Consider the following 57,671-nt stretch of genomic DNA (forward strand, 5'->3'; position numbering starts at 1 on the left):
CCCCCCCCCCCCCCCCCCCCCCCCCCCCCCCCCCCCCCGCTACCCTCAGGAGGCTTCCGCCGCTTCCAGGGTGTTCTGCATCAACGTGGCCACGGTCATCGGGCCGACACCGCCCGGCACCGGGGTGATCCAGCTCGCCCGCTGCGCCGCCGCATCGAAGCCGACGTCGCCCACCAGGCGGCCGTCATCCAACCGGTTGATGCCGACGTCGATCACCACCGCGCCCGGCTTCACCCACTCGCCCGGCACGATGCCCGGGCGGCCCACCGCCACCACCAGGATGTCGGCGTTGCGCACGGCCTGTTCCAGCACGTCCTTGGGGGTGAACTTGTGGCAGCTGGTCACGGTGCAGCCGGCAATCAGCAGTTCCAGGCCCATCGGGCGGCCGACGTGGTTGCTGACACCCACAATCGTGGCGTTGCGACCGCGCACCGGCTGGTCGGTGTGGCCCAGCAGCGTGGTGATGCCGCGCGGCGTGCACGGGCGCAGGCCGAACTCGCGCAGAGCCAGATGGCCGACGTTTTCCGGGTGGAAGCCATCGACGTCCTTGCGCGGGTCGATGCGCTGGATCAGCCGGCGCGCATCGGGGATGCCCGGCAGCGGCAGCTGGATCAGGATGCCGTTGATCTTCGGATCGGCATTGAGCTGGTCGATCAGGTCCAGCAGCTCGGCCTCGGTGGTGCCGGCCGGCAGGTCGTAATCGTGTGCTTCGATGCCGACCTTCTCGGCGGCACGGCGCTTGTTGCGCACGTACACGGTCGAGGCCGGGTCGCCGCCCACCAGCACCACGGCCAGCCCCGGACGGCTGCCACCGGCCGCGATGCGGGCATCGACACGCACCTTCAGGCTGTCGAGCAGGTCTTCAGCGATGCGGCGGCCATCGAGGATGCGGGCAGGATGCGGGGCGGCGGAATCGTTCATCGAATGCGGGGGCGGCGGTGGTGGGGAGGCTATTGTCCCCGATTCAGGCCCCCTCGCCCACCGCCAATGCGGCCGCTGCGCTCGCCGGGCATGGCCCGGCGCTACCTTGGAACGCTGACCCCGGGTGACGTTACGGGTCGCATCCCTCATTCTTCCTCTTCGGGCACGTCCTGCGGGTTCAAGGTCTTGCTTGCCCGCTTCGGCGCGGTGAACGGGGTCGGCGTCGGTACGCCCTGGCCGGAGTTGCCAAACACCATCTTGGCGCCGGCGTTCAGGCCGCCGCCGGCGATTTCCAGCTCGAAACGCTCGGCGTCGCGGCGACGGATCTGCTCGGCGATCTCGATCGCGTCGTCCTCGTCGGCGCCCAGCTCGATCAGGGCCGCCTGACCGAACAGCACGGCCGATTCAAAGGTCTCGCGGATCTGGAAATCGACGCCGGCATGGATCAGCCGCAGCGAATGCTCGCGGTCGAACGAGCGCACCATCAGTTTGGCCTGCGGGAATTCGTGCGCGACCAGCTCGACGATGCGGTCGGCGGCGTCGGCCTTGTCCACGCACACCGCAATCGCGCGCGCGGTCGCCGCGCCGGAAGCATGCAGCACGTCCAGGCGGGTGCCATCGCCGTAGTAGATCTTGAAGCCGAACCGGGCCGCGCTCTGGATCATCTCCACATCGTTGTCGATGATGGTCACGTCCACGTCGCGCGCCAGCAGCGACTGGCTGGCCACCTGGCCGAAGCGGCCGAAGCCGATCAGCAGCACGCTGCCGGACAGGCCGTCGGCTTCGTCCACGCCCTCCAGGTTCACCGTCGGCTTCGGCGCCACGCGCTTGTAGACCAGCACCACCAGCGGGGTCAGCGCCATCGACAGCACCACCACGGCGGTGAAGTTGGCATTGATGTCCACGTCGATCACACCGGCGGCCGCCGCTGCGGAGAACAGCACGAAGGCGAACTCACCGCCCTGCGCCATCAGCACGCCACGGTCCAGCGCCTGCGCGTGGTCGCTGCCCATCAGACGCGCAACGACGTAGATGCACAGTGCCTTGGCCGCCATCAGCGCCAGCACCAGGCCGGCGATCAGCTGCCAGTGCGAGGCCACTACGCCCAGGTCCAGCGCCATGCCGACGCTGAGGAAGAACAGGCCGAGCAGGATGCCGCGGAACGGTTCGATATCGGCTTCGATCTGGTGGCGGAAGGTTGATTCGCTCAGCAGCACGCCGGCCAGGAACGCGCCCATCGCCATCGAAAGGCCGGACAGCTGCATCAGCAGTGCCGCGCCCAGCACCACCAGCAACGCGGCGGCGGTCATCACCTCGCGTGCCTTCGATTCGGCCAGCAGGCGGAACAGCGGGTTGAGCAGGAAGCGGCCGACCAGCACCAGGCCGACGATGGCACCGACACCGATCGCCACGGACAGCCAGCGCGAGCCCTCGCCATCGGCGCTGCCCGCGCTGGGCGCCATCCAGGCCACCAGGGCCAGCAGCGGCACGATCAGCAGGTCTTCGAACAGCAGGATGGAGACGATCTTCTGCCCGGACGGCAGCGCGATATCACCGCGCTCGGCCAGCAGCTGCATCACCACGGCGGTGGACGTCAGCACGAAGCCGGTGGCACCGATGAAGGCCACCTGCCACGGGAAGCCGAACAACTTGGCGATGCTGGTCAGGACCAGCGCGCAGGTGACGATCTGCAGCGTGCCCAGCCCGAAGATTTCCTTGCGCAGGCTCCACAGGTGCGAGGGCCGCATCTCCAGGCCGATCACGAACAGGAACATCACCACGCCGAGTTCGGCGGTATGCAGGATGGCCTGCGGATCGGAGAACCAGCCCAGCCCGAACGGTCCGATCGCCAGGCCGGCGGCGAAGTAGCCCAGTACCGACCCCAGGCCCAGCCGCCGGAACAAGGGCACCATCACCACCGCCGCGCCCAGCAGGGCAACCACCTTGACCAGCTCGCTGGTCGCTGCTTCTACCGCCATGCGGTGCTTTCCCCGGAATCCAGAATCGCTCACCACGATAGAGCAATGTGGATGACGGCAATAGCACGCATGTTGCGCCGGATTGTCTTGGAGGTGGAACGATGCCGGCAGCCACCCCATACATCATTCTGAAACGATCAACGGTAGCGCCGGGCCATCCCCTGCGGATATGCGTGCCGGCCCCGCTGCGCCCGCCGGGCATGGCCCGGCGCTACCGGAATCACCCGCCTTGGCAGAAGGCGGCGTAATCGATATAGCCCGGGAACGGCACGCCCGGCGCGCAGACCGGGCACTGTGGGTCCGGGCCGATGCCGGTTTCGCGGAAGCGCATGCCCAGTGCATCGAAACGCAGCAGACGCCCCACCAGGGGCTCGCCGATGCCCAGCAGCAGCTTCAACACCTCGGTGGCCTGCAGCACGCCGGCCAACCCTGGCAGCACGCCCAGCACGCCGGCCTCGGAACAGTTCGGCGCGAACTCCGGCGGCGGTGGCTCCGGGAACAGGCAGCGGTAGCAGGGCGCGACGCCGCGCTGGCGGCCGGCGTCGAACACGCTCACCTGGCCGTCGAAGCGCTCGATTGCCGCATACACCAGCGGCAGCCGGTGCTTGATGCAGGCATCGTTGAGCAGATAGCGCAGCGGGAAGTTGTCCGAGCCATCCAGCACCACGTCCACCCCGTCCAGCAGCGCGTCGACGTTGTCGGAGGTGACCCGCTGCGGCACGGCTTCAATGTCGATGGCGGGATTCAGCGCCAGCAGGCGCTCACGTGCGGAGTCGACCTTGAGCTGGCCGACACTGGCTTCGGTATGCACGATCTGGCGGTGCAGGTTGCTGCGTTCGACCCGGTCGTGATCGGCAAAGCGCAGGTGCCCGACCCCGGCCGCGGCCAGGTAGAAGCCGGCCGGCGCGCCCAGCCCGCCCGCCCCCAGCACCAGCACACGCGACTGCTGCAGGCGACGCTGGCCCGCCTCACCCACCTGCGGCAGCAGCAGGTGACGCGAGTAGCGATCGAAGAAATCGCGGTCGGCAGCGCTGGCCACGGGCTGCACCAGCGGCAGCGCCTGCTCGCGCCAGGCCACGGTGCCCCCGGCGACCGACGCCACGTTCGCGTAGCCAGCGTCGAGCAGGGCCTGCGCGGCGTCGGCCGAACGCTTGCCGGTCTGGCAGATCAGCAGGATTTCCTGTTCCGGGCGTGGCAGGTGCGCGGCCGGGTCGGCCCGCAGTTCCGCCCCGGCCACACCACGGGCGCCTTCGGCCATGCCACCGGCGCGCTCGTGCGCCTCCCGCACGTCTATCAGCACGGCGCCATGGGCCAGGCGGTCATGCGCCTGCGCCGGGGAAAGTTCTCGGATGCTCATGGCGCCATTATCGCGCAGGCCCTGCCCGCCGAGCGTCCCAGGGGTCAGATCCCTGTTGCGAAGGAAAAGGGATCTGACCCCATTCCCCGTCAAACGAAAAAGGCGGCCCTGCGGCCGCCTTTCCGGTTACTTGCCCTTGACGTGTTTCATCAAGCGCCGCTTGGCCTTGATCTGCCGTTCGGTCAGCACGTTCTTCTTGCCCTCGTACGGGTTGGCACCTTCGCGGAACAGGAACACCACCGGCGTACCGATCAGCTTGAAGCGCTTGCGGAAGAAGTTCTCCAGGTAGCGCTTGTACGACTCCTGCAGCTCCTTCAGGCGCGTGCCATGCACGATGAAGGTGGGCGGGTTGGCCCCGGCCGGGTGCACGTAACGCAGCTTGGAGACGTGGCCGCGGATGGTCGGCGGCGGGTTGGTCTCGTAGGCCACTTCCAGCGCCTTGTTCACTTCGCTGGTGGTGAACGTCTTGTTCGCCGATTCGTGGGCGCGGTGCACCGCACGGAACAGCTCACGCAGGCCCGAGCCATGCTTGGCCGAGATGCGTACCGATTCCGCCCACGGCACGAAGCCCAGCTTCAGCGACAGCATGGTTTCGGCCTGCTCGCGCTGGTACTCGGTCAGCCCATCCCACTTGTTGATGGCGATCACCAGGGCGCGGCCGGCGTCGAGTACGGCCCCCAGCACGGTGGCGTCCTGGTCGGTCACGCCTTCGGTGGCGTCCAGCATGAGCACGGCCACCTGGCACTGCTCGATGGACTGCATGGTCTTGACCACCGAGAACTTCTCGACCACCTCGTCCACCCGCGAGCGGCGACGCAGGCCGGCGGTGTCGATCAGGCGGTATTCGCGGCCATCGCGTTCCAGGTCCACCGCGATCGAATCGCGGGTAGTGCCGGGCACGTCGGAGGCGATCATGCGCTCCTCGCCGAGGATGCGGTTGACCAGGGTCGACTTGCCCACGTTGGGGCGGCCGACAAAGGCGATGCGCACACGGTTCGGATCGTTGTCCAGCTCTTCGCCACTGCCCTCTTCCGGCAGGCGCTGGATCACTTCATCGAGCAGATCGTCCAGGCCCTGACGATGCGCGGCCGAAACCGTCAGCATCTCGCTGAAGCCGTAGCGCGCGAATTCCGAGCGCACGGCCATCTCGTCGGTGCCGTCGATCTTGTTGATGAGCAGCAGAGTCGGACGCGACAGCTTGCGCAGCCACGACAGGATCTCGTCATCCAGCGCCGACGTGCCCTCGCGGGCATCGACGACGAACAGGATCAGGTCGGCTTCGGCGGCAGCGGCCCGGGCCTGACGCGTGGTAGCGCCCGCCAGGCCCTCGTCTTCCCCGGCGATACCGCCGGTGTCCACGACGAGGAAATGATTGTCTTCGTCGAGGCGGCAGACGCCGTAGTTGCGATCACGGGTGACGCCGGGCTGGTCATGGACCAGGGCGTCACGGGTGCGAGTCAACGCATTGAAAATGGTCGACTTGCCGACATTCGGCCGTCCAACCAGGGCGACCAAAGGCAGCATCGCGATTACTCCGTATTAATTTGCCAACCGGAAGGCGGTCAGCTTGCCATCCACGTTCTGCACCAGCAGCACCCCGTCGACGACGATCGGCTGGGCCAGCAGAGCTTCACCGCCGCTCTTGGCCCGCGCCGCCATCGCGCCATCGGACGTCTGCAGCCAGTGCACGTATCCCTTGTAGTCGCCGACCACCACGTAGTCGCCGTGCAGTGCCGGGCCGGTCAGCAGGCGCCGGGCGAGCCCGGTCTGCGACCACATCGCCGCGCCACTGGCCTTGTCCAGGCCGAACACGCCACCCTTGTTGTCGGTGACGAACACATTGCCCGACGAGACCGCCACGCCACCGGCACCGCCGTGGTCGCGCGCCCACAGCGGGCGACCGGTCGGGCCTTCGATGGCCATCGTCTGGTTCTTGAAGCTGCTCACGAACAGCGTGTTGCCATCGAGCACCGGCGCACCGTCGATGTCGGCCATGCGCTCCAGCTCGGTGCGCCCTTCAGCGCTGCCCACGTTCTGTTCCCACAGGGTGCGGCCATCCTGCATGGCCAGCGCGGCGATGGCGCCGTCATCCCTGCCGATGAACAGCACGCCCGGACCGGTCACCACCGGCGCATTGCCACGCACGGTCAGCGCCGGCAGTTCGCTCGGGTTGAACCAGCGCTGGGTGCCGTTGCCCACGTCGAAGGCGGTGATGCGGCCGTCGTTGCTGCGCACGAACACCATGCCCTGGGCCACCGCCGGCGCGGCGATCACTTCGCCGGGCACGCGGGCGCGCCACTTCTCGCTGCCGTCATTGATGTCCAGCGCGATGACCTGGCCGTCGAGCGTGCCGATCACGACCAGGTTCTCGCCAACACCCGGGCCACCGGACAGGCGCAGCTTGTCCTTCTTCTTTTCCTTCTTCGGCTCCCAGGTCCAGACCTTCTTGCCGGTCTGCAGGTCGATGGCGTGCACGCCCCCGGTGATCGCCGCAGCGAACACGTGACCGTTGGCCACCGCCGGGCCCTGGCGCACGCCGATGCGACGCTCACCCTTGCCCAGATTGACCGACCAGGCCTTGTTGACCTTCAGGGTCGGCTCGAACTTGACCAGTTCGGCCGGCTCCTGCGCCTTCTTCGCTTCCGCGTCCTTTCCGGCGAACCAGCCCTTCATGGTGCTGCAGCCGGACAGCGCCACGCCGAGCAGCAGCACGGTGGCGACGCGGGTGATCATGACCTTCTGACTCATCAAACCGACTCCGCAGGGGCGGCGACGGTGCCGCCGGCGTCCATAACCTTGGTTTCCAGCAGGCGCCGCTGGGGCGCCGCCACGTCCAGCGTCTTCAACGCCTTCTCGTACTGTTCGCGGGCGGCATCACGCTTGCCCTGGGCCATCAGCGCATCGCCATGGATCTCCAGGCTGCCGCTGTCGGTGGCGCTGCCCAGCAGGGAGATGGCCTCGTCGGCCTTGCCGGTAGCGACCAGCAGGCGGGCCACGCGCTGGTCGACCACGCGCTGCAGGTCACCTTCGACCTTCACGCTGCGCAGCGTCGCCAGGGCTTCTTCATTCTTGCCGGCGTCGACCTGGGCCTTGGCCAGCTGCAGCGCCGCGAGGTCGCCGTAGATGCTGGAGGGACCGGCTTCGAGCGCCTTCACCGCCTTGGCGGCGTCGTCGAGCTTGTTCTGCTGCAGACCCACCAGTGCCTTCTGGTACTCGACATTGGCCGAGGCCAGCTTGCCGCCCTGCTGCGTCTGCCACCACTGCCAGCCGGCGATGGCGCCGATGGCGATGGCCACGCCACCGATGATGCTGGCGCCATTCTTCCGCAGCCAGCTGCGGACGCGTTCACTTTGTTCGTGCTCGTCGAGCAGATCGTCGATCGCCATGCGTACTCTCGCCCCGCCCATCGGGAGGGACCATTGGGATTATCGAAGGTGGTGAAACCGCGCCTCAGTGCGAAACCGGGACCACGGAGCCTTCAGAGGATACCTGAAAGCGTGCCACGTTGGCTCGCTGGTAGGGCGCCAGATCGACGATAGCGCCGTTCTGCTGAACCTGGACCGCCGAGGCGTTGCCCAGAGTGACCCGGGTCACCTGGCCCGGGGTGAAACTGCGGCTCTCGCCCGACCGGATCAGCGCCTTCTCGACGGTGCTGCCATCGGGGCCGCCGATGTCGACCCAGCTGTCTCCGTTGAACTGCATCTCCAGCGTGGTGCCGGCACCCGCCGCAGTGGCGGCCGGACGCGGGACCGGCGCCAGCGAGGCGACGTACGGGGTCGCGGCCGGCTTGGCGGTGGACGCCACCGAGGTCTCCGTCGATGCCACCGGCTCGGCGCCGTCGGCGGCGGGGGTGACCGGCACGGTCGCCGGGATCACGTCCAGCGAGGCGGTGTTCGGCGACGGCGTGCCGCCATCGAAATGGCCGCGCGTGGCGAACCACACCGGCACGGCCAGCACCGCGGTGATGCCGACATACAGCACGCGCCGGCCGAGGTTCTCGGCGATCCGGCGCGCACGCGGGGTATGGGTATGGCTGACCAGGGTCGGCGGGACCACCGGGCCCACCTGGGCCTGCTCCAGCAGTTCGCTCACATCCACATTCAGCAGGCGCGCATAGCTGCGCAGCTGGCCGCGGACGAACACCGGCGCACCGAGCTTCTGCCACTGCTCTTCTTCCAGCGACCTGACCACCTGGACCGGCATGCGCAGCCGCTGTCCGACGTCGTCAAGGGTCAGTCCGGCCGCCTCGCGGGCCTGGCGAAGGCGGGTGCCACAGCCGGCCGCAGTCTCGAGAGCGCTCACAGTCTGGTCATCAATCACAATGCATCAACCCTGGAGTTAGGAGCCCGCATCCTGCGGAAATTCCTGTCGAATCCGCTGCAGATAGCGATCGGATGCTGCGTGATCGCCCAGCCGCGCCTCGATTTGAGACGCAAGTTGTAACACGGAACGTGTTGCGGGTGCAGCCGAAATCCTGCGCTCGGCGAAGGCCCGGGCCTCCATGTAGCGGCCCTGGCGGAAGCTCAGCTGGGCCATCGCCTCCAGGGCGACCGGGTTGGCCGGAGCCACCGCGAGTGCGGCACGCAGGTCGCGCTCGGCCCGTTCGGGCTGCCCCGCGTCGAGCGCACAGCCCCCCGCGTTGGCCTGCGCCTCGGCGGGCGTGGCATAGCCCGGCGCCTGCAGCGCACGATCGAACCACACCAACGACTCGGCGGCCTGCCCCTGCTGGCACAGCCAGGCGCCATAGTTGTTGAGTACGTCACCGCGCTGCGGGGCCAGCTCTGCGGCCCTGCGGAAGCCCTCGCCCGCCTGCCGGGTGCGGCCGCGGCGGTCATCGATGCCGGCCAGCAGGACCAGTGCGTCAGGCTCGTCGGGCTGCAGCTTCAGCGCCTGTCGGGCCTTGCTCTCGGCACCGTCCAGATTGCCCAGCTGCATGTCGCGCGAGGCCAGCACCAGCAGGTCGTTCACGCGCACCTGGCGACGCACGCCGTCCGGGTCGCGCACCGAATAGACCGGCGCTTCGCTGGGACCGAGCCGGCCCTTGGGCGTGGAGGAGCAGGCACCGACCGCCATGGCCAGCACGCCCGCAAGCAGCGCCAGCCGGAAGCGGTCAGGCGGCCGCATCGCTCCCCTTCCCCGCCTGCAGCGTCTTGTTGAACTCCGCCTGGCGCCGGGTGCGGTCCATCACCTGGCCCTTGAGCTGGCCACAGGCGGCGTCGATGTCATCGCCGCGCGTGCGGCGGACCATCGTCAGCACATTGCTGTCGAGCAGGATCTTCTGGAACGCGCGGATGTCGGCTTCCTCGGAACGCTCGTAACGGGTGCCCGGGAACGGATTGAACGGGATCAGGTTGACCTTGCCCGAGTCCTTGGCCTGCACCGCGTTGTCGAACTGGCGCATCAGCCGGGCCAGCTGGCGGGCATGCTCGGGCTGGTCGTTGATGCCCTTCATCAGGGTGTATTCGAAGGTCACCGACTCGCGACGCTTGTTGGCGCGCAGGTAGCGCGCGCACGAGGCCATCAGCTCGGCGATCGGGTACTTCTTGTTGAGCGGCACCAGCGTCTCGCGCAGCTCGTCGTTCGGTGCGTGCAGCGACACCGCCAGGGAGACATCACTCTCGCTGGACAGGCGGTCGATCTGCGGCACCAGCCCGGACGTGGACAGCGTCACGCGCTTGTTCGCCAGGCCATAGCCCAGATCGTCGCGCATCACGCTCATGGCACGCACGACGTTGTCGAAATTCATCAGCGGCTCGCCCATGCCCATCATCACCACGTTGGTGAGACGGCGCATCTGGTGCGGCACGTTGCCCAGGTGGCGCGCAGCCACCCACACCTGGCCGATGATCTCGGCGGTGGTCAGGTTGCGGTTGAAGCCCTGGGTGGCGGTCGAGCAGAACGTGCAGTTCAGCCCGCAGCCGACCTGCGAGGACACGCACAGCGTGCCGCGGGTCTTGTCCGGGATGTACACGGTCTCGATGGCGTTCTTGCCATCCACGCCCATCGCCAGCAGCCACTTGTGGGTGCCGTCGGCGGAGGGCTTGTCGAACACGATGTTGGGAACGACGACCTCGGCATGATCCTGCAGCTTGGCGCGCAGGACCTTGCCGAGATCGGTCATCTCATCGAAATCGGTGACGTAGCGGTGGTGGATCCACTTCATCACCTGGTGGGCACGGAACTTCTTCTCGCCGAGAACCTCGACGAAAAACGTCTCCAGGCCCGCGCGATCGAGGTCGAGCAGGTTCTGCTTGCCGGCCGTGGGTGCCGACTTCGGCAGCGGCTGGATGGCGGGTGTCTGTACGACCTCGTTCACGGCATCACTCTCAGCGCGAGACGACTTCGGTCGCGGCGAAGAAGTAGGCGATTTCGATCGCGGCATTCTCGACCGAGTCCGAGCCGTGGGCGGCATTGGCATCGATGGATTCAGCGAAGTCGGCGCGGATGGTGCCCGGCGCGGCTTCCTTCGGATTGGTGGCGCCCAGCAGGTCGCGGTGGGCCAGCACGGCGTTCTCGCCTTCCAGGGCCTGGATCATCACCGGGCCGGAGATCATGAACTCGACCAGAGCGTTGAAGAACGGACGCTCGCGGTGCACGGCGTAGAAGCCTTCGGCTTCACGGCGCGACAGCTGCTTGTACTTGGCGGCGACGACCTTCAGGCCGGCCTTTTCAAAGCGGGCGTAGATTTCGCCGATGACGTTCTTGGCAACGGCGTCCGGCTTGATGATCGAAAGGGTGCGCTCCAGCGCCATGGGATGTCTCCAATGGAATCGGGCCGCTGATGGCCCGAAGGGTACATGAAAAAAACCCGCGTCGGAACGCGGGCTTAGCCTGATAAACGTAGGCGAATTGTAAAAGATAAAGCGGCGCGGTGGTAGTGCGCCCCTGGCTGGCGGCTCGTGGCGCCGGGGTCCGAGCCCCTGCGGGGATCCGCCCCCGGCTGTACCCCATTCACCCACCTGAGTGAAATCTGACCGGACCCCGCGTTTTGCTGCACTGCAAAATGCCATACGCTACCGTCTGGTTCTAGTATCAAACAATCGTTTGATTAAGGTCCGCCTGCCGATGGCCAAGCCCGCCCACTTCTCGACCAAGGACCGGATCCTCGGTGCCGCGGAGGAGCTGTTCGCCCTGCACGGCTTTGCCGGCACGTCGCTGCGCCAGGTCACCAGCCAGGCCGACGTCAACATCGCCGCCGTCAACTACCACTTCGGTTCCAAGGAAAACCTGGTCAACGAGGTGTTCCGCCGTCGCATGGACGAGATGACCGGCGCCCGCATGGCCCAGCTCGAACGCGCCCGCAGCGAACACCCCGGTGAACTGCGCCCGGTGCTGGCCGCCTTCGTGGAGCCAGCGCTGGCGCTGGCCCAGGACCGCCAGAGCGGCGGCGCCTTCGTCCGCGTGATCGCCCGCGCCTACGCCGAAAAAAACGACAACCTGCGCAAGTTCCTGTCCGACCATTACGGCCACGTGCTGCGTGCGTTCGGCAAGGCCATCGCCGAGTGCGTGCCTGACCTGAGCAAGGAAGAGCTGTACTGGCGGCTGGATTTCCTGGCCGGCTCGCTCACCTACGCCATGGCCGATTTCGGGCTGATCAAGCGTCCCGCCGGTGTCACCGAAGCGGCGCATCGTGCCCAGGCAGCCCACGAGCTCATCCATTTCGCCGAAGCCGGGTTCCGCGCCGCCGCACGCAGCGGCAGCGCCCTGCCCGCCTCCGCCTGATTCCACCCAGTAACTGCTGACCAACAAAGGCCCTTACACCATGTCCAATTCCCTGCTAGTCCGCCGCGCCGCCGTGCTGGGTGCCGGCGTCATGGGTGCCCAGATCGCCGCCCACCTCACCAACGCGGGCGTCGACACCGTGCTGTTCGACCTGCCCGCCAAGGAAGGTCCGGCCGATGGCATCGTGCTGAAGGCAATCGCCAACCTGGGCAAGCTCAGCCCGGCGCCGCTGGCCAGCAAGTCGCTGGCCGAAGCGATCACCCCGGCCAACTACGAGTCGGGGCTGGAGCAGCTGAAGGACTGCGACCTGATCATCGAGGCCATTGCCGAGCGCATGGACTGGAAGCAGGACCTCTACAAGAAGATCGCTCCGTTCGTGGCCGATCACGCCGTGCTGGCATCCAACACCTCCGGCCTGGGCATCAACAAGCTGGCCGACGTGCTGCCGGAACAGCTGCGCCACCGCTTCTGCGGCGTGCACTTCTTCAATCCGCCGCGCTACATGCACCTGGCTGAGCTGATCCCGGCCTCGACCACCGATGCCGCCGTGCTGGAAGGCCTGGAAGAGTTCCTGGTCACCACCCTGGGCAAGGGCGTGGTCTACGCCAAGGACACCCCGAACTTCATCGGCAACCGCATCGGCGTGTTCTCGATCCTGTCGACCATCCACCACACCCAGCAGTTCGGCCTGGGCTTCGATGAAGTCGATGGCCTGACCGGGCCGCTGGTCGGGCGCCCGAAGTCGGCGACCTACCGCACCTCCGACGTGGTCGGCCTGGACACCATGGCGCACGTGATCAAGACCATGGGCGACACCCTGCCGAACGACCCGTGGCATGAATTCTTCAAGTCGCCCAAGTGGCTGGATGCGCTGATCTCCAAGGGCGCGCTGGGCCAGAAGACCGGTGCCGGCATCTTCCGCAAGGTCGGCAAGGACATCGTCGTGCTCGATCTGGAAAAGCAGGACTACCGTCCGGCCGACCGCAGCGCCGCACCGGAGGTGGTCGAGATCCTGAAGATCAGGAACCCGGCCGAGAAGTTCGCCAAGCTGCGCGAGAGCCAGCATCCGCAGGCACAGTTCCTGTGGGCGACCTTCCGCGATCTGTTCCACTACAGCGCCTACCACCTGGCCGACATCGCCGAGACCGCGCGCGACGTCGATCTCGCGATCCGCTGGGGCTACGGCTGGTCGCTGGGCCCGTTCGAGACCTGGCAGGCCGCGGGCTGGAAGCAGGTGGCGCAGTGGATCGCCGATGACATCGTCGCCGGCAAGAGCATGAGCAACGCCCCGCTGCCGGACTGGGTCTTCGATGGCCGCGACGGCGTGCACGCCGCCGAGGGCAGCTACAGCCCGTCGCGCAACGCCAAGCTGCCGCGCTCGTCGCTGCCGGTGTACCAGCGCCAGCGCTTCCCGGATCCGCTGCTGGGCGAAACGTTCGCGCCGGGCGAGACCGTGTTCGAGAACGATGGCCTGCGCATGTGGCACGACGGCGACGGTATCGCCGTGGTCAGCTTCAAGACCAAGATGAACACCGTCTCCGACCAGGTGCTCGATGGCCTGCAGGAATGCGTCTCGCGCGCCGAGAAGGACTTCCAGGGCCTGGTGATCTGGCAGCAGAAGGAACCGTTCTCCGCCGGTGCCGATCTGGCCGGCGCCCTGGGCCTGCTGCAGGCCGGCAAGGTCGACCAGTTCGAGCAGATGGTCGCCAACTTCCAGCGCACCAGCCAGCGCATCAAGTACTCGCTGGTGCCGGTGGTGGCTGCCGTGCGCGGCCTGGCCCTGGGCGGTGGCTGCGAGTTCCAGATGCACAGCGCCAAGACCGTGGCCTTCCTGGAAAGCTATATCGGCCTGGTGGAAGCCGGCGTCGGCCTGCTGCCAGCCGGTGGCGGCCTGAAGGAACTGGCCGTGCGCGCCTCGCAGGCGGCCGGCCCGGGCGGCGACGTGTTCGCCGAACTGAAGAAGACCTTCGAAACCGTGGCCATGGCCAAGGTGTCCAACTCGGCGGTCAATGCCAAGGAGCTGGGCCTGCTGCGCAGCACCGACAAGGTGGTGTTCAACAGCTACGAGGCGCTGTACATCGCCAAGGCCGAAGCCCGCGCGTTGGCCGAAGCCGGCTACCGTCCGCCGCTGCCGGCACGCCGCATCCAGGTGGCCGGCGACGTCGGCATCGCCACCTTCAAGATGATGCTGGTCAACATGCTGGAAGGTCGCTTCATCAGCCCGTACGACTACGAGATTGCAGAGCGCATCGCCACCGTGCTGTCCGGCGGCAAGGTCGATCGCGGCACCCTGGTCGATGAAGAGTGGCTGCTGACCCTGGAACGCAAGCACTTCGTCGAACTGGCCCAGCAGGAAAAGACCCAGGCCCGCATCGCGCACATGCTCAAGACCGGCAAGCCGCTGCGCAACTGATTGATGGCGGATGCCGGCCCCGGGCCGGCATCACCTGCTGTGGCAGTCGAGCATGGCTCGACTCTACAAAACCTATTCGAGAGATCACTGCAATGACCAAGCAAATCCAGGACGCCTACATCGTCGCCGCCACCCGTACCCCGGTGGGCAAGGCGCCCAAGGGCATGTTCCGCAATACCCGCCCCGACGACATGCTTGCCCACGTGCTGCGCAGCGTTGTCGCGCAGGCGCCGGGCGTGGACGTCAACCGCATCGATGATGCGATCATCGGCTGCGCGATGCCGGAAGCCGAGCAGGGCATGAACGTGGCGCGCATCGGCGTGCTGCTGGCCGGCCTGCCGAACACCATCGCGGCGCAGACCGTCAATCGCTTCTGCTCCTCCGGCCTGCAGGCCGTTGCGCAGGCCGCCGATGCGATCCGCCTGGGCAACGCCGACCTGATGCTGGCCGGCGGCACCGAGTCGATGTCGATGGTGCCGATGATGGGCAACAAGATCGCGATGGCACCGAGCGTGTTCGACAACGACCATGTCGCCATCGCCTACGGCATGGGCATCACCGCCGAGAAGGTGGCCGAAGAGTGGAAGGTCTCGCGCGAAGAGCAGGATGCCTTCGCCCTGGCCTCGCACCAGAAGGCGATGGCTGCGATCCAGAAGGGCGAGTTCAAGGACGAGATCAGCCCGTATGAGATCGTCTCGCACCTGCCGGACCTGGCCGATGGCCAGCGCATCATCACCCGCAACAAGGTTGCCGATACCGACGAAGGCCCGCGCCCGGATTCCTCGGCCGAAGGCCTGGCCAAGCTGCGCCCGGTATTCCGCAATGGCCAGTTCGGTGGCACCGTCACTGCCGGCAACTCGTCGCAGATGAGCGACGGCGCCGGTGCCGTGCTGCTGGCGTCGGAACAGGCGATCAAGGACTACGGCCTGACCCCGCTGGCGCGCTTCGTCAGCTTCTCGGTGGCCGGCGTGCGCCCGGAAGTGATGGGCATCGGCCCGATCGCCGCGATCCCGAAGGCACTCAAGCAGGCTGGCCTGAACCAGGATCAGCTGGACTGGATCGAGCTCAATGAAGCCTTCGCCGCGCAGTCGCTGGCGGTGATCCGTGACTGCGGCCTGGACCCGGACAAGGTGAACCCGCTGGGTGGTGCGATCGCCCTGGGCCACCCGCTGGGTGCCACCGGTGCGATCCGTACCGCGACCCTGCTGCACGGCCTGCGTCGTCGCCAGCAGAAGTACGGCATGGTGACGATGTGCATCGGCACCGGCATGGGCGCGGCGGGTATTTTCGAGGCGCTGTAAGGTTCAAAGCGTTGCCGGCTGATTGCTGATGGTGGGGCCCGGGTGGGTGAGACTGCCCGGGACACGCCGTAAACCCGTCCTTGGGGGCTTGGCAGCGGCATCCATGCCGCTGACAGTCCCGGCCAGCCTCACCCACCCGTGCCACCCAACATTCCGCGCGGCGGAGGGTTCAGCAAAGGCAAGATCAAAAGCTGGGGTCAGATCCCTTTGCTGCGCAAAGGGATCTGACCCCAACAAGCAAAAAGGCAGCCGATGGCTGCCTTTTTGCTTTTGCTCTTGTCTTTGATTCCGCCCTTCCCGTCCGCGCCCGCAGGAAACTGTCGAGAGGGGGCGGATGGCCCTCTCCAAAACCGTTGGCGCCACGGATGGCGCCATCGAGCACCATGGAAGGGCTTTGGCGTGTTTTGGAGAGGGCCATCCGCCCCCTCCCCCACGTATCAATCAAGGCGCCAAGACGGAGCGCTTGAAGAAATCCGTTACTCCGCCAGCATCGCCGCCAGCTTCTCGCGCGCCGGACCCGCCAGCTTCGGGTTGTCCAGCGCGAAGCGGATCGTCGCCTCGACCAGCCCCAGGTGCGTGCCGCAGTCGAAACGGGTGCCCTCGAAACGGTAGGCATCGACCTGCTCGGTCTTCAGCAGCTGCGCGATCGCATCGGTCAGCTGGATCTCGCCACCGGCACCACTGCCGGTCTGCCCCAGCAGATCGAAGATCTTCGGGCTCAGCACATAGCGGCCGACCACCGCCAGATCGCTGGGGGCGTCCTCCGGCTTCGGCTTCTCCACGATCTGCGAGATACGGCCTTTGCGGCCATCGAAGGCTTCGGTGGCCACGATGCCGTAACTGGCGGTCTTGTCGTGCGGCACGTCCTCGACGGCGATCACGCTAGCACCGCTGGCCTCATTGAGATCGGCCATCTGCTTCAACGCACCGTCGCCGCGGTTCCAGATCAGATCGTCCGGCAGCAGCACGGCGAACGGCTCGTCACCGATCACGGCCTTGGCACACAGCACCGCGTGGCCCAGACCCAACGCTTCGGCCTGCGTCACGAAGACCGCACGCACGCCGTTGGGCAGCACGTGGCGGATCATCTCCAGCTGCTCCTGCTTGCCGGCGCGCTCGAGCTTCTGTTCAAGCTCATACGCCTTGTCGAAATAGTCGGCGACCGCGTGCTTGTAGCGGTTGGTGATGAACACCAGCGTGTCACAGCCGGCTTCTATGGCCTCATCAACAGCGTACTGGATAAGCGGACGATCGATGATCGGCAGCATTTCTTTCGGCACCGTCTTGGTCGCCGGCAGGAAGCGCGTCCCGAGCCCTGCCACGGGAAAAACTGCTTTACGAATTCGCTTGCTCATTAGTGCCTGTTGGCCTCGCGTGTCGGAAACGGCACGACTTTAGCGGATGAGATGTAAGCATCCTGTTCGATTGGAGAAAACTCCGGCATCGTCGCGAACAGGATCTCCTGGATGGTGTCGATGTCGTAGCTGCTGATCGCTTCGCGCAGCTTCGGAACGTTGCCGAGCACCATGTCACGCGAGAACGCGCGCACGCCGGCTTCGAGGATCTTGGGGTGAGCGGTCGAACGATAGTCCTCGTCGGAATAGAACAGCGTCTCGTGCAGCTTCTCACCCGGGCGCAGCCCGGTGTAGATGATCGGAATATCCTTGTACGGCTGCTTGCCGGCCAGCCGGATCATCTGCTCGGCCAGCACCCGGATCGGCACCGGCTCACCCATGTCGAGCGTGTAGATGGCGCCATGCGACGCCGAGGCGGCCGCCTGCAGGATGAGCTGGCAGGCCTCGGGGATCGTCATGAAATAGCGGCTGACCTCCGGGTCGGTGACCGTGACCGGCCCGCCCTTGAGGATCTGCTCGCGGAACAACGGCACGACGCTGCCCGCCGACGCCAGCACGTTGCCGAAGCGCACGGTGACGAAGCGGGTATGCGTGGACTTCTGGTCCAGGCTCTGGCAGATCATCTCGGCGTAGCGCTTGCTGGCACCCAGCGCATTGACCGGATCGACCGCCTTGTCGGTGGAGATGAACACGAAGTGCTCGACGTGTGCCTCCAGGCAGGCACGGGCGACGTTCTCCGTGGCCAGGATGTTGTTGCGCACCGCCTCGCGCAGCTGCCGTTCCAGTACCGGCACATGCTTGTAGGCGGCAGCATGGAAGGCCGTATCGACCGGGTGCAGCGACAGCGCATGGCGGATCACTGCGGGGTCACCGCAGTCACCCAGCACGGCTTCGATCTCGATGTCGGGAAAACTGCGGCGCAGTTCGCCTTCGATGGTCAACAGCAGCAGTTCGCTGATCTCCAGCAGGACGATGCGGCCTGCACCGTGGCGCGCGCACTGGCGGCAGAGTTCTGAACCGATCGAACCACCGGCACCGGTCACCATCACGGTGCGCCCGCCCAGCCAGCCACGGATCAGGTTCCAGTCCGGCATGATCGGCTTGCGGCCGAGCAGATCCTCGATCGCCACTTCCTTCAGCTGGCCCGGCAGCGACTGCCCCTGCAGGATGTCACTGAGCTTGGGCACGGTGCGGAACGGAACCCCGGTGCTCTCGCAGATGGCGACCACGCGCTGCATGCCGGCGGCATCCAGCGACGGAATGGCGATGACCAGCAGCTTGGCTGCGGTTTCGCGGGCCACGGCCGGCGCATCGTCCAGCGTGCCCAGGATCGGCAGGCCCTGCAGTTTCGCGCCGCGCAGGTGCGGGGCGTCATCGAGCAGGCCGACCGGCTCGAAATTGCCGGAACGACGCAGATCGCGGACCAGCGTTTCGGCGGCCTGTCCGGCACCCAGGATCAGCACGCGGCGCGCGCTCGAATCGGACTGCAGCGCCTGGTAGTCCTTCCATGCGCGATACAGCAGGCGCGGGGCACCCAGCAGGGCCGACAGCGCGAAGGGATAGATCACCAGCACCGACATCGGCACGCCGTTGAAGCGCTTCCACATCAGCACCAGGACGATGGCGACCATGCCGATGAAGCTGGCTTTGAAGATGTTCAGCAGGTCGCTGACGCTGGCAAACCGCCACAGGCCGCGATACAGGCCGACGCGCCAGAACACCAGTCCCTGCAGCAGCAGGACCAGGGTGGTATCGACATTCCACAACGGCAGCGCAGGCGCGTCCGGCAGGATCGAGTAACGACCGGCGTGGAGCAGCTGCCAGCATGCCCAGACCATGAACAGGTCGTGGCAGACAATGGCCGTACGCGGCAACAGGCCGAGGATTCTATCCCGCCAGGGTGAAGACATATTTCAAGGAGTTCCTTGTCGGTGGCGCATTCCATTGCGCAGGAGGAGCCACAGCATGCTCAGCGTGATGAACCAAGCAATTGCCACGACAGCCTCCCACCTCGGCTGCAGATTCGAACTGACATTGAACACTGTAATGCTGAATAGGCCCAAAACAAAGTACATCCCTGTCACCAGGGCGTGGCTGGCTCCTGCCTGCACAGCGCGCTGATAGACGTGCTGGGTGTGGGGTTCCATCCAGCGTTGTCCGGAAATGATGCGCGCCAGCAGTGTGAAGCCCGCGTCCACGAGGAACGGTGACAGCGGCACCAGCAGGAGGATCCAGTTGATGTCCGTGCGCAGGCTGGCCACGGCCACGACGGCCGCCACCGCGTAGCCCAGCGCTCCGCTGCCGACATCCCCGAGGAAGATGCGTGCGCGCGGAAAGTTGAAGGGCAGGAAACCCACGCAGGCCAGCCCGAGGGCGATGGCCAGCAATGACCACGGCCAGGGCAGCACCGGAGCGAACCCCAGCGCGACCACGATGGCCTGGCTGCTGGCAATGCCGTTGATGCCATCCATGAAGTTCCAGATGTTGATCAACGAGGCGGTGAAGAACAGCACCAGCAGGGCCAGCAGCCAGCTGCCGCCGTGGATCTTCACCAGCCCGGCCAGCAGGCCGGCAGCAATGAAATGAACAAGCAGCCTGCGCATGGCCGGCAGCGGGCGATGGTCGTCCCACCAGCCGATGCCGGCGACCAGCAGCAGGCCGGCAGCGGCGACCAGCAGGCTCGGCATGGCCTGCGGCCACGCCCACATGGCCACGGCTGCGGTGGCCAGCAGGCTGATGACAATGGCGATGCCGCCGCCGCGTGGCGTGGCGACGCTATGGCTGCGGCGTTCCCCGGGGTGGTCCATCAGCTGCCGGCGCAGCGCGTAGCCGCGCGCCGCCCAGGTCAGGGCGGCGCTCAGCAGGGCCAACGCCAGCAGCGCGCCCATCACGAGCCAGGGCATGATTCAGAGCACCGCGTAGTTCAGCAGCGGCTTGACCGTACCCCATTCCTTGCAGCTCGGGCACTGCCAGTGGTGGGTGCGCGCGCCGAAGCCGCAGCGTGTGCAGCGGTAAGCCGGATTGCGCACCAGCAGCTGGTCGGTGATGTGCTTGAGATCGTGCAGGGTGGCGGTGGAATCGGCACCTTCGGCGAGGGTCAGGTCGATCAACGCCGATTCGCCGCGCACCGAGGGGCGGTCCTTGAGCTGGCGGCCCAGATAGGCGCGCGCAGGGGCGACACCTTCCTGTTCCTCCATCAGCCGGGTCAGCGCCAGCACCGGCGCGATACCGCGGTAGTGCTCGGTCATTTCCGAAAGGAAGGCGCGGGCGCCGCCCAGGTCGCCGACCTTGCGGTAGTTCTGCATCAGCGCCGGCAGCAGTTCCGGCAGATACTCCGGGTCATTGCGCGCAGCACGCTCGAAGGCTCGCACCGCCGCTTCGGGATTGCCGGCATCGCTCTCCAGGCGTCCTTCGATGATGCCGGCGCGCACCGACATCGCATCGGCCTGGTAGGCACGGGCAATGGCCGCCCTCGCCTCTTCCAGCTTGCCGGCGCCACGGAAGCGTTCGGCCAGCTCGCACTCGAACTGCCCGATCAGCTTGCCCATCGGCTCGCCGGTGACATCCTCGAAGCGGGTGGCGTTGTCGATCGCCTTCTCCCAGTCGCGCTCGGCCTGGTAGATCCCGATCAGGTGCTTGAGCGCCTGCGGCGCACGCTGGTCCAGCTGGGCCAGCTCGGTGAACACGGTCTCGGCGCGATCCAGCAGGCCGGACTTCATGTAGTCCTCGCCCAGCGCCAGCAGCGCCTGCACGCGCTGCGCATCGCTCAGATCGTTGCGGTTGACCAGGCCCTGGTGCAGGCGGATGGCGCGGTCCACTTCGCCGCGGCGACGGAACAGATGGCCCAGCGCGACCTGGGTCTCGAAGGTTTCCTTGTCGAGCTCGGCGATGTGCAGGAACAGCTCGATGGCCTTGTCCGGCTGCTCGTTGAGCAGGTAGTTCAGGCCACGGAAGTAGGTGCTGGACAGTCGGCTGACCTGGTTGTCACCGTGGCGCTGACCGCCACGCCGTCCGATCACCCAGCCGGCCAGGGCGGCCAGCGGCACGAACAGGAAAAACCAGAACCACTCGGTGACGAAATCCATCTTCGATCAACGTCCGTCAAAAGATTGGGGGGAAGCGACCGGTGCCGGCGACGCGGCAGCGGACTTGTTGGCGCGGCGCAGCTGGCTGTAGAGCGGAACGACCACGCTCACCAGCACCAGGCCGGCGCCGACCACCACGCCCACCAGCAGGGCGGCGATCAATGCCACGCCGACGGAGGTATGCAGCTCGGTGAACAGCAGGTTGATCGACATCGCGGTCATGTTGACCGCACCGATGATCAATCCAAGGATCAGCACCGCCAGCAGGACCAGCAGACGAAAGACCTTCATGCGACAGCTCCAGGGGCGGGAGACCGTAGCTTATCCGACTCGCGGCTGGATTCGCACGCGGTGGCGCGACGGGACGCTCAGGCGGGATCGGCGTCCAGCGGCAGCACGCTGCTGACCCGCTCGCGCAGTTCCTTGCCCGGCTTGAAATGGGGAACGTGCTTGCCCGGCAGGGCAACCGATTCGCCGGTCTTGGGGTTGCGACCCAGGCGCGGCGGGCGGTAGTGCAGCGAGAAGCTGCCAAAACCGCGGATTTCGATGCGATCCCCGACAGAGAGGGAACCGCCCATCATTTCCAGCAACGACTTCACCGCCAGATCGACATCATCGGCCTTCAGGTGCGCCTGACGGCGCGCAAGGATTTCGATCAGTTCGGATTTGGTCATCACCGGCTCACATCAGGGGCATTTCAGCCTGAAACGGCCCGGGCAGTGCCCGGGCCGTCCAGGAAACAACGAACAACGGGCCCGATTACTCGGACTTGCTACCGTTCAGCTGGGCACGCAGCAGCGCGCCGAGCTGGGTGGTGCCACCCGAAGCGGACTGGTATTCCTCCAGCACTTCGCGCATTTCCGCGTCGTCCTTGGCCTTGATCGACAGCTGCAGGGTACGGCCCTTGCGGTCCATGCCCACGAACTTGGCTTCGACCTTGTCGCCGACCTTCAGGTGCTGGGTGGCGTCGTCAACGCGCTCGTTGGCGATGTCGCGAGCCGAAACGTAGCCTTCGATGCCGTCGGCCAGTTCGATCACGGCGCCCTTGGCGTCGACTTCCTTCACCACGCCTTCGACCTTGGAGCCCTTCGGATTGGCCGCCATGTACTGGCCGAACGGATCCTGCTCCAGCTGCTTCACGCCCAGGGAGATGCGCTCGCGCTCCGGGTCGACGGCCAGGACGACGGCGTCCAGGGTATCGCCCTTCTTGAAGTTGCGAACGACGTCTTCGCCGGTGGTGTTCCAGCTGATGTCGGACAGGTGGACCAGGCCATCGATGCCACCGTCCAGGCCGATGAAGATGCCGAAGTCGGTGATCGACTTGATCTGGCCGGACACCTTGTCACCCTTCTTGTGGGTGGCAGCGAAGGTTTCCCACGGATTGGCGGCAACCTGCTTCATGCCCAGCGAGATGCGGCGACGCTCTTCATCGACGTCCAGCACCATCACTTCGACTTCGTCACCGACCTGCACGACCTTGGACGGGTTGACGTTCTTGTTGGTCCAATCCATCTCGGAGACGTGCACCAGGCCTTCGACGCCCGGCTCGATCTCGACGAACGCGCCGTAATCGGTGACGTTGGAGACCTTGCCGAAGACGCGGCTGTTGGCCGGGTAACGACGGGCGATGTTGTCCCACGGATCTTCGCCCAGCTGCTTCAGGCCCAGCGAAACGCGGTTGCGCTCGCGGTCGAACTTCAGCACGCGCACGTCCAGCTCGTCGCCGACGTTCACGACTTCGGACGGATGGCGCACGCGCTTCCATGCCATGTCGGTGATGTGCAGCAGGCCGTCGATACCGCCCAGGTCCACGAACGCGCCGTAGTCGGTCAGGTTCTTGACGACACCCTTCAGGATCGCGCCTTCCTGCAGCTTGTCCATCAACTGCTCGCGCTCTTCCGAGTGCTCGCTTTCGACGACAGCGCGGCGCGAGACCACGACGTTGTTACGCTTGCGGTCCAGCTTGATGAGCTTGAATTCCAGCTCCTTGCCTTCCAGGTAGGCCGGATCGCGCACCGGGCGCACATCGACCAGGGAACCCGGCAGGAAGGCGCGGACATCCTTGATGTCCACGGTGAAACCACCCTTGACCTTGCCACTGATGCGGCCGGTGATGGTTTCGTTCTTTTCCAACGCTTCTTCCAGCTCGTCCCACACCATCGCGCGCTTGGCCTTCTCGCGCGACAGGACGGTTTCGCCGAAGCCGTTCTCGATGGAGTCGAGGGCGACCTTGACGATATCGCCTTCGGCGACATCGATCTCGCCAGCGTCGTTACGGAACTGTTCGATCGGCACGATGCCTTCGGACTTCAGGCCAGCGTTGATCACCACGACGTCGCCGCGGACTTCAACAACGGTACCGCTGACGATGGCGCCCGGCTTCAGCTTGGCCAGATTGGCCTGGCTGGCTTCAAACAGTTCGGCAAATGATTCGGTCATTAGATTTACTCTGTTGGACACATGGGTCGGTGGCGTCCCTTCGGGGATGGGCGACCGCCCGCCTGTTGGTCGACCCCGGAAAAGCAGGTCGTGTGTGAAGTAGGAAAACCGCCACGCATCATTGCGCGACGGAGCTTGTACAGCACTGCTATTGCGCGACCACCACCGATGCGGCTGGCAGTGCTCCCGCGCGAACGGATCAGGCAGCCGGAACCGGAAGCAGATCCATCACTCGGGCAACGACATCTGCGATGCCGATGCCTGTGGTGTCGATGAGGACGGCATCGTCTGCCGGCTTCAGGGGCGCCACGGTACGCTGAGCATCACGGGCGTCGCGGGCCATGATCTCGCGCAGGAGGTCATCAAAGTTAACAGAAACCCCCTTGTCTTTCAACTGCTTATGCCGGCGCTCGGCGCGCTCTTCGGCACTGGCGGTCAGGAACACCTTGTAGGGGGCATCCGGGAAGATCACCGTACCCATGTCGCGACCGTCCGCGACCAGGCCCGGCAGCTCCCTGAATGCGCGCTGCCGCTCCTTCAGGGCCGCCCGGACTTCGGGAATGGCCGCGATGGCCGAGGCCAGCGCGCCGGTGGTCTCCAGCCGCAGTTCGTCGGTGGCATCGCTGCCATTGACCAGGACCCGCATCGCGTCACCCTGTTCAACAAACTGAACATGGGTATCGAACGTGCACCGCACCAGTGCCGAGGCGTCGGAGGTATCGATGTCGGCCCAGCTGGCGGCCACGCCCACCGCCCGGTACAGGGCGCCTGAATCCAGGTAATGCCAGCCCATCCGGCGCGCCACGATGCGGCTGATGGTACCCTTGCCGGCCCCTGATGGGCCGTCGATGGTCAGGACGGGAGCGAGTGGATTCATGGGGGTCCCAGTACGTGTGAAGGGGGCATTCTAGCCCCTGCCGGACACCCCGCGACGGATCTTTTGCGCAACCACTTGAAACCATGAGGAAAAGCCCGGTAGAATGGCGGGCTTGAACGAGCGTCAACTGCCGATTGTCTTTCGCATATCGCGGCCACGCTCCACCCGAACAACTACTGTTTACGCCGAGGTATGCCATGAAAGTCCTGTCCTCCCTGAAGTCGGCGAAGGCCCGTCACCGTGACTGCAAGGTCGTCCGTCGCCGTGGCAAGATCTTCGTGATCTGCAAGTCGAACCCGCGTTTCAAGGCGCGTCAGCGCTGAGCCCAACAGCCTTCGTGGCTGCGGCTGGTCCCGCGCGGGACCGACCCGATGCAAAAAGCCGCCTTCGGGCGGTTTTTTGTTTATGCGGCTTTTTCCTGCCGATTTTGCTGTAATCGCCTTTCTTGACCACTGGGGAGTAGATCGAGATGAAGCGTTACCTGTCCACCCTGGCCGTGCTGGCCACTCTGGCTGCCGCCACGCCGGCCCTGGCCGACACTCTGCTTGTCGACCGCGCCCGCGAGAAGCCGGCCGGCGCCCTGCCCCTTCGTGGCCAGTCCATGCAGCAGGTGCAGAGCCAGTTCGGTGCGCCCAGCGAGCAGCTGCAGCCGCGCGGCGGGCAGAAGCGGCAATGGCCGACCATCAACCGCTGGGTGTACCCACAGTTCACTGTCTACTTCGAGAAGCAGAAGGTGATCGACGTGGTGGCCAACCAGGCGGACCCGAACGAAATCGGCCCGAAACCGCCGATCCGTTGACCCCTTTACCCGCCCCGGGCGGGCCTGTGTAGCGAGACCATGAACCAGACCCTTCGTTTTCCTGCCGAGTGGGAAGCCCAGAGCGGCGTCCTGATTGCCTGGCCCACCGCCGATACCGACTGGGCCGACCGCCTGGGACAGGTGGAGGAAACCTATATCGCACTGGTTGCAGCGATCACCCGCTTCCAGCCGGTGCTGATCTGCGTGGCCGATGACGATGTGGAGACCTATGCCGAAATGCGGCTGCGCTCCAACCGCATCGACATGGACAGGGTGCACTTCACCACGGCGGCCTACGACGACACCTGGCTGCGCGACTCGGGCCCGATCACCCTGCGCCGTGCCGACGGCGGTTTCCAGCTGCTGGACTTCCGCTTCACCGGCTGGGGCGGCAAGTTCGATGCCACCCTCGACGATCAGCTGGTGGGCGCGCTCGACCAGGCCGGCATTTTCAACGACGCGCCGGTGCGCAGCATCCCGTTCGCGCTGGAAGGCGGCGCCATCGAAACCGACGGTGAAGGTACCCTGCTGACCACCTGGAAGTGCCTGCACGAACGCCACCCGGATCGTGACCGCGCCAGCCTGAGCGCCGACCTCGCCGACTGGCTGCAGCAGGAGCGCGTGCTGTGGCTCGACCACGGCTACCTGGAAGGCGACGATACCGATGCCCACATCGATACCCTCGCCCGCTTCGCCTCGGCGGACAGCATCGTCTACCAGGCCTGCGACGACGAGAACGACTCGCACTACGCCGAGCTGCAGGCGATGGGCAGGGAACTGGCTGCGCTGCGCACCCGTGACGGTCAGCCATACCGCCTGTTCCCGCTGCCGTGGGCACAGCCGGTGATCGACGAAGGCCGCCGCCTGGCGGCCTCGTACGCCAACTACCTGATCGTCAACGGCGCGGTGCTGATGCCGGCGTACGGTGATCCGGCCGACGATCTGGCCCGCGACGTGCTGGCCAAGGCCCATCCGGGCCGCGAGATCGTCCAGGTGCCCTGCCGCTCGCTGATCTGGCAGAACGGCAGCCTGCACTGCATCACCATGCAGCTGCCGGAAGGCCTGCTGAAGGCGTAGCACGATGCGGTAGCGCCGGGCCACGCCCGGCGAGCACAGCGGCATTCGGTTCGTACGCCGGGCATGGCCCGGCGATACCGGCCGCGTGCACCTGTTCAGCGGCCGACACGCTGCGGCATCGCATACGCGCTAACATGCGGGTTTTCCCCCGCAGGAACACCCGCATGAACTCGCGCAGCCCGCTTACCGTCGCCCTGATCCAGGAGCGCAACCACGGCGATGCCGCCGCCAATCTGGCGGTGATCGAGGCACGCGTGGCCGAAGCGGCAGCGCAGGGCGCCAAGCTGGTGCTGCTGCAGGAACTGCACAACGGCCCCTACTTCTGCCAGCACGAGTCGGTTGACGAGTTCGATCTGGCCGAACCGATCCCGGGCCCGAGCACCGAGCGCCTGGGTGCGCTGGCGAAGAAGCATGGCGTGGTGCTGGTCGGTTCGCTGTTCGAGCGCCGCGCCGCCGGCCTGTACCACAACACCGCGGTGGTGTTCGAGAAGGACGGCACCCTGCTCGGCAAGTACCGCAAGATGCACATCCCGGACGATCCGGGTTTCTACGAGAAGTTCTACTTCACCCCGGGCGACATCGGCTTCACCCCGATCGACACCTCGGTGGGCCGCCTGGGCGTGCTGGTGTGCTGGGACCAGTGGTATCCGGAGGCGGCGCGCCTGATGGCGCTCGCCGGCGCCGAGCTGCTGCTGTACCCGACTGCGATCGGCTGGGACCCGGACGACGTGCAGGACGAGAAGACCCGCCAGCGCGATGCCTGGGTACTGAGCCACCGTGGCCATGCCGTCGCCAACGGCCTGCCGGTGCTGAGCTGCAACCGCGTCGGCCATGAGGCCTCGCCGCTGGGCGCGTCGGGCATCCAGTTCTGGGGCAACAGCCACGTGCTCGGCCCGCAGGGCGAGTTCCTGGCCGAAGCCGGCACCGATGCCGCTGTGCTGGTATGCGACGTCGACCTGCAGCGCAGCGAGCACGTGCGCCGCATATGGCCGTTCCTGCGCGATCGCCGCATCGATGCCTACGGCGATCTGCTCAAGCGCTACATCGACTGAACCGGAGCCGCGCATGGCCGTCCTCATCCGTGATGCCGGCCCGGCCGACATCGCCGCGATCACCGCGATCTACGCGGTCGAAGTGACCGACTTCGTCAACACGTACGAGTACGACATCCCGGACCCGGCCGAGATGCTGCGCCGCATGCGCGACATCATCGACCGCGGTTTTCCCTATCTGGTCGCCGAGATCGACGGCCAGGTCGCCGGCTACGCCTACGCCAACACCTACCGCACGCGCATTGCCTACCAGTGGACCGTGGAGAACTCGGTCTATGTCGATGCACGGTTCCAAGGCCAGGGCGTCGGCACCGGCCTGTTGCAGGCGCTGATCGACGCATGCGTCGCACGTGGCTTCCGGCAGATGGTGGCGGTGATCGGCGAACCGACCAATACCGCTTCGATCAGGCTGCACGAGCGTTTCGGCTTCGAGCTGGTCGGCGTGTTCCGCGGCCTCGGCCGCAAGCACGGCCGCTGGCTGGACACCGTGCAGATGCAACGCGCGCTCGGCGACGGCGCCGACACCGCACCTTCCAATGAATGACTCCATGACCGAAATCCTTCCCGAGACCGGCGACGATCTGTTCGCCGGCCAGCCGGTGCGCGTCGTTGAACGCGACGGCGTGCGCTACACCCTGCTGGGCACCGCCCACGTTTCCCACGCCAGCGTCGAGGCGGTAGAGAAAGCGATCAACAGCGGCCGCTTCGATGCCGTCGCGGTCGAACTGGACCCCCAGCGCCTGCAGGCCCTGAGCGATCCGGACACGTTGGCCAAGCTGGACCTGGTCGAGGTGATCCGCAAGGGTCGCGTTGCCCTGTTCGCCGCCAACCTGGCGCTTTCCGCCTACCAGCGTCGTCTGGCCGAACAGCTCGGCATCGAGCCGGGTGCGGAACTGAAGCGCGCCGTCGAACTGGGACGTGAGCGCGGCCTGCCCGTCCACCTGATCGACCGCGAGGTGGGCCTGACCTTCCGCCGCGCCTCGCAGCGGCTGGGCTTCTTCGGCAAGCTGAAGCTGGTTGCGGGCCTGGGCGCCGGCCTGTTCTCATCGGAAGAGGTGGGCGAAAACGAAATCGAGAAGCTCAAGCAGGGCGACATGCTGGAGTCGAGCTTCGGCGAGTTCGCGACCGAGAATCCCGCGCTGTACGAAACCATCATCGGCGAGCGCGACCGCTACATGGCCACGCGCCTGCGCGAAGAACACGACCCGCGGCAGCGCGAAGTCCTGGCGGTGGTCGGCGCCGGCCATCTGGCAGGCCTGGCGCGATACCTCGAAACGGATACCGATGCACCGGCACCGTTGCGCGCCGAACTCGAAGCCGTGCCGAAGAAGCGCAACATCCCGTGGTTCACGCTGGGCATCCTTGCCATCGTCATCACCGGCATCGCCGTCGGCTTCTACCGCGGAGGCCTGGGCGTGGGCACCGAACTGCTGGCCACCTGGGCGATGTACACCGGCGGCCTGGCCGGCCTCGGCTGTCTGCTGGCCGGCAGTCACCCGCTGAGCATTCTCACGGCGATCGTGGTCGCCCCGTTCAAGCCGTTCCGGCTCAGCATTCCCACCGGCGCGTTCTCGGCGCTGGTCGAGGCACGCCTGCGCAAGCCGGCGTACCAGGATTTCCTGCAGCTGCGCGACGATGCACAGTCGTTGAAGGGCTGGTACCGCAATCGGGTCACCCGCGTGGTGCTGACGTTCATGCTGACCAATCTCGGCAGCATGCTCGGCCTGTGGCTGACCGGCTTCCAGGTGTGGGGCAAGGTGGCAGGTTGATTGCAACGCCCCGCCGAGCATGGCCCGGCGCTACCGCGTGGCGGCGAATTGCGACACCCGGCGATACCGCGAGGCGGTGATGGTAGCGCCGGGCCATGCCCGGCAAAAAAAGGGGGAGGCCGCCCCACTACGACCGGCCTCCCCACACCACAACACGTTGTCGTTCCCCGTAGTCGGGCAAGCTCGACGCTAGGCGGCCGTTGCCGCCACCTTCTCCAGGCCGCGCGCGCGGCGGATCAGCCGCGTCACGGCATTGCGCAGGTCGTCCAGCACCGCGTAGATCGTCGGCAGGAACAGCAGGCTGACCACGGTCGAGAACGCCAGTCCACCGGCGATGGCTCGGGCCATCGGCGCGTACTCCGGGCCGTCGCCGAACATCTGCGTGTTGGTCAGCGAAATCGGCACCATCGCCAGGATTGCCGTTCCCATGGTCATCATGATCGGGCGCAGGCGCTCGCGTGAGCCCTCCACCAGCGCCTGGGTACGCCCCATGCCGCTGCGCCGGAGGTTGTTGATGTGCTCGATCATCACGATGCCGTTGTTCACCACCACGCCCATCAGCACCAGGATGCCGATGAAGGACATGATTCCGAACGAGGTGCCGGTGATCCAGAACAGCCAGAACACGCCGAAGATCGAGAACAGCACGCCGCTCATGATCGCCGCCGGGAACAGCAGCGATTCGAACACCGCCGCCATCACCACGTAGATCATCACCAGCGCGATGAGCAGGTTGAACACCATCTGCTGCATCGCCTCGTCATCGTTGCCATAGTCGCCGCCATCGAAGGTGTAGCCATAGCCGGCCGGGAAGCTCATCGGCTTGAGTACGGCCTCGATCGCCTTGCGTCCGTCCGGTGCGGTGATCTTCTCGGCCAGGTTGGCCTTGATCGTCAGCGTGGTCTGCCGGTTGGTTCGGCCGATCTGGGTGGCGGACGAACCGACATCGACGCTGACCAGACTCAGCAGTGGCACGCTGCGGCCGTCGCCGGTACGCACGCTGAAGCCGGCCAGGTCTTCCGGACTGCTCTGCTCGGCCCCGGCGAAGCGCACCCAGACCGGCACCTCGTTGTCGCCTCGCCGGAACTCACGCATCGGTGCACCGCGCAATGCCAGGCCGACAAAGCTGGCCACCTGCTCGGCGTTGAAGCCGAAGGCGGCGGCACGCTCGCGATCGACGCGCACCTTGAGTTCACCGCCCTTCTCGCCATTGTCGATGCGCACGTCGCGCAGCTCCGCACGCTGGGCCAGCAGGGGCAGCACTTCCTGGCCGATTTCCTGCAGCATGCTGCTGGAATCGCCGATCAACTGCACCTGCACGCCCTGGTTGCCGCCACCACCATCACCGCCCTGGTTGCCGACGAAGTAGTCGGTACGCGCGGACTTCGGCAGGCCCTTGCGCAGCTCCTCCTGCAGTGACTTGATGTCCTTGGCGTACTTCTCGTCCAGGGTGACAACCGTCGAGCTGCCTTCCTGCTCGCTGTACCAGGAGTACACCTGCTTGACGTGCAGGCGCTCACGGTTCTCGTCGATCCAGTTCTCCACCCGAGCCACTTCCTCGGACATCTGCCGGTAGGTGTAGGCACCCTTCCACATGTAGCCGATGAAGATGTCCTTGCCACCTTCACCACCGAACATGTCCACCTTGGTCAGTTTCATCGGCACCAGGCTGACGGCCACCACCAGCACGATGCCCAGCAGGCTCCAGCCACGATGGTGCAGCGACCAGTCCAGCACCTGCGCGTAGCGCCGCTGCAGGCGCGCGATCAGGCCGGTCTGCGAGTGCACGAGCTTGGGCGTGGCCATGCGCGCGGACAGCATCGGAATCAGGCTGACCGCCACCAGCCAAGACGCCAGCAGCGATACCGAAATGGTGATCGCGATCTGTGCCATGAAGATGCTGATGTTGTTGGTCTCGCCGAACAGGTTCGGCACGAACACGATGCAATGGCACAGGGTGCCGGCGCTGAGCGCGATGGCGACGTTGCGGGTGCCGATGATCGAGGCCAGCCGTGGCTGTCCCGGCATGCGCTCGCGCTCCTGGTAGATGCTCTCCACCACCACCACGGCGTTGTCCACCAGCATGCCCACCGCCAGCAGCAGGCCCATCATGGTCAGGATGTTCAGCGTCACCCCGACGAAGTACATGAAGCCCAGGGTGATGGTGAAGCAGATCGGGATGGCCAGCGTCACCATCAGCGTGGACGGCCAGTGGCGCAGGAAGAAGAACAGCACCGTCACCGACAGGATCAGGCCCACCGCACCGGCTTCGGCCAGCTCCAGCAGCGAGGAGGTCACCGCCTTGCCCTGGTTGTCGATGACCTTGATCTGCACATCGCGCATCGAGGCCTGTGCGCGGATCGCTTCGACTTCGGCCAGCGCCGCGCGCGAGACGTCGACCAGATTGGCGCTGCGCTCCTTGAAGATATCCAGGCCCACTGCCGGGTTGCCATCCAGGCGGCGGCCATAATTCATCCGCGCCGGCTTCAGCCGCACATCGGCGATGTCACCCAGCCGCAGGCCCTTGGCGTTGATCACCAGATCGCGCAGTTCCTGCAGGTCGGTGATCTCGCCGACCGGTTGCACGCGCACACGCTGGCCGTTGTCATCGATCTGCCCGGCCGAGATCGAAAAGTTCAGCGTGCGCAACCGTTCGCTCAGCTCGTTGATGCTCAGCCCGTGCGCGTTGAGCCGGTTGGGATCGATCGCGATCTCGACTTCATTCGGCGGTGCACCGGTGATGTCCACGCGCGCAACGCCAGGAATGCGCTCGATGCGCCGCTTGAACTCGCGGTCGAGCATGTCATAGGCGGTCGTCAGGTCGGTGGTGCTGGCCAGGCGCACCTTCAGCACCGGCTGGTCGCTGCTGGACCACTTGAACACGTTGTAGCGCTGCAGGTCGTCAGGCAGGTCGCTGCGGATCGCATCGATACGTTCGCGCGCGTCCGAAGCGGCGATGGCGATGTCACGGTCCCAGTCGCTGAACTCGATGAAGATCAGCGCCGCTTCGGACGTGGCCGAGGAGCGCATGCGCTTGATCCCGGTCATCGTTGCCAATGACTCTTCCACCGGCCGGATGATGGTCCGCTCCACTTCTTCCGGTGTCGAGCCCGTGTACGGAATCTGCACGAACAGGAACGGCGCGGAGATGTCCGGCAGAGCCTCCAGTGGCAGCCGGAATGAAGCGATCAGGCCGATCACCACCAGCGATACGAAGCACATGATGGTGGTGACCGGACGGCGGATGGAGAACTCGGCGACACTCATGCCGGCTCCTCGCCGCCGACGCGGCCACCTTCTGCGATCCGCAGTCCGTCGCCGGCGTGCTTGCGGCCGCGTTCGCGGTAGTAGGCGTCGCCGCGGCGATCCATCAGGTCGTAGACCACCGGGATCACCAGCAGGGTCAGCAGGGTGGAGACCAGCAGGCCGCCGATCACGGTGATCGCCATCGGCGCACGTACTTCAGCGCCCTCGCCCATCGCCACCGCCAGTGGCAGGAAGCCGAACAGCGTGCACAGGGTGGTCATGATGATCGGACGCAGGCGCGAGCGCGCGCCTTCCACCAGCGCCTCGTGCTTGGCCACGCCGGCCTCGCGCAGCTGGTTGACCTTGTCGATCAGGATGATCGCGTTCTTGGTGACCAGTCCCACCAGCAGGATCAGGCCGATGAACACCACCACCGAGATCGGCTTGCCGGTCAGCATCAGCGCCAGGATCGCGCCGACCAGCGCCAGCGGGATGGTGAACAGGATCACGAACGGATGCAGCAGCGATTCGAACTGCGACGCCATCACCAGATAGACCAGGAAGATCGCCAGTCCGAAGGCGAAGATCAGCGACGTTGCCGCCTGCGCCAGCTCCTCGCCCTGGCCACCGATATGCAGGCCGACGCCCGCACCAAGCGGCTGTTCGGCGACCATCTGCTGCACTTCGCGCATGGCCGCGCCCAGATCGATGTCACGCAGGTTGGCCGAGACCACCGCGACGCGGGTCTGATCGGCACGGTGGATCTCGCTCGGACCGGTGGTGGCCACCACGTCGGCCACGGCGTCCAGGGTGACCGGACGGGTACTGCCCGGGTTGACGATCAAGCGGCGGATGCTCTCCACGCTGGCCCGGTCGCCTTCCTGTGCCCGTACCAGCACGTCGATCTTGCGGTCGCGGAAGCTGTAGCGGGTGGCCACATCGCCGCGCACCTTCTTCACCACGACGTCGGCGATCTGGCGGGTGGTCAGGCCCAGTGCACCGGCGCGCTCCTGGTCGAAGCGGATCTGGATCTCCGGGAAGCCCTCCTCCACCGTCGACTTCACGTCGGCGTAGTGCGCATTGCCGCGCAGCAGGGCAGCCAGCCGCTGGCCGGCCTGCTCCAGCGTGGCCATGTCCTGACCACGCAGTTCGATTTCCAGCGGCGTCGAGAAGCTGAACAGTGCCGGCCGCGCGAAGTCGACCTGCGCGCCGGGGTGCCCGGCCATGGTGCCACGCAGGCGCTCGGTGATGGCCGCTTCGGTGCGCGCATCCCCACCGCCTTCCATCACCACGGTCAGCTTGCCGATGTTCTCACCGCTCTCGGTCGGGCTTGCGTCCAGCCGGGTACCGCTGCCACTGACGCCGTACAGCGAGGCCACGCCCTCGCCCTTGCCGTGCGCCAGCTGCAGTTCGCGGACCAGTGCATCGGTCTGCTTCAACGGCGTGCCGGCCGGCAGCTTGACGGTCATCTCGAAGCGGTCCTGCGCCAGCTGCGGGATGAGGTCGGCGCCCAGCATCGGCACCAGCGCCATGGTGGCTGCAAACGCCAGCGCGGCCAGGCCCAGCACCTTGCCGGGGTGCGCCAGCGCGCTCGGCAACAGCCGCAGGTAGCCACGTTCGGCCCCCGCATAGGGCTTCATCGCGATATCGCTGGCCTTGCGCATGACCGGACCGATCACGGCGGCAACGCCGCGGCAGGCACGCACCACCAGCCAGGCCAGCGCATAGAAGGTCCAGCGCACCGCAGCGACGAAGCCACGACGGCCGGCTGCAACGGGCTTCTGCCAGCGACGCTGCGGCTGCCACGCCTCGCTGGCGGGCTCTTCGGGGAACGCCAGCGGCGGCCGCCCCTTCAGCGAACTGAGCATCGGAATCAGTGTCATCGATACCAGCAGCGAAATGGCGATGGCAATCGCCACGGTCAGCGCCTGGTCGCGGAACAGCTGGCCGGCGATACCGTCGACGAACACCAATGGCAGGAACACCGCGATGGTGGTCAGGGTGGAGGCGACCACTGCCATGCTCACTTCGCGGGTGCCTTCGATCGCGGCCTGCAGGATGCCCAGCCCGCGCTCGCGCGCCTTGGCGATGCTCTCCAGCACCACGATCGAATCGTCCACCACCAGGCCCGTCGCCAGCGCCAGGCCGCCCAGCGACATGACGTTCAGGCTGAGACCCAGCTGGCCCATGAAGAAGAACGTGGCGATGATCGACACCGGCAGCGACAGGCTGATGACGAACGTGCTCCAGCCATCGCGGAGGAACAGGAAGATGATCAGGATCGCCAGCAGGCCACCGATCACCGCATCCTTCTTGACGTCGCTGATCGCATGCTCGATGAAGCGCGACTGGTCCTCGATGGTGGTCAGTTCGGCATCGCCGGGGAACGTGCCCTTGATCTGCTCCAGGCGCTTGCGCAGCGCTTCGGCGGTGGCGACGGTGTTGGCGTCGCCTTCCTTGTAGATCGCCAGCTCGACCGATTCCTTGCCGCCGAGGCGGATGATCGCTTCACGCTCCTTGTAGCCCTGGCGCACGGTGGCCACGTCCTTCAATCGGACGGGAATGCCATTGGCAACCACGCTGGAGCCACCGCCGGACGATGCGCTCTGTGCGGCCGAGGCTGCGGCGATGGCCGCAGCGGAACCGGTGGAGGCGGCAATGTTGAACATCTGCTGCAGCGCGGAGTCCGCCGCACTGCCATTGGACGCCTGGGTGGTGACCAGCAGGTTGCGGATCTCCTCCAGGTCGGCGAACTGGTTGACGGTACGCACCAGGAAGCGCTGCGAGCCCTCTTCCAGCCGACCGCCGGAGATGTTGATGTTCTCGTCCTTCAGGCGCTTGATGACGGTATCGATCGGCAGATTCAGCTGCGCGAGCTTCTGCTGGTCGATGTCGACCTGGATCTCGTCCTCCAGGCCGCCGCCGACCTTGACCGCCGCCACGCCGGTGACCGGTTCCAGCTTCTTCTTCAGATCCTCGTCGGCGTAGCGGCGCAGGATGGTCAGCTCGCGGATGGCGTCGGCATCGCTGGACGGCGCCGCCTTGCTGGACAGCACCAGGCGCATGATCGGCTCGGTGGACGGATTGAAGCGCAGCAGCACCGGGGCTTTCGCCTCCAGCGGCAGGTTCAGCGCTTCCATCTTGTCGCGCACCTCCAGGCTGGCCTGGTCCATGTTGGTGCCCCAGGCGAACTCCAGCACCACATCGCTCTGGCCGGTGCGCGAGACCGACTTCAGCTTGCGCAGGTTCTTGACCACGCCCACGGCTTCTTCCACCGGCTGGGTGATCAGGGTTTCGATCTCGGTCGGTGCCGCACCGGTGTATTCGGTGCGTACCGTCAGCGTCGGGTAGCTCAGGTCCGGCAGCAGGTTGACCTTGAGACTGCCCAGCGCTATCAGGCCGAACAGCAGCAGGGTGACCGTGCACATGGCAATGGTGACGCGGCGGCGGGTAGCGAACTCCACCAGGCCGCCGCGCATGCCGGCGGCGGCGCTTTCGCCGTGGGGCGAAGCACCGTGGTCGTGGTCAGGATGGCTCATTGCCGGCTCCCGGCCTTGTCTGCCGGCTTGGCCGAGGCCGTCGCCGTCTTCGCCTTCGGATCAGCGATCACCTGCACGGCGGTGCCGTCGCGCAGCGCGACCTTGCCTGCGGTGACCACCTGGTCTCCAGCCGCCAGGCCATCACGGATCTCCACCCATGGCCCCTCGGCGTAACCCAGCTTGACCGGAACGCGTGCGACCTTGCCGTCGCGCACCCGGAACACCGCCGGCTCACCATCGTCGAGCAGCGCCAGGCGCGGCACGACCAGGGCGTCGGCACGCTGGTCGTAATCGATGCGGATCCGGCCGAACATGCCCGGCTGCAGGGAATGGGCAGTGCCGTCGAAGGCACTGACAACACGGAACGTGCCGCTGCCCGAATCCACCACCGGTGCGATGCGATCAACGATGCCGGTGAAGCTCTGGCCCGGCAGTGCATCCGCCGACAGGGTCACCGGCTGGCCGGCACGCAGCGTTGCCAGCTCGCGTTCGGGAACGTTGAGGGTGGCTTCCAGGCGCGAGTTGTCGACGATGCGGAAGATCGGCGTGTTGATCTGCACGAAGTTGCCGGTCTTGATCGAGCGCGAGGCGATCACGCCGGAGATCGGTGCGACCACCGTGGTGTACGACAGCTCCAGCGTGGCCAGGCGATACTGCGCGCGCACGTTTTCCAGATCGAAGCGCAGCTGGTCGACGTCGGCGGCACTGACCATCTGCTGGCCGACCAGCTTCTGTGCGCGCTGGTAGTTGTTCTCGAGCTTGCGCATCTGTGCCTCGCTCTGCGCAACCGCCAGGCGTGCGCGGTCCGGATCGAGCCGTACCAGCGGCTGCCCCGCGCTGACCCGCTGGCCTTCCTCGACCAGCACCGCCAGCGCCACGCCCGAGGTCTTGGCAACCACCTGCGACTCGGCGCGCGGCTCCAGCGCGGCGGTGCCGGTGTAGCTGGCCGCCACCGCGCGGCGGCTGGCCACCGCGACCTCGACCGGCACGGACTCGACTTTTTTCTCATCCTTGGTTTCGGCGGCCTTGGCCTCGCTATTGGGGCCCGCGGCGCAACCGCCCAGCATCAGCGTGGTGGAGATCAGCAGGGCGGCGGCGCAGAGTCCGCTGCGGCGGCCATGCAGGAAGATTGGGTGCGACATCGTCAGGTCCCTGGAGGATGCGTGGGCAGGTGTGGTAGCAAAGTAATGCACCACTTCACGGCAACACCATATCCCAAAGGTCATGGTGTCTTCACGCCGCTGGTCGGCCCACCCCCATTTCAGCTAGATGAAACCTGAGGCTATACTCGGGTCGTTCCGTACCCCACGCCGGAACGACCAGACCCGAATCCCCGGAAACGACATCATGCGCCCGCAGCCGCTCGCCGCTTGTCTCGCTCTGGCCGTCCTCCTGCCCCTCGGGGCCGCCGCACAGCCCGCTCCAGCTACCACAACCGCAGCACCCGCCCCGGCCCCGGCACCCGCCGCTGCTGCCGCCGCCGCGCCCGCTGGCAATTACGACAATGGCCGGGTGCTGGCCTACACCTGCCAGGGGTGTCATGGCATCACCGGTTACAAGAACGCCTACCCGAGTTACCGGGTACCGAAGATCGGTGGCCAGACCCAGCAGTACCTGACCCAGGCCCTGACCGAGTACCGCCAGGGCAAGCGCCGGCATCCGACGATGCAGGCCCAGTCGATGAGTTTCAGCGAACAGGAGATCGCCGATCTCTCTGTTTACCTGTCCACCGTCAAGTAAGGCCCGCCCATGTCGAAAGCCGCGCATCCACTGCGTCATGCCATCGCCCTGTCCGTCGCCCTGCTGCTGGCGGCCTGCTCGCAGTCACAGGTGGAGAACAGCGAGAAATCCGCCGCCGATCCGGGCCATGCCAGCGGCGAGCACGGCTCTTCATCGTCGGCAGGCCTGCCCACCGGCCGTGAGGCTGCCGGTGAAGCCCGGGCCAAGGTGAAGGGCAAGGCCACCAACCAGAGCTGCATCGATTGCCATGGTGCCGACGGCAACGCCCCGATCGATCCGACCTACCCGAAACTGGGTGGGCAGTACGGTGATTACCTCGCGCATGCGCTGCAGGCCTACCGTTCCGGCGACCGCCAGCACGCGTTGATGACGCCGCAGGCGACGGACCTGAGCGATCAGGACATCGCCGACCTGGCGGCGTACTTCGGCAGCCGGCCAAGCCAGCTGCGGGATCTGCACGGGGTCAAATAGGATCAGGGCGCCGTGGCGGCCTTGCATCCCTGGCGCCGGGCCATGCCCGGCGGAACGCCAGAAGCCCGCGCTGTGCGCTCGTGGGGCATGGCCCCGGCTACCCTTGCACCGTCAGCGTCGGTCAACGATCAGCCTTCCAGCTCTTCCCAGCGCGCGTACGCGGCGTCCAGTTCGGCCTGCACCTTGGCCAGCTGCTGCGTGTGTGCCGTCACCTCGGCGCTGCTGCGGGTGTAGAACGAGGGATCATTCATCGCTGAGGTGAGGCCTTCGACGTCACCTTCCAGCTTCTCGATCGTCTTCGGCAGCTGCTCCAGTTCGCGCGCTTCCTTGTAGCTGAGCTTGCGCTTGGCCGCGGCAGGTTCCGCGGCAGCCACAGGCGCAACCGCTGCCGCCGGCCTGGCAGCGGCGGGCACTGCTGCCGCTGCGGTACTGGCCGCGTAGCGCTGCCAGTCGGTATAGCCTCCAACGTACTCGCCGATCACGCCGTCGCCCTCCATCACCAGCGTGGACGTCACCACGTTGTCGATGAAATCACGATCGTGGCTGACCAGCAGCAGCGTGCCGGTGTACTCGCCAAGCAGCTCTTCCAGCAGCTCAAGCGTTTCCACGTCCAGGTCGTTGGTGGGTTCGTCCATCACCAGCAGGTTGGACGGCTGCGCGAACAGCTTGGCCAGCAGCAGGCGGTTGCGCTCCCCACCGGACAGCCGGGTGATCGGCGCGCGCGCGCGCTCGGGCGTGAACATGAAGTCCTGCAGATAGGCATGCACGTGCTTCCGCTTGCCGTTGAACTCGAGGAAATCACGGCCTTCGGCCACGTTCTCGATGGCGCTCCAGTCTTCGCGCAACACGGCACGATACTGGTCGAAATAGGCCACCTGCAGGTTGGTGCCGGCGTTGACCTCGCCCTTCTGCGGCTGCAGTTCACCCAGCAGCAGCTTCAACAGGGTGGTCTTGCCGCTGCCGTTGGGGCCGATCAGGCCGATCCGGTCGCCGCGCAGGATGGTGGTGGTGAAGTCGCGGACCATGGTGCGGTCGCCGAACGCGAACGAAATGTCCTTGACGTCGATGACCTTCTTGCCGGAGCTCACGCCCTGTGCCGCTTCCATCCGGACATTGCCGCTCAGCTCGCGTCGCTGCGACCGTTCGGTGCGCATCGCTTTCAGCCGGCGCACGCGACCTTCATCGCGGGTGCGGCGCGCCTTGATGCCCTGCCGGATCCACACTTCTTCCTGTGCCAGCAGCTTGTCGAAGCGCGCGTTCTCCTGCGCCTGCGCGTTGAGGCGCTCTTCGCGGCGGCGTTCGTAGTTGGCCCAGTCGCCGGGCCAGCTGGTGACCTGGCCGCGATCGATCTCTACGATGCGGGTGGCCAGCGCACGCAGGAAGCGGCGGTCATGGGTGACGAACACCACGCTGCCGCTCCAGCCCTTCAGGAATGCTTCCAGCCAGTCGATGGCTTCGATGTCCAGGTGGTTGGTCGGCTCGTCCAGCAGCAGCAGGTCCGGGCTGGAGACCAGCGCGCGGCCCAACAGGACGCGGCGCTTCATGCCACCGGACAGGCGCGCGAACTCCGCATCGCCATCCAGGTCGAGCTTGGTCAGTGTCTCGGCCACGCGCTGGTCCAGACCCCAGCCATTGGCCGCGTCGATCTTGGCCTGCACCCGGCCGAGTGCATCGCCGTCGAACTCGTCGGCATGGCTGAGGTGGTGGAACTCGGCCAGCCACTGGCCCAGCTCACCCAGGCCATCGGCCACCACGTCGAACACCGAGCCGGCCGCGCCATGCGGCACTTCCTGTTCCAAGCGGGTCACACGGACGCCCTGCTGGACGCGCACTTCGCCATCATCGGGCTTGTGGTCGCCGGACAGGAGCTTGAGCAGGGTGGATTTGCCGGCGCCGTTGCGGCCGATCAGGGCGATGCGTTCACCCGGCTCGATCGACAGTTCGGCTTTTTCCAGCAACAACGGGCCGCCGACGCTGAAGTCGACGTTCTGCAGAGTAATCAGAGGCATCCGGATATTGTACGGGTTGGGGGCCCGGCCGGGCTGCTCCCGGAGATCGATCAGCCCACCTCCCCCAGCAACGCCTGCAGACCCGGCAACCATTGCTTGCCAGGGTGGCGCACCAGCCACAGCGTGCGCTGCAGCGCGGGTAGTGGTGTATCCAGCACACGCAGGCGACCCAGTGCCAGCGGCTCCTCCAATGCGTGACGTGACAGGCAGGCCACGCCGAGGCCGGCGATCGCGGCTTGCTTGATCGCCTCGGTATTGCCCAGCTGCAGGGTCTGCGCGAAGCCGCGCAGATGCGGCAGAAGCGCCTGCTCCACGGCCTCGCGGGTGCCGGACCCGGGTTCGCGCAGCAGCCAGCGCGCCGCGCGCAGATCCTCCAGCGACCAGCGCGCCGCCGCGTCGGCGGCGGCAACGATCACCAGCGGATCCTGCTGCCACGCGGTCACCTGCAAACCCCGCTCGTGGCATGGCCCCTCGATCAGGCCGGCATCCACATCCAGCCGCTGGACGGCGGCGACCACGCCGGCGCTGTTGTCGATGCGCAGATCGACTTCCGCCTGTGGCGCCTGCCGCAACAGGTCGGCGATGCGCGCCGGCAGCAGGTAGTTGCCGATGGTGGTGCTGGCCGCCAGCACCAGCCGCAACGGTGCCCCCTGCGCGGGGTCCCCGCCGGCAGCGAGCTGGCGCTCGAGATCAACGGCATTGACCAGCAGCGCGCGGGCCGGTTCCAGCAGCGCGCGGCCATGGCCGTTCAGCACCAGGCGGCGACCGACGCGGTCGAACAGGGGCGTGCCGAAGTGCGCCTCCAGCTCCTGCAGGGCGGCACTGCTGGCCGACTGCGAGAGCGCGATGGCCTGGCCGGCCGCGGAGGTACTTCCGTGGTCGGCAATGGCGACGAAGACCTGGAGCTGGCGCAGAGTCAGGCGCATGGCCTTTACCTATAAAGCAGGTAGATTCTACTTATATTATTCGTTTTACAGGTCATTGGCGCAGGCGCACGCTTTTCATCGTTCCCCACACCGGTCCCGCCATGAGCACCTCCGCCCCCTCCACCTGGTCCCTGCCCGTTCTGCGGCAGCGCTGGCAGCCGCGCCTGCCCGGGCTGCTGCTGGCGGGCCTGCTCGCTGCGGCATCGCTTCATCTGGCGGACCTGCCATGGCTGCGGGCGCATGGCCTGAGCGCGCTGACCGTGGCGATCGTCGCCGGTATCGCGGTCGGCAATACCCTCTACCCGCGGCTGGCGCCGCGCAGCGCGGCAGGCATCGGCTTCGCCAAGCACTGGCTGCTGCGTGCCGGCATTGTGCTGTATGGCCTGCGCCTGACGTTCCAGGACATCGGCCATGTCGGCATCGCCGGCGTGCTGATGGACGTGCTGGTGGTCGCCAGCACATTTGGCCTGGCCTGTTGGCTGGGCACGCGCGTGTTCAGGATGGAGCGTGAGGCGGCGATGCTGATCGGCGCCGGCAGTGCCATCTGTGGCGCGGCGGCAGTGATGGCGGCCGAGCCGGTGGTGCGTGGTCGTGCGGCACAGGTAACGGTGGCGGTATCGACCGTGGTGGTGTTCGGTACGCTTGCCATGTTCCTGTATCCGGCGCTGTATGCGTTGCTGCAGTCGCACGGCTGGCTGGCGATGGACGCGCGGCAGTACGGCCTGTTCACCGGGGCGACCGTGCACGAAGTGGCGCAGGTGGTGGCTGCCGGCCGTGCCGTGGGTGAGGCGGCTGCCGATACCGCCGTCATCACCAAGATGGTCCGGGTGATGCTGCTTGCGCCCTTCCTGGTCGTGCTGTCGCTCTGGCTGGCACGCGGCAGCAGGGCAACGCCCGAGGGCAGCAAGGCCCGCATCGTTGTGCCGTGGTTCGCGTTCGGTTTCGTCGCCGTGGCCGGCATGAACTCGCTGCAGCTGCTGCCCGCCGGACTTCACGCAGCGCTGGTGCAGCTGGACACGGTGCTGCTGGCGATGGCGATGGCGGCGCTGGGCGTGACCACCCATGTCTCCGCGCTGCGCCAGGCGGGCCTGAAGCCGCTGCTGCTGGCGCTGCTCCTGTTCGCCTGGCTGCTGTTCGGTGGCCTGGCGATCCACCAGGGCGTGCTGGCGATGCTGCACTGAGCGCAGGTCTGCCGATACGGCCGCTGCCCCGGGAGACGGTGACGGCCGCGCGCGCAGGTACAATGCGCCATGACTGATTTCTCGACCCTGCCGCTGAGCCCGGCCCTGCAGCCCGGCCTGGATGCCCTCGGCTACACCACCCTGACCCCTGTGCAGGCCCAGAGCCTGCCCGCCATCCTCGATGGCCGCGACGTGATCGCGCAGGCTCCGACCGGCAGCGGCAAGACCGCTGCGTTCGGCCTGGGGCTGCTGCAGGCGATCGATCCGAGCCTGATCCGCGTACAGGCGCTGGTGCTGTGCCCGACCCGCGAACTGGCCGACCAGGTCGGCAAGCAGATCCGCAAGCTGGCCACCGGCATCCCCAACCTGAAGCTGCTGCTGCTGGTCGGCGGCGTACCGCTGGGACCGCAGCTCGCCTCGCTGGAAGGCCACGACCCGCACGTGGTGGTCGGCACCCCTGGCCGCGTGCAGGAGCTGGCACGCAAGCGCGCGCTGAATCTTGGCGCGGTGCGCACGCTGGTGCTGGACGAAGCCGATCGCATGCTCGACATGGGCTTTGAAGATCCCATCCGCGAGATCGCCGGACGCACCCACAAGGACCGGCAGAGCCTGCTGTTCTCGGCCACCTTCCCCGACAGCATCCGTGCCATTGCCCGTGACCTGCTGCGCGATGCCGTTGAAGTCACCGTGGAAGGCGCTGACCAGGCGCCGGCCATCCGCCACCTGTTCTGCGAGGTCGAGCCGGCCCATCGGCAGAAGGCGCTGGCCGGCCTGCTGCTCAAGTACACGCCCGAATCGGCGGTGGTGTTCTGCAATACCCGCAAGGACGTGGATGAGGTCGCCCATTCGCTGCAGCAGTTCGGCTTCTCGGCGCTGGCCCTGCACGGTGACATGGAGCAGCGTGACCGTGAGGAAGTGCTGCTGCTCCTGGCCAACCGCAGCTGCAACGTGCTGGTCGCCAGCGACGTCGCCGCGCGCGGTCTGGACGTGGAAGAGCTGGCGGCGGTGATCAACTACGAGCTGCCGACCGATGTCGAAAGCTACCAGCACCGCGTTGGACGTACCGGCCGTGCCGGCGCCAGCGGCCTGGCCATCAGCCTGGTGGCGGGCCGCGAAAAGACCCGCGCCGAAGCGATCGAAGCACAGATGGGGCACGCGCTGGACTGGCAGAAAACGCCGCTGGCGACGTCACGTCCCGCCGAGTTGCCGCAGGCAGCGATGCGCACCCTGCGCATCGACGGTGGCAAGACAGACAAGCTTCGCCCGGGCGACATCCTCGGCGCCTTGACCGGCGACGCAGGACTGTCGGGCAAGTTCATCGGCAAGATCGCGATCTTCCCGACCCGCTCCTACGTGGCGATTGCGCGCGAGCAGGCCAGCAAGGCCCTGGCGAAACTGGAGGCCGGCAAGATCAAGGGCCGCCGCTTCCGCGTACGGATGATGTAAGGCCCAGCGACAGGTAGCGCCGGGCCATGCCCGGCGACAGTCTCAGAACACCAGCTCGGTGTGCAGCGGCAGGTCCGCCTGCCAACGGGCGCGGCCACCCAGGCCATCCAGCTCGACCAGGACGCCAGCACCGACCACGTCCACGCCCAGCCGGCGCACCAGCGACAATGCGGCCACCAGCGTGCCGCCGGTCGCCAGCACGTCATCGATGATCGCCACGCGCGCGCCGGCCGCCAGCGCATCGGCATGCACTTCGATGCAGTCGCTGCGGTACTCCAGTGTGTATTCCTCGCGCAGCACCTGGCCGGGCAGCTTGCCCGGCTTGCGCACCGGCACGAAGCCGACGCCCAGTTCCAGTGCCATCGCGGCGCCCAGGATGAAACCGCGCGATTCGATACCCACCACCGCGTCCAGTTTCTGGTCGCGCCAGCGGTCGGCCATCGCGCGGATGGCATCACGGAAGTCCTCGCCGTGCGCGAGCAGCGGCATGATGTCCTTGAACAGGATGCCGGGCTTGGGGAAATCGGCGATGTCGCGCAGGCGCGAGGCCCACGCGGGGACGGCCACGGTGGCGTCGGTCATTGCAGCTACCAGCTTGTATGGCGGCATAGGGTAACCGGTTCGTCCGTACGCTGCCCGTTCCCGGCATCTTCGCGCCGCTGCGTTCCATCAATGGCGACACAGCATCACGCCAAAATCGCACACGCGTGCGATAATCGCCGTGATCGGTCATTCACCCGCCTTGCGTCATAAGCAGATCGACGCCTGCACGCCGTCACGGCCCGCAGCCGCCCTGGATGCCGTCGGCCCCCGCCACGCCTGGCGCGCGCGGGGCTTCCCCGCCTTCGCGCGGGTTCCTGCAATGAGGTTCATGCAACGTGGACGAGACGACGAAGGTTCCGGCCGTGTGCCGTGTGCTGGTGATCCTGCTCGGCATCCTGGTGACGCTGTTCGGCCTGGCTCTGCTGGTCGGCGGCGTACGCCTGGTGCAGCTGGGGGGCAGCTGGTACTTCCTGCTGATGGGTGTGGCGTCTGCCGTGGCCGGCGTGCTGCTGGTGATGCGCAGGCCGAACGGTGCGCTGCTGTACGGCCTGGCGTTCGTGGCTACGCTGCCGTGGGCGCTGGTGGATGCCGGCTGGAATTTCTGGCCGCTGGTTTCGCGCCTGGTGATGCCAGCCGTGCTCGCCCTGCTGGTCGCCTTGGCCTGGCCGGTGCTGCGCCGCAGCCGCGGCCAGGTGGCCGGTCGCGGCGCCTATGGCGTGGCTGCAGTGCTGCTGGTGGGTCTGCTGGGTACTGCATTCGCAGCGTTCCAGCCGCGTCCCGTGCAGGCGGCGCAGGGCACCACACCCCCCGTAGTGCCCGTGGCCAAGGGCGCTGAGCAGCGCGACTGGATGCACTGGGGCAATACCACCGCCGGTACCCGCTTTGCCGCACTGGACCAGATCACCCCGGCCAATGTGAAAGAGCTGCAGGTGGCCTGGACCGCGCGTACCGGCGATGTACCGGAAAGCAACGGCTTCGGCGCCGAAGACCAGAACACCCCGCTGCAGATCGGCGACACCCTGTACCTGTGCACCCCGCACAACCAGGTGATCGCCGTTGATGCCGATTCGGGCAAGCAGCGCTGGGCCTTCGATCCCAAGGCCACCGCACCGAACTGGCAGCGTTGCCGGGGCCTGGGCTATTTCGATGCGACTACCGCACCGGCCGCCGCGACGACGGCTACACCGGCACCAGTGCCGGCCACTGACGTGGCGAGCACCGGCCCGGCGCTGTGCGGGAAGCGCATCCTGATGACCTCCATCGACGCCCGCCTGTTCGCGCTGGATGCGAACACCGGTGCCCTTTGCCCGGACTTTGGCAGCAACGGGGTGGTCGACCTGAAGGTCGGCATGGGCGAGATCAAGCCCGGTTTCTACACCCTCACCGCCGCGCCGCTGGTGGCGGGCGAGCTGATCGTGGTCGGCGGTCGGGTGGCCGACAACATCGAAGTGGGTGAACCGTCCGGCGTGGTGCGTGCGTACAACGTGCGCACCGGTGCGCTGGTCTGGATCTGGGATCTTTCAAAGGAGACCCCGGACGTGCCGCTGGATCCGTCGATCCACTACACCCGTGCGACGCCGAATGTGTGGACGTCGATGGCCTACGACCCGCAACTGGGCCTGGTCTACCTGCCCACCGGCAACACCACGCCGGATCAGTGGGCCGGCGAACGCACGCCGCAGGACGACAAGTACAGCTCTGCCGTGGTCGCGCTCGACGTCGCCACCGGCAAGGAACGCTGGGTGTACCAGACCGTACACCACGATCTGTGGGACTACGATCTGCCCGCACAGCCGACCCTGATCGATGTACCCGACGGCAAGGGCGGCACATTGCCGGCGCTGCTGCAGGTCACCAAGGCCGGGCAGATCTTCATGCTCAACCGGCAGACCGGCGTGCCGATCAGCGAAGTGCGCGACATTCCGGCGCCGCAGGGCAACGCCGAGGGCGAGCGCTACGCCGCCACCCAGCCGCTGTCGGTGGGCCTGCCGCAGATCGGCGCGGAAACGCTGACCGAGTCGGACATGTGGGGAGCCACCCCGATCGACCAGATGCTGTGCCGCATCCAGTTCAAGCAGTTCCGCTACGACGGCATGTACACGCCGCCGGGCGAAGACCTGGCGCTGCAATGGCCGGGTTCGCTGGGCGGCATGAACTGGGGCAGCGCCTCGGTCGACCCGACCACGGGCTATCTGTTCGTCAATGACATGCGCCTGGGCCTGTGGACCAAGCTGATTCCGCGCGCGCAGATGAGCAGCGGCGACGGCGGCGTAGAAATGGGCGCGGCCTCGCAGACCGGCACGCCCTATGGTTCGCTGCGCGACCGCTTCCTGTCCAAGCTTGGCATTCCCTGCCAGAAGCCCCCGTTCGGCACGATGTCGGCGATCAACCTGGCGACCCGCAAACTGGTCTGGCAGGTACCGGTGGGCACGGTGAAGGACACCGGTCCGATGGGCATCAAGATGGGCCTGTCGATCCCGATCGGCATGCCGACCCTGGGCGGTTCGCTGGCCACCCAGTCAGGCCTGCTGTTCTTCGCGGGCACGCAGGATTACTACCTGCGTGCCTACGACAGCCGTACCGGCGATGAGCTGTGGAAAGCACGCATGCCGGTGGGTAGCCAGGGCACGCCGATGACCTATGTCTCGCCAAAGACCGGCCGTCAGTACGTGGTGATCTCCGCCGGTGGCGCCCGCCAGTCGCCGGACCGCGGCGATTACGTGATTGCCTACGCGCTGCCCGAGCGCAGGTGAACCCTGCCCCGTAGCGTCGCCTGCCGGGCGGCGCTACCCGGGTACCGGTTGCTGGTGCGAGCGCTTACCATGCAAGGTCGAACCCGATGAAAGCTGCTGCCATGCCTGCCGCCGTTCCTCCCAGCCGTCGCCCCAAGCGCGCTCCTGCCCCGCCGCAGGACCGTGGCCTGGCCCATGAGCTGATGCAGCAGATCCAGGACAACCAGGGCGATCCGGACTTCATGACATCGCTCGGTCGCGGCCTGGCCGTGCTGAGCGTGTTCTCGCAGCACCCGCGCGAAGTGACCATGTCACAGATCAGCACCGATACCGGCATCTCGCGTGCCGCGGTGCGGCGCGTGCTGTATACGCTGGAAAAGCTGGGCTATGTCGGCGAACAGGGCCGTGGCTACGTGCTGCTGCCGCGCGTGCTGGGCATGGGCGGTGCCTATGTGGCGTCGTCGTCGATGACCGCCGCAGCGCAGCCGGTGCTCGATGCCCTGCGCGACGACGTGCATGAATCCTGCTCGCTGGGCGTGCTGGACGGCGACGACATCCTGTACGTGGCACGTGCGGAAACCGTACGCATCATGTCGATTGGACTGCGCGCGGGCAGCCGTCTGCCTGCCTACTGCACATCGATGGGCCGCGTGTTGCTCGCGGCGTTGCCGCGCGACACGCTGGAAGGCTATCTGGAACGCAATCCGCTGCGGCCGCGCACCGAGCGCACCATCACCCGCATGGATGATTTCCTGGACACGCTGGAGAAGGTGCGCCGCGAAGGTGTGTCCCTGGTCGACCAGGAACTGGAGATCGGCCTGCGCTCGATCGCAGTGCCTGTGCGTTCGCGCAGCGGTGACGTGATTGGTGCGTTGAACATCGGCACCCAGGCGGGCCGTATAGGTCTGGGCGTGATGCAGACCCAGCTGCTGCCGCGCCTGCGTGAAGCGGCGCAGCGATTGGGCACGTTGTTGAATTGAGGCACGCCGACGGGCATGGCCCGGCGTCATCGTCGGCCGCTGCGCTCGCCGGGCATGGCCCGGCGCTACCACAACGCGGCCCGGTAGCGCCGGCCCCCCCCGGCGGAACCGGCATCAGCCCTCGGCGGCCTGCTCTTCCAGAATCGGCTTAGCCAGCGCGAAGGCGTGGTTGGCCGCAGGCACGCCACAGTAGATCGCAGCCTGCAGCAGCACTTCCTTGATCTGCTCCGGCGTGACGCCGTTGTTGCGGGCGGCACGGATGTGCAGCTTGAACTCCTCGTCGTGGCCCAGCGCCACCATCATCACGATGGTCAGCAGCGAGCGCGTATGCCGCGGCAGCCCCTCACGCGTCCACACCGTGCCCCACGCTGTGCGGGTGATGAAGTCCTGGAATTCGGTGGTGAAATCGGTGCGCGCCTGCAGCGAGCGTTCAACGTGTGCCTCGCCCAGCACCTGGCGGCGCACCGCAAGGCCGGCTTCGTAGCGTTCCTGTTCGTCCATCGTGGTCTACCTGTTATGCGGGGGTCAGTACTGCGCGGAAAGATGCGCAGCCAGTGCGGAAGTGAATGCCTGCGGCGACTCCAGGTTGCACATGTGGCGGCCCGGGACAGCGGCGTAGTGGCCATGGGCCACGCCCTCGGCGATTGCCTGCAGATCGGTCGGCACGCACACCGGATCATCATCACCGGCAATGGCCAGCAGCGGCACGCCGATGCGGCCCAGCACATCGCGGAAGTCGGCCGTTGCCACAGCGTTGCAGCAGCCGACGTAACCGTCGACGCGGGTCGCCAGGAATACCTGCAGGATCTCTTCCACCTGGCTGGCATGGGTCTGTGCGAAGGCAGCGGTGAACCAGCGTTCGCGGGTGCCATCCACGAGGGGCAACAAGCCATCGTGCTGGACCTGGGCCATACGCGCCTGCCAGCTCTCCAGCGTGCCGATCTTCGCCGCGGTGGCGGCCACGGTGAGCGTGCGCAGCCGGTTGCCCGCATGCACGCCCAGCCACTGCCCGGTCAGACCACCGATCGAAAGACCGCAGAAATGGCTGCGCTCGACGCCCACGTGATCCCACAGGGCCAGCACGTCGGCGCCCAGTTCGGCCACGGTGTACAAGCCCGGCGGAGCGCTGGACTGGCCGTGGCCCCGACGGTCATAACGCAGGATTCGATACTGCGAGGCCAGCGCATCCACCTGCGGCTGCCACATGCCCAGGTCGGTACCGAGCGAATTGCAGAACGTCAGCCATGGCGCGTCGGCACGGCCCTCGGTCTGGTAATGCAGGCGGTGCTGCGGAAGGTCGAGGAAGGGCATGCGTGCTCCAGCGGTGAACGTGGGATCAGCCGCGCGCGAGCACGCGGTCGATCCAGGTATCGGCCATGCCGCGCCAGCTGTCGGCAGCGAACAGGGCATCCAGTTGTGCAGCGGAAAGCTGCGCGGTGACCTCCGGCGTCTGCGCCAGCACGTCGCGAAGATGCTGCGATTGCGCCAGCGCCTGCTTCGCGGCCTGCTCCACCAGGGCGTGCGCGGCCGACTTGCCGATACGCTCGCCCAGGGTGACCGCCACGGCCTCGGCATAGAGCAGGCCGCCATGGCTGTCCAGATGCTGGCGCATGCGTGCGCGATCCAGTTGCAGGCCCTGCACCACCATCTCCACCTGGGCCAGGCTGCCCGCACACAGGCGGACGATCTCCGGCACGGTCTCCCATTCGGCATGCCACTGCCCGGCCGCGCGCTCGTGCGGCTGCGGCATGGCGCTGAACAACGTGGACAGCAGGCCCGGCACGCGCGTGGCGGCGGCGATGGCCGCCGCGCAGCCCACCGGATTGCGCTTGTGCGGCATCGCCGAGGAGCCCCCCTTGCCCTCCCCGGCCGGCTCGAAGGCCTCCGCCACCTCGGACTGCATCAGCAGCACGATATCGCTGGCGATCTTGCCTAGGCTGCCGGTCAGCAGCGCGAACACGCTGCCCAGTTCGGCGATACGATCACGTGCGGTGTGCCAGGGCAGCGCCGGCAGCGGCAACTGCAACTCGGCAGCCAGGGCCTCGGCCACGTCCAACCCGCGCGTCTGCAGCGAGGCCAGCGTGCCCGCGGCGCCACCGAACTGCAGCACCAGAGTGTCTTCGGCCAGCGCATCCAGGCGCCGCTGGCTGCGCTGCAGGGCATCAAGCCAACCGGCGGCCTTCAACCCGAAGGTTACCGGCACGGCCTGCTGCAGCAGCGTGCGTCCCGGCAGACCGGTGCCGCGCTCGGCCTCGGCCAGCCGCGCCAACGCCGTGCACAGCGCCTGCAGTCGCGCCTGCACGTGACCGACCGCCGTGCGCAGCTGCAATACGGCGCCGGTGTCGATGATGTCCTGGCTGGTGGCACCCCAGTGCACCCAGCGCGCGGCTTCGGCATCATTCGCCTTGACCTGCGCAGTGAGCGCCTTGACCAATGGAATGGCCGGGTTGCCAGCCAGCGCGGTGGCGGCCGACAGCGCCGGCAGCGCATACAGGTCGGCGCGGCAGGCCGCTTCGATCGGGGCCAGTGCAGAGGCGGGAATCACCCCGCACCGCACCTGCGCGCGTGCCAGCGCGCGCTCGACGTCCAGCATCGCCTGCAGGCGCGCTTGATCACTGAACACGGCGTCGACGGCAGAATCGCCGAACAGACCGCCCAGCAGCGTTGGGGAGAGGCTCATCGGTGCAGTCCATCCTGGGTGGCCACAGCTTACCCGCGCGCGCTGCGTGCGGGCGTGGAGTGACCGGAAGGCGCGTCGCGCGCGCCGCGATCAGTAGGCGAAGAAGACCGTCTCATCCGGGCCCTGCATGTGCACGTCCCACCGGTACAGACCCTTGCCCTGCGCCTGCGCAACCAGCGTGTAACGGCGCTCGGGCGGCACCAGCGCGAGGATGCCGTCCTCGCCATTGCTGGCCTCGTCGCTGAAGTAGATGCGGCCACGCACGGCCTGCAGCAGGCCACGCATGAACACCAGCACGATCAGGTGCGGTGCCTGCGGCTCGCCACGCAGGCCCGGCACGCGGCCCGGCTTGACGGTGCTGAAGGCAAACCGCCCCTGCTCATCGGTCGGCACGCGGCCCCAGCCATCGAAGGCCGGGTCGCGGTCGTCACGGCGCGGGTCTTCGCCGTGGGCATAGATGCCCTGTGCGTCGGCCTGCCAGATCTCCAGCACGGCATCGGACACCGGCACGCCATTGCCATCGAACACCTGGCCCTGCACGTGCACGCGTTCGCCCTGCGCGGTGGCCGGGGCGATGTCGGTGCGGTACAGCGGTTCCAGGCCCAGGCGGTAGTACGGGCCGACGGTCTGCCACGGAGTGGATTGGAAACTCATGGTCTTACTCCCAGACGGTCATCTTGCGACCGCGCAGCACGATGTCGAAGCGGTAACCCAGCGCGAATTCGTTGGCCGTGTTTTCCCAATCGAACGAGGACACCATGCGCTCGCGCGCGTTGGCATCGTCCACGCAGTTGTAGATGGGATCGAACGCCAGCAGTGGGTCGTTGGGGAAGTACATCTGCGTAACCAGCCGCTGGCCGATGCCATCGCCATGCAGGGAGAAATGGATGTGCGCCGGGCGCCAGGCGTTGTAGTGGTTACGCCACGGGTAGGCGCCGGGCTTGATGGTGGTGAAGCGATAACGGCCTTCGCTGTCGGTCAGCACCTGGCCGGTGCCCTTGAAGTTGGGATCCAGCGGTGCATCGTGCTGGTCACCCTTGTGCAGGTAACGGCCAGCAGCGTTGCACTGCCATACCTCGACCACGGTGTTGCGCACCGGGCGGCCATTCTCGTCCAGCACGCGGCCGCTGACGATGATGCGCTCGCCCTGCGGCTGGCCGGGGAAACCTGCGGTCAGGTCCGCGGCGTGCTCACCCAGGGTGATGCGGTTGATGCTCGGGCCGGTCACTTCCGAGAGCGTCACCGGGATGGCGATCGGATCGGTACCCGGGCCACGCAGCGCGGTGGAGGCATACGGCAGGTGGATGCGCGGCGGCTGGCTGCCGGGATACGGCGTGCGGTAGCCGCGCAGTTGAGTGGGATCGCTCATGGCGTACTCCTGTTGGCGAGCGGCCCGCAGGCCGCGGCTGTCGTGCAGATCATGGGTTCGTTGGGGCTCACACGCGCTCAATGGCCAGGGCTACACCCTGCCCCACGCCGATGCACATCGTGGCCAGGCCACGCCGGCCCCCGGTGGCTTCCAGCTGGCGCAGCAGGGTCAGGGCCAGGCGCGCACCGCTCATGCCCAGCGGGTGCCCCAGTGCGATGGCGCCGCCGTTGGGGTTCACGTGCGCGGCATCATCGGCCAGGCCCAGCTGGCGCATGCAGGCCAGGCTCTGCGAGGCGAAGGCTTCGTTCAGTTCGATGGCATCGAAATCGGCAATGGTCAGGCCCAGGCGCGTCATCAGCTTCTGGCTGGCCGGCACCGGGCCCATGCCCATGATTGCCGGCTCCACGCCGGCGCTGGCAAAGCCGAGAATGCGTGCGCGCGGGGTGAGGCCCAGCGCCTTGACCTGCGCACCGGACGCCAGCAGCAATGCCGCGGCACCATCATTGATGCCCGAGGCATTGCCTGCGGTCACCGTTCCGGGCTGCCGGAACAGCGGCTTCAGTCCAGCCAGGGCGTCTGCGGTGGTATCGCCGCGCGGATGTTCATCGCGGTCGACAATCACGGTCTCGCCGCGCCTGCGGCCCGGCACCTCCACCGCCTCGATTTCGCCATCGAAGAATCCACGCGCCTGCGCGACGGCGGTGCGTTGCTGGCTGCGCAGCGCGAACGCATCCTGGTCCTCGCGGCTGATGGCGTAGCGCTCGGCCACGTTCTCGGCGGTCTGGCCCATGGTCTCCACGCCATGCAGCTCGCGCAGGCGGGAGTTGATGAAGCGCCAGCCCATGGTGGTGTCTTCAATCTGCTGGTCGCGGGCGAACGGCGAGGTCGCCTTGCCCATCACGAATGGCGCGCGCGACATCGACTCCACACCACCGGCAATGGCCAGACCCAGCTCGCCCGTGGCGATCCCACGGGCCACCGTGCCGATCGCATCCAGGCCCGACCCGCACAGGCGGTTGATCGTGCTGCCCGGCACCGTCACCGGCAGGCCGGCCAGCAGCAGGCTCATGCGCGCAACGTTCCGGTTGTCTTCGCCGGCCTGGTTGGCACAGCCGAGGTAGACGTCCTCGACCAGCGCCGGATCCAGCTGCGGGTGGCGCGCCAGCAGTGCCTTCAGCGGAATCGCGCCGAGGTCGTCGGCGCGCACGCCGGACAGCGCACCACCATAGCGACCGATCGGGGTACGGATGCCATCGACGATGTAGGTCTCGTGCAGGCTCATCTCAGGCTCCCTCGGCCAGTGCCAGCGGCAGGCCGGTCAGTTCACGCAGTTGTCCGATATCCATGCCTTCCACCATCTCCAGCACGATCGCGCCATCAGCCCCCAGATCGAACACCGCCACATCGGTGTATACGCGCGACACGCAGCGTAGCCCGGTCAACGGGTAGCTGCACTCGGTCACCAGCTTGCTCTCGCCCTTCTTGGTGAACAGGTCCATCATCACGAACACCTGCTTGGCACCGATGGCCAGGTCCATCGCGCCGCCCACGGCCGGAATCGCATCGGGGGCCCCGGTGCTCCAGTTGGCGAGGTCGCCCTGCACCGAGACCTGGAAGGCACCCAGCACGCAGATATCGAGGTGGCCGCCACGCATCATCGCGAACGAATCGGCATGGTGGAAATAGCAGCCCCCGGTCAGCAGGGTGACCGGCTGCTTGCCGGCATTGATCAGATCCGGATCCTCCCGGCCAGGCGCCGGCGCCGGTCCCATGCCCAGCAGGCCATTCTCCGACTGCAGGAAGATCTCCTTGTCGGCCGGCAGGAAATTGGCCACCGTGGTCGGCAGGCCAATGCCCAGGTTGACGTAGGCACCTTCGGGAATGTCGCGCGCCACGCGCGCGGCCATCTGTTCGCGGCTGAGCTTGTTCATGCCTGCACCCCCGCTGCGGCCACCGGCACCACGCGCTGCACGAAGATGCCCGGGGTCACCACGGCCTCCGGGTCCAGTTCACCCAGCGGCACCACCTCACGCACCTGCACGATGGCGCAGCGCGCGGCCATCGCCATCAGCGGGCCGAAGTTGCGTGCGGTCTTGCGGTACACCAGGTTGCCCCAACGGTCGCCGCGGTCGGCCTTGATCAGCGCGAAATCAGCGTGCAGCGGGTACTCAAGCACGAAGTGACGCCCGTCGATCTCACGCGTCTCCTTGCCCTGCGCCAGCTCGGTGCCGTAGCCGGTCGGGGTGAAGATCGCGCCCAGGCCGGAACCCGCCGCGTGGATGCGCGCGGCCAGATTGCCCTGCGGCACCAGCTCCAGTTCGATCTCACCGGCGCGGTAGGCGGCGTCGAAATGCTGCGAATCGGCCTGGCGCGGAAACGAGCAGACGATGCGACGCACGCGCTTGTGCCTGATCAGCGCGGCCAGGCCGGTATCGCCGTTGCCGGCGTTGTTGTTGATGATGCACAGCTCGCGCGCACCCTGTGCGATGAGCGCGTCGATCAGCTCGTCGGGCATGCCCGCCGTGCCAAAGCCGCCGATCATCACGGTGGCGCCATCATGGATATCGGCCACCGCTGCTTCCACGCTGGCCACGGTCTTGTCGATCACTGCATTGCTCCTTGCCCTGCGCGCCAGCGGTCATCACCGCCTCGCTTCAGAGCCACTGCGAAGGGAAAACACGGCCTCGACATGGTCGCCATGGCACTCCGTCCGGTCAATGCGATATTCGCACTCATGATTCGATAATCGCACATTGAGTCAACGACTCCCTCGCGGTTCAACGCTGGTTCCGGCCCACGCCCACGCGCAGACCCAGGCACGCCCAGGCCGCAAGCAGCAGCGGCAGCGCGCACAGCACATACAACGCGGAGGGCCGCCAGTGGCCATCCACCAGCACACCCACCGTGAGCGGCGAGAGGATCGCACCGACGCGGCCGATGCCGATGGCCCAGCCCAGACCGGTGGTCCGCACTTGCGCGGCGAACACCACCGGCGCCGCGGCATACAGGCCCGCCATCGCGGCGAACAGTGCTGCACCGATCACGAACGCCAACGGGAAGGCCATGCCCAGCTGCGTGTTGAAGGCGGCAAAGCCCAGCATCGACACCATCGCCAGCAGCAGCGCACCGGCGGTCAGCTTCGACAGCGAACAGCGCGAGGCCAGCCAGCCGAACAGGCTGCCGCCGACGATGCCGCCCAGATTCAACAGCACGCCTCCGGTGATGCCCTGCTGGGCGGAGACACCGGCAGAGACCAGCAGCTTCGGCGTCCAGCTCAGCACGAAGTAGAAGGCGAACATGTGCAGGAAGAAGGCCAACGCGATCAGCAGCGCGACGCGCCGCAGGTCACCCACGAACAGCGCCGCATAGCCCTGCCGCTGGCCATCACGCAGCGGCGACGGCGGCAGCGCCTGCAGCTGCGGCATGCGCATGCGCGAGAGCAGTGCGTTCAGGCGCGGCAGCGCATCGGCCGGGCGACGCGCAACCAGGAAATCCAGCGATTCGGGCAGGCACCTGAGCACCAGCGGAATGCACACCAGCGACGCCACGGCGCCGATCAGGAACACGCTGTGCCAGGACCAGTGTTCCAGCATCCACGCCGCCAGCAGACCGCCGGCGGTGGCGCCTATCGGATAGCCGGTGGCCTGCAGCGCGACCGCCGTACTGCGCCACTTGGCATTGGCGTACTCGGCGGTGATCACGCCCACGCCGGCCAGCATGCCGCCGATGCCGATGCCGGTGTACACGCGCAGCGCGCCCAGCTGCCAGGCGTTGGCAGCCAGCGCCGACAGCGCCATGCCGCTGGTCAGGATCAGCAGGCAGCACACGATCATCGGCCGCCGGCCCCAGCGATCGGCCAGCGGCGCCAGCAGGAACGAGCCCAGCGCCATGCCGACCAGGCCGGCGCTGAGCATCATCCCCAGCACCTTGCCCGACAGCTCCCAGTCCGCCGACACATGCGGCGCGGTAAAGGCCATGACCATCACATCGAAGCCATCGAGCATGTTCAACAGCACGCAGATGGCGATGGCGGTCCACTGGAAGGGACTCATCCGTTCCAGGACAAGCGAGGGTGCGGGGGCGGCGTGGCTCATGGGGCGGTTTCCTGCAACAGCGTGATGCGGTGGAACGTCCGGCGGGGAAGGTCTCAGTGACCGGCCTGGCTGGATGCGTGGATGACCTGCAGGACGTCCTGCAGGCGATCGACTTCGACCTGGCCCGGTGCCGACGGAGTGCCGATCATGCCGAAGGTGAGCGCCTGGCCGAAGGTTTCACCAGCCAGGCGCGAGACCACACCGGTGCCCCCCATCGACATGGTCAGCAGCGGCCTGTCGCTCTGCTGGCGCACCTGCCAGGTGGCATCGAGCAGGGCCAGCACGTCGCCTGCGTCGCGCGGCATCACCGCGATCTTCAGCACGTCCGCACCCAGCGCCTGCTGCCTGAGCAGGCGCGCGACGATCTCATCGCGGGGCGGCGTTGCGTGGAAGTCATGGTTGGACATCACCACCTTCACGCCGGCCTTGTGCGCCTGCGCCACCAGCGCCTGCACCACCTTCGGATCACGGAACATCTCCACGTCGATCAGCTGGGCCACGCCGCCGCGCAGCAGCGTCGCGTAGAGCGCGCCGTAGTCGGCATCGCTGATCGGCTTGGCGCCGCCCTCGGCCTTGGTGCGGAACGTCACGATGACCGGCTTGCCGCCCAGCGTGGCCTGGATGCGCTTGCCCAGCGTGACCAGCGCCTTGCCATCGGTGGCGATGTCCAGGTAGTCGATGCGCCACTCGGCGATGTCGGTGGCCTTGCTGGCAGCGATGGCCGCCGCCTGCTGCAGGGCCACGTCAGCGGTGGCGCCAGTGATCGGCACGATGGTGCGGGGATGGCCCTCGCCGATACGCAACTGGCCGACCTGCAGTACCGCCGGCGGCGGTGCGGCCAGGGCCAGCGCCGGGACGGCGCACAGTGCACCGGCCAGCACAACCGGAGCGAGCGGAAACTTCATGGCGGTCACCAGAGCATGGAAGGAGCGCATGGCCATCAGAAGGTCACCTTGGCCTGTACGCCCACGGCCCAGGCGTTGTCGGTACCGCTGTAGTTGAACGTGCCCGGGTTGACGATGTACTGCACATCCGGGCGGATCATCAGCCACGGGTTTACCTGGACGCTGTAGGACAGTTCGAACAGCTCCTCGGCCTGGCTGAGGTTGTACAGCGGCGAATCGCCAGGCACGCCACCGGCGGCCAGCGTGGCCCGGCGCGCATCGACCAGCCGGTTGTTGATGTCGGCGCCTACGTAGCCCAGCGCGATGCTGTCCTGGGCGCGCGAGCCAATGCCCTGGTAAACCCCGCCCAGCGCATACCAGCGTTTGATCTGCGCGGTGTCGGTGTCGGACACCATGTACTGCGCGAACGCAGTCAGGCCGCGGCTGGGATCGGCCGATTCCCGGGTCAGACGCTGCTCGGCGAGCACGTAGGCGCCGTGGCGCCCGGTCGTCGGCGAAGCATCCAGACCGCGCTTGTCCACGCGTGAGGTGTCGTAGTAACCGCCGAACTTGTAGACGCCCGCGTAGCGGCTGCCCTTGGCCGGGGTCCAGGTCACTTCCACCGGGAACAGCGAACCGGTGGTACCGGAAGCGAGCGGACGGAACGCGTTGCGTTCGATGTTGC

General features: G+C 67.0%; 50 protein-coding genes (1 of these 50 running past the window's edge). 15 read left to right on the forward strand and 35 right to left on the reverse strand.

Translation table 11 applies throughout. The features are described from left to right. Positions 1-45: 45 nt before the first annotated feature. The 10 genes from folD to ndk all read right to left on the reverse strand — a co-directional run bounded on the left by folD (position 46) and on the right by ndk (position 11,009). The gene (gene folD, locus AC06FB_RS13610) at positions 46-921 is read right to left on the reverse strand and encodes a bifunctional methylenetetrahydrofolate dehydrogenase/methenyltetrahydrofolate cyclohydrolase FolD (protein WP_053517606.1); all 876 of its coding nucleotides are present in this window, start codon (positions 919-921) and stop codon (positions 46-48) included. Between the two features lie 146 nt (positions 922-1,067). Next, positions 1,068-2,900 (reverse strand): monovalent cation:proton antiporter-2 (CPA2) family protein, encoded by a 1,833-nt coding sequence (locus AC06FB_RS13615; protein WP_053517608.1) that lies wholly within the window; start codon positions 2,898-2,900, stop codon positions 1,068-1,070. 220 nt (positions 2,901-3,120) lie between these two features. Further along, on the reverse strand, positions 3,121-4,257 hold the full coding sequence (gene moeB / locus AC06FB_RS13620; RefSeq protein ID WP_065175052.1) for a molybdopterin-synthase adenylyltransferase MoeB: 1,137 nt from the start codon (positions 4,255-4,257) through the stop codon (positions 3,121-3,123). A gap of 126 nt (positions 4,258-4,383) precedes the next feature. After that, positions 4,384-5,781 (reverse strand): ribosome biogenesis GTPase Der, encoded by a 1,398-nt coding sequence (der, locus tag AC06FB_RS13625; RefSeq protein ID WP_053520183.1) that lies wholly within the window; start codon positions 5,779-5,781, stop codon positions 4,384-4,386. Between the two features lie 15 nt (positions 5,782-5,796). Beyond that, a complete protein-coding gene (gene bamB / locus AC06FB_RS13630) occupies positions 5,797-7,005 on the reverse strand; it encodes an outer membrane protein assembly factor BamB (protein ID WP_053520184.1) in 1,209 nt (402 codons plus the stop codon). Next, complete coding sequence (locus tag AC06FB_RS13635) at positions 7,005-7,643, reverse strand: YfgM family protein (RefSeq protein ID WP_053520185.1); 639 nt, start codon at positions 7,641-7,643, stop codon at positions 7,005-7,007. Before AC06FB_RS13635 ends, bamB begins: the two co-directional genes overlap by 1 nt. Positions 7,644-7,707: 64 nt before the next feature. Next, positions 7,708-8,577, reverse strand: coding sequence for a RodZ domain-containing protein (locus AC06FB_RS13640; RefSeq protein ID WP_065175051.1), 870 nt, complete (start codon positions 8,575-8,577; stop codon positions 7,708-7,710). A gap of 18 nt (positions 8,578-8,595) precedes the next feature. Next, positions 8,596-9,381 carry a type IV pilus biogenesis/stability protein PilW gene (gene pilW / locus AC06FB_RS13645; RefSeq protein WP_053520187.1) on the reverse strand — a complete coding sequence of 262 codons (786 nt, stop codon included), beginning with the start codon at positions 9,379-9,381 and terminating at the stop codon, positions 8,596-8,598. Beyond that, positions 9,368-10,573, reverse strand: coding sequence for a dual-specificity RNA methyltransferase RlmN (gene rlmN / locus AC06FB_RS13650; protein ID WP_053520188.1), 1,206 nt, complete (start codon positions 10,571-10,573; stop codon positions 9,368-9,370). Before rlmN ends, pilW begins: the two co-directional genes overlap by 14 nt. 10 nt (positions 10,574-10,583) lie before the next feature. Then, on the reverse strand, positions 10,584-11,009 hold the full coding sequence (gene ndk / locus AC06FB_RS13655; protein WP_005409295.1) for a nucleoside-diphosphate kinase: 426 nt from the start codon (positions 11,007-11,009) through the stop codon (positions 10,584-10,586). Between the two features lie 313 nt (positions 11,010-11,322). Here ndk and AC06FB_RS13660 point away from each other — a divergent pair, with 313 nt between their 5' ends. The 3 genes from AC06FB_RS13660 to AC06FB_RS13670 all read left to right on the forward strand — a co-directional run bounded on the left by AC06FB_RS13660 (position 11,323) and on the right by AC06FB_RS13670 (position 15,693). Beyond that, positions 11,323-11,979: a TetR/AcrR family transcriptional regulator gene (locus AC06FB_RS13660; RefSeq protein WP_065175050.1), complete on the forward strand. Its 657-nt coding sequence runs from the start codon at positions 11,323-11,325 to the stop codon at positions 11,977-11,979. A 40-nt stretch (positions 11,980-12,019) separates the two neighbouring features. Further along, on the forward strand, positions 12,020-14,392 hold the full coding sequence (locus tag AC06FB_RS13665) for a 3-hydroxyacyl-CoA dehydrogenase/enoyl-CoA hydratase family protein (protein ID WP_478053779.1): 2,373 nt from the start codon (positions 12,020-12,022) through the stop codon (positions 14,390-14,392). A gap of 92 nt (positions 14,393-14,484) precedes the next feature. Continuing rightward, on the forward strand, positions 14,485-15,693 hold the full coding sequence (locus tag AC06FB_RS13670; RefSeq protein WP_053520191.1) for an acetyl-CoA C-acyltransferase: 1,209 nt from the start codon (positions 14,485-14,487) through the stop codon (positions 15,691-15,693). Between the two features lie 476 nt (positions 15,694-16,169). On the opposite strand, the gene galU is transcribed toward AC06FB_RS13670, so the two are convergent. From galU to cmk, 8 genes are all read right to left on the reverse strand, one after another. Continuing rightward, positions 16,170-17,048: a UTP--glucose-1-phosphate uridylyltransferase GalU gene (gene galU / locus AC06FB_RS13675; RefSeq protein WP_478053780.1), complete on the reverse strand. Its 879-nt coding sequence runs from the start codon at positions 17,046-17,048 to the stop codon at positions 16,170-16,172. Next, positions 17,048-18,958 (reverse strand): polysaccharide biosynthesis protein, encoded by a 1,911-nt coding sequence (locus tag AC06FB_RS13680; protein ID WP_053517731.1) that lies wholly within the window; start codon positions 18,956-18,958, stop codon positions 17,048-17,050. The genes galU and AC06FB_RS13680 overlap by 1 nt, the downstream gene beginning before the upstream one ends. A gap of 3 nt (positions 18,959-18,961) precedes the next feature. Then, positions 18,962-19,951: an MraY family glycosyltransferase gene (locus tag AC06FB_RS13685; RefSeq protein ID WP_053517733.1), complete on the reverse strand. Its 990-nt coding sequence runs from the start codon at positions 19,949-19,951 to the stop codon at positions 18,962-18,964. A gap of 3 nt (positions 19,952-19,954) precedes the next feature. Further along, positions 19,955-21,133 (reverse strand): lipopolysaccharide assembly protein LapB, encoded by a 1,179-nt coding sequence (lapB, locus tag AC06FB_RS13690; RefSeq protein WP_053517734.1) that lies wholly within the window; start codon positions 21,131-21,133, stop codon positions 19,955-19,957. 6 nt (positions 21,134-21,139) lie between these two features. Beyond that, complete coding sequence (locus tag AC06FB_RS13695) at positions 21,140-21,424, reverse strand: lipopolysaccharide assembly protein LapA domain-containing protein (RefSeq protein ID WP_253118805.1); 285 nt, start codon at positions 21,422-21,424, stop codon at positions 21,140-21,142. A gap of 77 nt (positions 21,425-21,501) precedes the next feature. After that, positions 21,502-21,807: an integration host factor subunit beta gene (locus tag AC06FB_RS13700; protein WP_053517737.1), complete on the reverse strand. Its 306-nt coding sequence runs from the start codon at positions 21,805-21,807 to the stop codon at positions 21,502-21,504. A gap of 85 nt (positions 21,808-21,892) precedes the next feature. After that, positions 21,893-23,572 (reverse strand): 30S ribosomal protein S1, encoded by a 1,680-nt coding sequence (rpsA, locus tag AC06FB_RS13705; RefSeq protein ID WP_053517739.1) that lies wholly within the window; start codon positions 23,570-23,572, stop codon positions 21,893-21,895. Positions 23,573-23,771: 199 nt separating this feature from the next. Further along, positions 23,772-24,449: a (d)CMP kinase gene (gene cmk / locus AC06FB_RS13710; protein WP_053517740.1), complete on the reverse strand. Its 678-nt coding sequence runs from the start codon at positions 24,447-24,449 to the stop codon at positions 23,772-23,774. 197 nt (positions 24,450-24,646) lie between these two features. Between cmk and ykgO the strand changes: the two genes are divergently transcribed. The 6 genes from ykgO (at position 24,647) to AC06FB_RS13740 (ending at position 29,146) form a co-directional block, all read left to right on the forward strand. Further along, the gene (ykgO, locus tag AC06FB_RS13715) at positions 24,647-24,772 is read left to right on the forward strand and encodes a type B 50S ribosomal protein L36 (RefSeq protein WP_005409283.1); all 126 of its coding nucleotides are present in this window, start codon (positions 24,647-24,649) and stop codon (positions 24,770-24,772) included. A gap of 146 nt (positions 24,773-24,918) precedes the next feature. After that, positions 24,919-25,248 (forward strand): hypothetical protein, encoded by a 330-nt coding sequence (locus AC06FB_RS13720; RefSeq protein ID WP_053517741.1) that lies wholly within the window; start codon positions 24,919-24,921, stop codon positions 25,246-25,248. A gap of 39 nt (positions 25,249-25,287) precedes the next feature. Next, on the forward strand, positions 25,288-26,325 hold the full coding sequence (locus AC06FB_RS13725; RefSeq protein WP_478053781.1) for an agmatine deiminase family protein: 1,038 nt from the start codon (positions 25,288-25,290) through the stop codon (positions 26,323-26,325). A gap of 164 nt (positions 26,326-26,489) precedes the next feature. Then, positions 26,490-27,377 carry a carbon-nitrogen hydrolase gene (locus tag AC06FB_RS13730; RefSeq protein WP_053517744.1) on the forward strand — a complete coding sequence of 296 codons (888 nt, stop codon included), beginning with the start codon at positions 26,490-26,492 and terminating at the stop codon, positions 27,375-27,377. Between the two features lie 13 nt (positions 27,378-27,390). Next, positions 27,391-27,921, forward strand: a complete 531-nt coding sequence (locus tag AC06FB_RS13735; RefSeq protein ID WP_111185650.1) for a GNAT family N-acetyltransferase — start codon at positions 27,391-27,393, stop codon at positions 27,919-27,921. A gap of 4 nt (positions 27,922-27,925) precedes the next feature. Beyond that, positions 27,926-29,146, forward strand: a complete 1,221-nt coding sequence (locus AC06FB_RS13740) for a TraB/GumN family protein (protein ID WP_053517747.1) — start codon at positions 27,926-27,928, stop codon at positions 29,144-29,146. Positions 29,147-29,335: 189 nt separating this feature from the next. Here the strand turns inward: AC06FB_RS13740 and AC06FB_RS13745 are convergent, their stop codons facing one another. Genes AC06FB_RS13745 through AC06FB_RS13755 form a run of 3 tightly spaced genes read right to left on the reverse strand, consistent with a single transcriptional unit; the run spans position 29,336 to position 37,073 of the window. After that, complete coding sequence (locus AC06FB_RS13745; protein WP_065181330.1) at positions 29,336-32,413, reverse strand: efflux RND transporter permease subunit; 3,078 nt, start codon at positions 32,411-32,413, stop codon at positions 29,336-29,338. Next, positions 32,410-35,871 (reverse strand): efflux RND transporter permease subunit, encoded by a 3,462-nt coding sequence (locus tag AC06FB_RS13750; protein WP_322523328.1) that lies wholly within the window; start codon positions 35,869-35,871, stop codon positions 32,410-32,412. Before AC06FB_RS13750 ends, AC06FB_RS13745 begins: the two co-directional genes overlap by 4 nt. A gap of 56 nt (positions 35,872-35,927) precedes the next feature. After that, positions 35,928-37,073: an efflux RND transporter periplasmic adaptor subunit gene (locus tag AC06FB_RS13755; protein ID WP_053517749.1), complete on the reverse strand. Its 1,146-nt coding sequence runs from the start codon at positions 37,071-37,073 to the stop codon at positions 35,928-35,930. 205 nt (positions 37,074-37,278) lie between these two features. Between AC06FB_RS13755 and AC06FB_RS13760 the strand changes: the two genes are divergently transcribed. Next, on the forward strand, positions 37,279-37,671 hold the full coding sequence (locus AC06FB_RS13760) for a c-type cytochrome (RefSeq protein WP_053517750.1): 393 nt from the start codon (positions 37,279-37,281) through the stop codon (positions 37,669-37,671). Between the two features lie 9 nt (positions 37,672-37,680). Next, entirely contained in the window at positions 37,681-38,142 is a 462-nt protein-coding gene (locus tag AC06FB_RS13765) for a c-type cytochrome (protein WP_053517751.1), read from the forward strand. Between the two features lie 128 nt (positions 38,143-38,270). Here AC06FB_RS13765 and AC06FB_RS13770 read toward each other — a convergent pair whose 3' ends face one another. Then, positions 38,271-40,151, reverse strand: coding sequence for an ATP-binding cassette domain-containing protein (locus AC06FB_RS13770; protein WP_279942551.1), 1,881 nt, complete (start codon positions 40,149-40,151; stop codon positions 38,271-38,273). A 50-nt stretch (positions 40,152-40,201) separates the two neighbouring features. Next, positions 40,202-41,077, reverse strand: coding sequence for a LysR family transcriptional regulator (locus tag AC06FB_RS13775; protein ID WP_065181327.1), 876 nt, complete (start codon positions 41,075-41,077; stop codon positions 40,202-40,204). Between the two features lie 101 nt (positions 41,078-41,178). On the opposite strand from AC06FB_RS13775, the gene AC06FB_RS13780 reads away from it, so the two are divergent. Continuing rightward, complete coding sequence (locus tag AC06FB_RS13780) at positions 41,179-42,258, forward strand: YeiH family protein (RefSeq protein WP_478053782.1); 1,080 nt, start codon at positions 41,179-41,181, stop codon at positions 42,256-42,258. Between the two features lie 69 nt (positions 42,259-42,327). Further along, positions 42,328-43,704 carry an ATP-dependent RNA helicase DbpA gene (gene dbpA, locus AC06FB_RS13785; protein ID WP_478053783.1) on the forward strand — a complete coding sequence of 459 codons (1,377 nt, stop codon included), beginning with the start codon at positions 42,328-42,330 and terminating at the stop codon, positions 43,702-43,704. Between the two features lie 42 nt (positions 43,705-43,746). On the opposite strand, the gene AC06FB_RS13790 is transcribed toward dbpA, so the two are convergent. Continuing rightward, positions 43,747-44,286 (reverse strand): adenine phosphoribosyltransferase, encoded by a 540-nt coding sequence (locus AC06FB_RS13790; protein WP_053517758.1) that lies wholly within the window; start codon positions 44,284-44,286, stop codon positions 43,747-43,749. A 296-nt stretch (positions 44,287-44,582) separates the two neighbouring features. Between AC06FB_RS13790 and AC06FB_RS13795 the strand changes: the two genes are divergently transcribed. Together AC06FB_RS13795 and AC06FB_RS13800 are read left to right on the forward strand one after the other, a co-directional pair. Continuing rightward, the gene (locus AC06FB_RS13795) at positions 44,583-47,000 is read left to right on the forward strand and encodes a membrane-bound PQQ-dependent dehydrogenase, glucose/quinate/shikimate family (protein ID WP_478053784.1); all 2,418 of its coding nucleotides are present in this window, start codon (positions 44,583-44,585) and stop codon (positions 46,998-47,000) included. A 101-nt stretch (positions 47,001-47,101) separates the two neighbouring features. Beyond that, positions 47,102-47,959: an IclR family transcriptional regulator domain-containing protein gene (locus tag AC06FB_RS13800; protein WP_164152939.1), complete on the forward strand. Its 858-nt coding sequence runs from the start codon at positions 47,102-47,104 to the stop codon at positions 47,957-47,959. Between the two features lie 114 nt (positions 47,960-48,073). On the opposite strand, the gene pcaC is transcribed toward AC06FB_RS13800, so the two are convergent. From pcaC to AC06FB_RS13855, 11 genes are all read right to left on the reverse strand, one after another. After that, complete coding sequence (gene pcaC, locus AC06FB_RS13805) at positions 48,074-48,460, reverse strand: 4-carboxymuconolactone decarboxylase (protein ID WP_065181323.1); 387 nt, start codon at positions 48,458-48,460, stop codon at positions 48,074-48,076. A gap of 24 nt (positions 48,461-48,484) precedes the next feature. After that, positions 48,485-49,270: a 3-oxoadipate enol-lactonase gene (gene pcaD / locus AC06FB_RS13810; protein ID WP_478053785.1), complete on the reverse strand. Its 786-nt coding sequence runs from the start codon at positions 49,268-49,270 to the stop codon at positions 48,485-48,487. A 25-nt stretch (positions 49,271-49,295) separates the two neighbouring features. Beyond that, complete coding sequence (locus AC06FB_RS13815; protein ID WP_478053786.1) at positions 49,296-50,639, reverse strand: 3-carboxy-cis,cis-muconate cycloisomerase; 1,344 nt, start codon at positions 50,637-50,639, stop codon at positions 49,296-49,298. Between the two features lie 90 nt (positions 50,640-50,729). Continuing rightward, positions 50,730-51,293 (reverse strand): protocatechuate 3,4-dioxygenase subunit alpha, encoded by a 564-nt coding sequence (gene pcaG, locus AC06FB_RS13820; protein ID WP_478053787.1) that lies wholly within the window; start codon positions 51,291-51,293, stop codon positions 50,730-50,732. A 4-nt stretch (positions 51,294-51,297) separates the two neighbouring features. Beyond that, a complete protein-coding gene (gene pcaH / locus AC06FB_RS13825) occupies positions 51,298-52,008 on the reverse strand; it encodes a protocatechuate 3,4-dioxygenase subunit beta (RefSeq protein ID WP_197572109.1) in 711 nt (236 codons plus the stop codon). A 67-nt stretch (positions 52,009-52,075) separates the two neighbouring features. Continuing rightward, positions 52,076-53,290 (reverse strand): 3-oxoadipyl-CoA thiolase, encoded by a 1,215-nt coding sequence (gene pcaF, locus AC06FB_RS13830; RefSeq protein WP_430543114.1) that lies wholly within the window; start codon positions 53,288-53,290, stop codon positions 52,076-52,078. 1 nt (position 53,291) lies between these two features. Further along, on the reverse strand, positions 53,292-53,939 hold the full coding sequence (locus tag AC06FB_RS13835; protein WP_478053788.1) for a 3-oxoacid CoA-transferase subunit B: 648 nt from the start codon (positions 53,937-53,939) through the stop codon (positions 53,292-53,294). Next, a complete protein-coding gene (locus tag AC06FB_RS13840; RefSeq protein ID WP_053517770.1) occupies positions 53,936-54,616 on the reverse strand; it encodes a 3-oxoacid CoA-transferase subunit A in 681 nt (226 codons plus the stop codon). Before AC06FB_RS13840 ends, AC06FB_RS13835 begins: the two co-directional genes overlap by 4 nt. Before the next feature lie 169 nt (positions 54,617-54,785). Further along, positions 54,786-56,102, reverse strand: a complete 1,317-nt coding sequence (locus tag AC06FB_RS13845; RefSeq protein ID WP_478053789.1) for an MFS transporter — start codon at positions 56,100-56,102, stop codon at positions 54,786-54,788. 53 nt (positions 56,103-56,155) lie between these two features. Then, positions 56,156-57,007 carry a type I 3-dehydroquinate dehydratase gene (gene aroD / locus AC06FB_RS13850; RefSeq protein ID WP_277381676.1) on the reverse strand — a complete coding sequence of 284 codons (852 nt, stop codon included), beginning with the start codon at positions 57,005-57,007 and terminating at the stop codon, positions 56,156-56,158. Positions 57,008-57,042: 35 nt separating this feature from the next. Then, positions 57,043-57,671: the 3' end of a carbohydrate porin gene (locus AC06FB_RS13855; protein WP_065181319.1), read on the reverse strand. The gene runs 661 nt beyond the window's last position; 629 of the gene's 1,290 nt are visible here — the last part of the coding sequence; the start codon falls outside the window, past its right edge; it ends in the stop codon at positions 57,043-57,045.

It is taken from the genome of Stenotrophomonas sp. Steno-C15, from assembly GCF_056393265.1.

Coding starts and splice junctions, on each gene's coding strand:
- pcaG (WP_478053787.1), bottom strand. CDS start 51,293: ATGAGTTTCCAATCCACTCCGTGGCAGACCGTCGGCCCGTACTACCGC.
- AC06FB_RS13670 (WP_053520191.1), top strand. CDS start 14,485: ATGACCAAGCAAATCCAGGACGCCTACATCGTCGCCGCCACCCGTACC.
- AC06FB_RS13685 (WP_053517733.1), bottom strand. CDS start 19,951: ATGCCCTGGCTCGTGATGGGCGCGCTGCTGGCGTTGGCCCTGCTGAGC.
- AC06FB_RS13665 (WP_478053779.1), top strand. CDS start 12,020: ATGTCCAATTCCCTGCTAGTCCGCCGCGCCGCCGTGCTGGGTGCCGGC.
- AC06FB_RS13775 (WP_065181327.1), bottom strand. CDS start 41,077: ATGCGCCTGACTCTGCGCCAGCTCCAGGTCTTCGTCGCCATTGCCGAC.
- AC06FB_RS13770 (WP_279942551.1), bottom strand. CDS start 40,151: ATGCCTCTGATTACTCTGCAGAACGTCGACTTCAGCGTCGGCGGCCCG.
- AC06FB_RS13635 (WP_053520185.1), bottom strand. CDS start 7,643: ATGGCGATCGACGATCTGCTCGACGAGCACGAACAAAGTGAACGCGTC.
- ykgO (WP_005409283.1), top strand. CDS start 24,647: ATGAAAGTCCTGTCCTCCCTGAAGTCGGCGAAGGCCCGTCACCGTGAC.
- AC06FB_RS13720 (WP_053517741.1), top strand. CDS start 24,919: ATGAAGCGTTACCTGTCCACCCTGGCCGTGCTGGCCACTCTGGCTGCC.
- AC06FB_RS13695 (WP_253118805.1), bottom strand. CDS start 21,424: ATGAAGGTCTTTCGTCTGCTGGTCCTGCTGGCGGTGCTGATCCTTGGA.
- AC06FB_RS13745 (WP_065181330.1), bottom strand. CDS start 32,413: ATGAGTGTCGCCGAGTTCTCCATCCGCCGTCCGGTCACCACCATCATG.
- pcaH (WP_197572109.1), bottom strand. CDS start 52,008: ATGAGCGATCCCACTCAACTGCGCGGCTACCGCACGCCGTATCCCGGC.
- pcaD (WP_478053785.1), bottom strand. CDS start 49,270: ATGCCCTTCCTCGACCTTCCGCAGCACCGCCTGCATTACCAGACCGAG.
- AC06FB_RS13700 (WP_053517737.1), bottom strand. CDS start 21,807: ATGACCAAATCCGAACTGATCGAAATCCTTGCGCGCCGTCAGGCGCAC.
- dbpA (WP_478053783.1), top strand. CDS start 42,328: ATGACTGATTTCTCGACCCTGCCGCTGAGCCCGGCCCTGCAGCCCGGC.
- AC06FB_RS13765 (WP_053517751.1), top strand. CDS start 37,681: ATGTCGAAAGCCGCGCATCCACTGCGTCATGCCATCGCCCTGTCCGTC.
- AC06FB_RS13780 (WP_478053782.1), top strand. CDS start 41,179: ATGAGCACCTCCGCCCCCTCCACCTGGTCCCTGCCCGTTCTGCGGCAG.
- AC06FB_RS13760 (WP_053517750.1), top strand. CDS start 37,279: ATGCGCCCGCAGCCGCTCGCCGCTTGTCTCGCTCTGGCCGTCCTCCTG.
- pcaF (WP_430543114.1), bottom strand. CDS start 53,290: ATGAGCCTGCACGAGACCTACATCGTCGATGGCATCCGTACCCCGATC.
- AC06FB_RS13660 (WP_065175050.1), top strand. CDS start 11,323: ATGGCCAAGCCCGCCCACTTCTCGACCAAGGACCGGATCCTCGGTGCC.
- AC06FB_RS13790 (WP_053517758.1), bottom strand. CDS start 44,286: ATGACCGACGCCACCGTGGCCGTCCCCGCGTGGGCCTCGCGCCTGCGC.
- folD (WP_053517606.1), bottom strand. CDS start 921: ATGAACGATTCCGCCGCCCCGCATCCTGCCCGCATCCTCGATGGCCGC.
- aroD (WP_277381676.1), bottom strand. CDS start 57,007: ATGAAGTTTCCGCTCGCTCCGGTTGTGCTGGCCGGTGCACTGTGCGCC.
- ndk (WP_005409295.1), bottom strand. CDS start 11,009: ATGGCGCTGGAGCGCACCCTTTCGATCATCAAGCCGGACGCCGTTGCC.
- AC06FB_RS13750 (WP_322523328.1), bottom strand. CDS start 35,871: ATGCGCGGCGGCCTGGTGGAGTTCGCTACCCGCCGCCGCGTCACCATT.
- AC06FB_RS13740 (WP_053517747.1), top strand. CDS start 27,926: ATGACCGAAATCCTTCCCGAGACCGGCGACGATCTGTTCGCCGGCCAG.
- pcaC (WP_065181323.1), bottom strand. CDS start 48,460: ATGGACGAACAGGAACGCTACGAAGCCGGCCTTGCGGTGCGCCGCCAG.
- AC06FB_RS13730 (WP_053517744.1), top strand. CDS start 26,490: ATGAACTCGCGCAGCCCGCTTACCGTCGCCCTGATCCAGGAGCGCAAC.
- AC06FB_RS13845 (WP_478053789.1), bottom strand. CDS start 56,102: ATGAGCCACGCCGCCCCCGCACCCTCGCTTGTCCTGGAACGGATGAGT.
- AC06FB_RS13725 (WP_478053781.1), top strand. CDS start 25,288: ATGAACCAGACCCTTCGTTTTCCTGCCGAGTGGGAAGCCCAGAGCGGC.
- AC06FB_RS13755 (WP_053517749.1), bottom strand. CDS start 37,073: ATGTCGCACCCAATCTTCCTGCATGGCCGCCGCAGCGGACTCTGCGCC.
- der (WP_053520183.1), bottom strand. CDS start 5,781: ATGCTGCCTTTGGTCGCCCTGGTTGGACGGCCGAATGTCGGCAAGTCG.
- lapB (WP_053517734.1), bottom strand. CDS start 21,133: ATGGATTTCGTCACCGAGTGGTTCTGGTTTTTCCTGTTCGTGCCGCTG.
- AC06FB_RS13835 (WP_478053788.1), bottom strand. CDS start 53,939: ATGAACAAGCTCAGCCGCGAACAGATGGCCGCGCGCGTGGCGCGCGAC.
- bamB (WP_053520184.1), bottom strand. CDS start 7,005: ATGAGTCAGAAGGTCATGATCACCCGCGTCGCCACCGTGCTGCTGCTC.
- pilW (WP_053520187.1), bottom strand. CDS start 9,381: ATGCGGCCGCCTGACCGCTTCCGGCTGGCGCTGCTTGCGGGCGTGCTG.
- AC06FB_RS13735 (WP_111185650.1), top strand. CDS start 27,391: ATGGCCGTCCTCATCCGTGATGCCGGCCCGGCCGACATCGCCGCGATC.
- cmk (WP_053517740.1), bottom strand. CDS start 24,449: ATGAATCCACTCGCTCCCGTCCTGACCATCGACGGCCCATCAGGGGCC.
- rpsA (WP_053517739.1), bottom strand. CDS start 23,572: ATGACCGAATCATTTGCCGAACTGTTTGAAGCCAGCCAGGCCAATCTG.
- AC06FB_RS13680 (WP_053517731.1), bottom strand. CDS start 18,958: ATGTCTTCACCCTGGCGGGATAGAATCCTCGGCCTGTTGCCGCGTACG.
- galU (WP_478053780.1), bottom strand. CDS start 17,048: ATGAGCAAGCGAATTCGTAAAGCAGTTTTTCCCGTGGCAGGGCTCGGG.
- AC06FB_RS13815 (WP_478053786.1), bottom strand. CDS start 50,639: ATGAGCCTCTCCCCAACGCTGCTGGGCGGTCTGTTCGGCGATTCTGCC.
- AC06FB_RS13800 (WP_164152939.1), top strand. CDS start 47,102: ATGCCTGCCGCCGTTCCTCCCAGCCGTCGCCCCAAGCGCGCTCCTGCC.
- moeB (WP_065175052.1), bottom strand. CDS start 4,257: ATGAGCATCCGAGAACTTTCCCCGGCGCAGGCGCATGACCGCCTGGCC.
- AC06FB_RS13615 (WP_053517608.1), bottom strand. CDS start 2,900: ATGGCGGTAGAAGCAGCGACCAGCGAGCTGGTCAAGGTGGTTGCCCTG.